Annotated in this window: 45 protein-coding genes (2 of these 45 running past the window's edge); 13 read left to right on the top strand and 32 right to left on the bottom strand. The window is 40.6% G+C overall.

All coding sequences use genetic code 11. The features are described 5' to 3' along the window. Positions 1-413, top strand: the end of a protein-coding gene (locus tag FLL46_RS04690) for an ABC transporter substrate-binding protein (protein ID WP_142892319.1). Its footprint begins 973 nt before the window's first position; 413 of the gene's 1,386 nt are visible here — the last part of the coding sequence; the start codon falls outside the window, past its left edge; it ends in the stop codon at positions 411-413. A gap of 311 nt (positions 414-724) precedes the next feature. Here the strand turns inward: FLL46_RS04690 and FLL46_RS04685 are convergent, their stop codons facing one another. The 3 genes from FLL46_RS04685 to FLL46_RS04675 form a co-directional block, all read right to left on the bottom strand. Then, positions 725-2,530 carry a hypothetical protein gene (locus FLL46_RS04685; protein ID WP_142892318.1) on the bottom strand — a complete coding sequence of 602 codons (1,806 nt, stop codon included), beginning with the start codon at positions 2,528-2,530 and terminating at the stop codon, positions 725-727. A 408-nt stretch (positions 2,531-2,938) separates the two neighbouring features. Next, entirely contained in the window at positions 2,939-5,176 is a 2,238-nt protein-coding gene (locus tag FLL46_RS04680; protein WP_142892317.1) for a zinc dependent phospholipase C family protein, read from the bottom strand. Positions 5,177-5,703: 527 nt separating this feature from the next. After that, positions 5,704-6,147 (bottom strand): hypothetical protein, encoded by a 444-nt coding sequence (locus FLL46_RS04675; RefSeq protein WP_142892316.1) that lies wholly within the window; start codon positions 6,145-6,147, stop codon positions 5,704-5,706. Between the two features lie 378 nt (positions 6,148-6,525). On the opposite strand from FLL46_RS04675, the gene FLL46_RS04670 reads away from it, so the two are divergent. Next, a complete protein-coding gene (locus tag FLL46_RS04670) occupies positions 6,526-8,949 on the top strand; it encodes an alpha/beta hydrolase family protein (RefSeq protein ID WP_142892315.1) in 2,424 nt (807 codons plus the stop codon). Between the two features lie 100 nt (positions 8,950-9,049). Here the strand turns inward: FLL46_RS04670 and FLL46_RS04665 are convergent, their stop codons facing one another. From FLL46_RS04665 to FLL46_RS04655, 3 genes are all read right to left on the bottom strand, one after another. Continuing rightward, the gene (locus FLL46_RS04665; RefSeq protein ID WP_142892314.1) at positions 9,050-9,409 is read right to left on the bottom strand and encodes a DUF4156 domain-containing protein; all 360 of its coding nucleotides are present in this window, start codon (positions 9,407-9,409) and stop codon (positions 9,050-9,052) included. A 250-nt stretch (positions 9,410-9,659) separates the two neighbouring features. Beyond that, positions 9,660-10,067, bottom strand: coding sequence for a hypothetical protein (locus FLL46_RS04660; protein ID WP_142892313.1), 408 nt, complete (start codon positions 10,065-10,067; stop codon positions 9,660-9,662). Between the two features lie 92 nt (positions 10,068-10,159). Beyond that, entirely contained in the window at positions 10,160-10,846 is a 687-nt protein-coding gene (locus tag FLL46_RS04655; RefSeq protein WP_142892312.1) for an adenine nucleotide alpha hydrolase, read from the bottom strand. A gap of 180 nt (positions 10,847-11,026) precedes the next feature. On the opposite strand from FLL46_RS04655, the gene FLL46_RS04650 reads away from it, so the two are divergent. After that, the gene (locus FLL46_RS04650) at positions 11,027-12,340 is read left to right on the top strand and encodes an NAD-dependent malic enzyme (RefSeq protein ID WP_142892311.1); all 1,314 of its coding nucleotides are present in this window, start codon (positions 11,027-11,029) and stop codon (positions 12,338-12,340) included. A gap of 269 nt (positions 12,341-12,609) precedes the next feature. Beyond that, positions 12,610-14,055: a catalase gene (locus tag FLL46_RS04645; protein ID WP_142892310.1), complete on the top strand. Its 1,446-nt coding sequence runs from the start codon at positions 12,610-12,612 to the stop codon at positions 14,053-14,055. A gap of 85 nt (positions 14,056-14,140) precedes the next feature. Here the strand turns inward: FLL46_RS04645 and FLL46_RS04640 are convergent, their stop codons facing one another. From FLL46_RS04640 to FLL46_RS04610, 7 genes are all read right to left on the bottom strand, one after another. Continuing rightward, entirely contained in the window at positions 14,141-16,132 is a 1,992-nt protein-coding gene (locus FLL46_RS04640) for an EAL domain-containing protein (protein ID WP_142892309.1), read from the bottom strand. Between the two features lie 395 nt (positions 16,133-16,527). Beyond that, entirely contained in the window at positions 16,528-17,286 is a 759-nt protein-coding gene (locus FLL46_RS04635; RefSeq protein ID WP_142892308.1) for an isocitrate lyase/PEP mutase family protein, read from the bottom strand. Between the two features lie 631 nt (positions 17,287-17,917). Next, a complete protein-coding gene (locus FLL46_RS04630; protein WP_142892307.1) occupies positions 17,918-20,452 on the bottom strand; it encodes an ABC transporter permease in 2,535 nt (844 codons plus the stop codon). Beyond that, positions 20,449-21,153, bottom strand: coding sequence for an ABC transporter ATP-binding protein (locus tag FLL46_RS04625; protein WP_142892306.1), 705 nt, complete (start codon positions 21,151-21,153; stop codon positions 20,449-20,451). Before FLL46_RS04625 ends, FLL46_RS04630 begins: the two co-directional genes overlap by 4 nt. A 36-nt stretch (positions 21,154-21,189) precedes the next feature. Continuing rightward, positions 21,190-22,446, bottom strand: a complete 1,257-nt coding sequence (locus FLL46_RS04620; protein ID WP_142892305.1) for an efflux RND transporter periplasmic adaptor subunit — start codon at positions 22,444-22,446, stop codon at positions 21,190-21,192. Between the two features lie 263 nt (positions 22,447-22,709). Next, entirely contained in the window at positions 22,710-23,984 is a 1,275-nt protein-coding gene (locus tag FLL46_RS04615) for a sensor histidine kinase (protein WP_142892304.1), read from the bottom strand. Next, a complete protein-coding gene (locus FLL46_RS04610; RefSeq protein WP_142892303.1) occupies positions 23,965-25,311 on the bottom strand; it encodes a sigma-54-dependent transcriptional regulator in 1,347 nt (448 codons plus the stop codon). Before FLL46_RS04610 ends, FLL46_RS04615 begins: the two co-directional genes overlap by 20 nt. A 245-nt stretch (positions 25,312-25,556) precedes the next feature. Here FLL46_RS04610 and FLL46_RS04605 point away from each other — a divergent pair, with 245 nt between their 5' ends. After that, positions 25,557-26,663 (top strand): hypothetical protein, encoded by a 1,107-nt coding sequence (locus FLL46_RS04605; RefSeq protein WP_142892302.1) that lies wholly within the window; start codon positions 25,557-25,559, stop codon positions 26,661-26,663. A 141-nt stretch (positions 26,664-26,804) separates the two neighbouring features. Here FLL46_RS04605 and FLL46_RS04600 read toward each other — a convergent pair whose 3' ends face one another. Next, a complete protein-coding gene (locus FLL46_RS04600; RefSeq protein ID WP_210418590.1) occupies positions 26,805-27,275 on the bottom strand; it encodes a VOC family protein in 471 nt (156 codons plus the stop codon). A gap of 109 nt (positions 27,276-27,384) precedes the next feature. Further along, positions 27,385-28,227, bottom strand: coding sequence for a helix-turn-helix domain-containing protein (locus tag FLL46_RS04595; RefSeq protein ID WP_142892301.1), 843 nt, complete (start codon positions 28,225-28,227; stop codon positions 27,385-27,387). A gap of 277 nt (positions 28,228-28,504) precedes the next feature. Here FLL46_RS04595 and FLL46_RS04590 point away from each other — a divergent pair, with 277 nt between their 5' ends. Next, a complete protein-coding gene (locus FLL46_RS04590; RefSeq protein WP_168204049.1) occupies positions 28,505-28,954 on the top strand; it encodes a DUF2845 domain-containing protein in 450 nt (149 codons plus the stop codon). A 20-nt stretch (positions 28,955-28,974) separates the two neighbouring features. Here the strand turns inward: FLL46_RS04590 and FLL46_RS04585 are convergent, their stop codons facing one another. Then, positions 28,975-32,964, bottom strand: coding sequence for a hybrid sensor histidine kinase/response regulator transcription factor (locus FLL46_RS04585; RefSeq protein WP_168204048.1), 3,990 nt, complete (start codon positions 32,962-32,964; stop codon positions 28,975-28,977). Positions 32,965-33,277: 313 nt separating this feature from the next. Here FLL46_RS04585 and FLL46_RS04580 point away from each other — a divergent pair, with 313 nt between their 5' ends. The 3 genes from FLL46_RS04580 to plsB all read left to right on the top strand — a co-directional run bounded on the left by FLL46_RS04580 (position 33,278) and on the right by plsB (position 38,999). After that, positions 33,278-34,855: an acyl-CoA ligase (AMP-forming), exosortase A system-associated gene (locus FLL46_RS04580; RefSeq protein WP_142892298.1), complete on the top strand. Its 1,578-nt coding sequence runs from the start codon at positions 33,278-33,280 to the stop codon at positions 34,853-34,855. 186 nt (positions 34,856-35,041) lie between these two features. Beyond that, complete coding sequence (locus tag FLL46_RS04575) at positions 35,042-36,286, top strand: pyridoxal-dependent decarboxylase, exosortase A system-associated (RefSeq protein ID WP_246119264.1); 1,245 nt, start codon at positions 35,042-35,044, stop codon at positions 36,284-36,286. 235 nt (positions 36,287-36,521) lie between these two features. Continuing rightward, positions 36,522-38,999 carry a glycerol-3-phosphate 1-O-acyltransferase PlsB gene (gene plsB, locus FLL46_RS04570; protein WP_142892297.1) on the top strand — a complete coding sequence of 826 codons (2,478 nt, stop codon included), beginning with the start codon at positions 36,522-36,524 and terminating at the stop codon, positions 38,997-38,999. A gap of 89 nt (positions 39,000-39,088) precedes the next feature. Here the strand turns inward: plsB and envZ are convergent, their stop codons facing one another. The 6 genes from envZ to FLL46_RS04540 all read right to left on the bottom strand — a co-directional run bounded on the left by envZ (position 39,089) and on the right by FLL46_RS04540 (position 45,365). Beyond that, on the bottom strand, positions 39,089-40,372 hold the full coding sequence (envZ, locus tag FLL46_RS04565) for a two-component system sensor histidine kinase EnvZ (RefSeq protein ID WP_168204047.1): 1,284 nt from the start codon (positions 40,370-40,372) through the stop codon (positions 39,089-39,091). An 898-nt stretch (positions 40,373-41,270) separates the two neighbouring features. Further along, positions 41,271-41,882, bottom strand: coding sequence for an SCO family protein (locus FLL46_RS04560; RefSeq protein ID WP_142892295.1), 612 nt, complete (start codon positions 41,880-41,882; stop codon positions 41,271-41,273). 90 nt (positions 41,883-41,972) lie between these two features. After that, entirely contained in the window at positions 41,973-42,872 is a 900-nt protein-coding gene (gene cyoE, locus FLL46_RS04555) for a heme o synthase (RefSeq protein WP_142892294.1), read from the bottom strand. After that, positions 42,865-43,893, bottom strand: a complete 1,029-nt coding sequence (locus FLL46_RS04550) for a COX15/CtaA family protein (protein WP_142892293.1) — start codon at positions 43,891-43,893, stop codon at positions 42,865-42,867. Before FLL46_RS04550 ends, cyoE begins: the two co-directional genes overlap by 8 nt. Before the next feature lie 64 nt (positions 43,894-43,957). Further along, positions 43,958-44,602: a hypothetical protein gene (locus FLL46_RS04545; protein ID WP_142892292.1), complete on the bottom strand. Its 645-nt coding sequence runs from the start codon at positions 44,600-44,602 to the stop codon at positions 43,958-43,960. Positions 44,603-44,606: 4 nt separating this feature from the next. Continuing rightward, positions 44,607-45,365: an SURF1 family protein gene (locus FLL46_RS04540; protein WP_281281941.1), complete on the bottom strand. Its 759-nt coding sequence runs from the start codon at positions 45,363-45,365 to the stop codon at positions 44,607-44,609. A 95-nt stretch (positions 45,366-45,460) separates the two neighbouring features. On the opposite strand from FLL46_RS04540, the gene FLL46_RS04535 reads away from it, so the two are divergent. Beyond that, complete coding sequence (locus FLL46_RS04535; protein WP_142892290.1) at positions 45,461-45,685, top strand: twin transmembrane helix small protein; 225 nt, start codon at positions 45,461-45,463, stop codon at positions 45,683-45,685. 85 nt (positions 45,686-45,770) lie between these two features. On the opposite strand, the gene FLL46_RS04530 is transcribed toward FLL46_RS04535, so the two are convergent. The 7 genes from FLL46_RS04530 to FLL46_RS04500 form a co-directional block, all read right to left on the bottom strand. Beyond that, on the bottom strand, positions 45,771-46,670 hold the full coding sequence (locus FLL46_RS04530) for a cytochrome c oxidase subunit 3 (RefSeq protein WP_142892289.1): 900 nt from the start codon (positions 46,668-46,670) through the stop codon (positions 45,771-45,773). A gap of 34 nt (positions 46,671-46,704) precedes the next feature. After that, positions 46,705-47,265, bottom strand: coding sequence for a cytochrome c oxidase assembly protein (locus FLL46_RS04525; RefSeq protein WP_142892288.1), 561 nt, complete (start codon positions 47,263-47,265; stop codon positions 46,705-46,707). Between the two features lie 28 nt (positions 47,266-47,293). Continuing rightward, positions 47,294-48,847 (bottom strand): cytochrome c oxidase subunit I, encoded by a 1,554-nt coding sequence (ctaD, locus tag FLL46_RS04520; RefSeq protein ID WP_142892287.1) that lies wholly within the window; start codon positions 48,845-48,847, stop codon positions 47,294-47,296. Positions 48,848-48,861: 14 nt separating this feature from the next. Further along, complete coding sequence (gene coxB / locus FLL46_RS04515; RefSeq protein ID WP_142892284.1) at positions 48,862-50,013, bottom strand: cytochrome c oxidase subunit II; 1,152 nt, start codon at positions 50,011-50,013, stop codon at positions 48,862-48,864. Between the two features lie 253 nt (positions 50,014-50,266). Next, on the bottom strand, positions 50,267-51,007 hold the full coding sequence (locus FLL46_RS04510) for a hypothetical protein (protein WP_142892282.1): 741 nt from the start codon (positions 51,005-51,007) through the stop codon (positions 50,267-50,269). A gap of 1 nt (position 51,008) precedes the next feature. Then, positions 51,009-51,638, bottom strand: coding sequence for a sigma-70 family RNA polymerase sigma factor (locus FLL46_RS04505; RefSeq protein WP_142892280.1), 630 nt, complete (start codon positions 51,636-51,638; stop codon positions 51,009-51,011). A 637-nt stretch (positions 51,639-52,275) separates the two neighbouring features. Further along, positions 52,276-52,914, bottom strand: coding sequence for a hypothetical protein (locus FLL46_RS04500; RefSeq protein WP_142892278.1), 639 nt, complete (start codon positions 52,912-52,914; stop codon positions 52,276-52,278). A gap of 67 nt (positions 52,915-52,981) precedes the next feature. Between FLL46_RS04500 and FLL46_RS04495 the strand changes: the two genes are divergently transcribed. The 3 genes from FLL46_RS04495 (at position 52,982) to FLL46_RS04485 (ending at position 55,331) form a co-directional block, all read left to right on the top strand. Further along, complete coding sequence (locus FLL46_RS04495) at positions 52,982-53,422, top strand: YiiD C-terminal domain-containing protein (RefSeq protein ID WP_142892276.1); 441 nt, start codon at positions 52,982-52,984, stop codon at positions 53,420-53,422. Between the two features lie 18 nt (positions 53,423-53,440). Continuing rightward, positions 53,441-54,454: a DUF3530 family protein gene (locus FLL46_RS04490; RefSeq protein ID WP_142892275.1), complete on the top strand. Its 1,014-nt coding sequence runs from the start codon at positions 53,441-53,443 to the stop codon at positions 54,452-54,454. Between the two features lie 259 nt (positions 54,455-54,713). Beyond that, on the top strand, positions 54,714-55,331 hold the full coding sequence (locus FLL46_RS04485; protein WP_142892273.1) for a histone: 618 nt from the start codon (positions 54,714-54,716) through the stop codon (positions 55,329-55,331). 94 nt (positions 55,332-55,425) lie between these two features. On the opposite strand, the gene FLL46_RS04480 is transcribed toward FLL46_RS04485, so the two are convergent. From FLL46_RS04480 to FLL46_RS04470, 3 genes are all read right to left on the bottom strand, one after another. Next, positions 55,426-56,004 (bottom strand): ParA family protein, encoded by a 579-nt coding sequence (locus tag FLL46_RS04480; protein WP_142892271.1) that lies wholly within the window; start codon positions 56,002-56,004, stop codon positions 55,426-55,428. 17 nt (positions 56,005-56,021) lie between these two features. Beyond that, a complete protein-coding gene (locus FLL46_RS04475) occupies positions 56,022-56,927 on the bottom strand; it encodes an adenylate/guanylate cyclase domain-containing protein (protein ID WP_142892270.1) in 906 nt (301 codons plus the stop codon). A 402-nt stretch (positions 56,928-57,329) separates the two neighbouring features. Continuing rightward, positions 57,330-57,671 carry the 3' end of a methyltransferase domain-containing protein gene (locus FLL46_RS04470; protein WP_142892269.1) on the bottom strand. The gene runs 537 nt beyond the window's last position, so 342 of the gene's 879 nt are visible here — the last part of the coding sequence; its start codon lies beyond the right edge, outside the window — the gene reads right to left on this strand; the stop codon is at positions 57,330-57,332.

Genomic DNA, 57,671 nt, shown 5'->3' with positions numbered 1-57,671 from the left:
TGAAAAAGTGCGTTCAATATATCATACCTGCGCCAACCGCTAATCTAGATATTGAAAATCAGATTCGAAAACTTCTGAATACAGACAGCCTTGATTATGACGCAACCTACATTTATGACATGGTGATGCTATTTGCCTTCGCTAAAACAATCGAATATGAAATGGGAATTAATTTTTCGCGGGCAGTAAAACTGCTGACAGCTTCAGGAAAGACAATTACAAAGAAAGACTACCCTCAACTTATTCCATTATTGAAGAAACACAAACAACTACATTTTGTCGGTATTAGTGGTTCAATAAGGTTTGACGAATATGGTGATAATATTGATGCACAATTAAAGCTCTTTCGTTTGATTGAGCCGAGTAAAATATTACCGAAATGCCAACAAAAAATACCTGAAATGGATAATTGAAGTAGGCCTGGCCTCAATATTTGAACACCTTTTGCGTTAACTTCAATTGAACTGGTTTTTAAAATTTGAAGAATGGGTAAGAGTTGCCAGCTTTTGTCTGTAATTCCTTGAACCTACTTGAAACTCGAACATAGATAACCAACCTGTTGGGATAATATCACTCGTACTAAAATATTGAATCAACCAAAATTCACTTTTAAAAAATTGCTTTTTTCACTCAAAGATTCGAGAGCCAGATTTAGCAAAACTTAAGCTTATTTTTCACTAAATCCGGTCTCATTATTCACAATTCTATATGTCGACTATCTTTCCTAAGGCTCCTTCACAATAAATCCAACACCGTCATAACTTGATGGCCAGTCAGCGGATATTAACTTGAACTTCGCATGACCACTATTCACCGTTTTTGTTTCACCATTTGACGCAGTATCGCTCAAACCGTTTCCAGAAACTTTTACTCTACCATCACTTCTGACCTGGAGTGTATAAGTTTTCTTGGTACCATTCTTGTCAACTTCAACGGACCAGTTCCACTTGTCAGCTCCCGATTCATCCTGACAATTATTAACATTTATCAGCAATTCGGTTTGTGCAGAAATAGCCACTTCTCCACCAGTTGCACTAATGTTATCGGTACAGCTACCGGTATGGCTCACGCTCTTTATTTTTACTTTCATTTTAGGTGAGTTCACATGAACAGAGAAATAGCTACCATGACCATATTTACCGAAGTAAGGATCATTTGCCGCTGCAACAGTATCGACCTTAAAGATACCGTCTTCATTATGGTCTGTGTAGGCTACCCAGGCTGCGCTGAGATTTTTCTCTGCTAACAAATCAACAACTACCTGGCTTTCCATAGCATTCCGGGGAACATTGTGATGCCAACCTTCGCCTTTTGCCGCCTGACATATTTCATCTCCTTCGTCCTGAGTTCCGCTGAAAGTCGCTCCGCCATCAGCAGCTGTAACAACATCCCAAATCTCGGCGTAACTATCTTTATCATGTTCGTTTGGAAATAGGTAATGATCGGTGTTCCAGAGATTTCGCCGGCACGCAATTGCATAGGTATTAGAGCAAGATCGATCATACCAGGCACCATTGTCGTCGATAACCACACAACTACCGTCTCCATTCGGTTGTGAAGTACTGAAGGTCCACAAAGCATCGCTGTTACGAAATTTACCGTCGGTATTGCTTGGTCCTGGTGGTCCACAATACTCAACTACATTCTGTTTATTGACCCAATCATCATGGGCTTCTTTGTTGTCGCAACTCGCGTTAGTTTGCAGGCCGCCCCGATGCCAAAATACGCCGTCCCAGAGTTCATTGCCAGAGCCTGGTTTACCACTAGACATAAAGAAAACAAATCGCTTTCCACGATCACGAATAACCTGCTTGGTGATTTCTTTTGTTGGCAGATTGATCCTGACGTTATCGCCATTTTCTCGCCCTTCATATTCACGCCCATGAGGAAAATCAGCTTCATAATCTAGAGGCGTATAAACATATTTACTAATATCGACTCTATCACGTAAATTCTCGAAAAACTTTGTTCCGTCACTACCACTATCTCCGTTAAGATTTTCTACGTGAACCATCACAACTCGTTCAGTGTCGTAGGTATCTTGATCTTTCGCCCACTCGTTCAACTCGATAAATATTGTCGCCAACTTGACCTCTCGACCACGAATGCAATTCCATTCAGAATGGCAAAACTCAAGATTTCCACCATCGTTGTAATAGTCCAGTTCAATCCATTCAGCTCCAAGATCAATTTGATCTCTGACACTTATTTTATGCTGTCCGGTTTGATTCAGTGAAGATACCGGTATCCCATATTTTGATGAATTGTAACTGTTGTGAGTTCCTAAAACACTGGTATACAAAAATGGTGTATCGGCGGCAATTCTCCGCTGTAACTCCATCGCGTATTTTGCCTGGTCGTCGGTAGGATAATCATCATAATCATAATATAGCCCCAAATCATCAAGCATCTGACCGGCAGACGGCGCAGCAGACACATTAGACGCTGCACACGCAAAAACTAAAATAGCCGATGCCAGAGTTTTCCTTATCCCATCCCCTGGATGACTAACAAACTTTCCAATATTCATTTTTCACCTCAATCCTAGTTATTGATAAAAATTAGCATCACTTGGCGATACTTGAGTTAAAACTGACACCTAGTGATAGCTATAAGACGTACCAGAAATTTAATCGTCCAAAAAATTTTAATTAATTAACCTGAGCTCTTCTTATCCAGAATTCAGGTTAGTTAAAAATACGACATTAAAAGTCGTTTAATTGACTCGATATTCAGGCATTCGTTTGTGATTGGAAAATGGGAGATTTCTCAGCTGGAATAGATTTCAGTTAAATCCAGTAAATACCGACGAGCGATGCTCCAGCCATAGAAAGTAATACTGTTTGAGAAAGGATACTGTTTGAGAAAGAATACTGTTCGAGAAAGAATACTATGACAGACTCAGCGCCTCTTAAGACTGAGCCTGTCGTCTAATTGACTAATTTAGAACATGAAGTATCGGAATTAACCATGCCGCAAGTGGGGTGCACTGCTCAAAACCTTCACCTTGAGTCTGGAATGGATCGCTATAACAATTTCGGCTTTCATAATATGACGGCAAGATATTGGACTCACCGATCAGATCAGGAGATTCGATGCCTGGTGCAATTGGACCAATAAAAAGTTTTTCAAAGATCTTTTCTCGGCCATTCGCATTATTCCAAAGTATCAAACCACCATTTTGACTGAATACACGATCATACGACTCTCGCGGATCGTCAAATCCTGCCTGACGAGGTAGTTTAGGTGATACAGCCATCCATTGATGATTACCGTCAAGATTACCTATCCAGGAATGGAGAATATTAAAAATCCCCCTGTAGTTATAATATTCTTGACCGTAAATAATATTCACACCTGCCAGCTTACCTAAGCGCTGCATTTCCAATGAGCCTAAAAATGCGATTTTGGACAATTGCATAGAATTGAATATCGGCGCAAATTTTTGTGGATCAAAAGAACCATCTCCTCGTAAATACATATCCCCTTTAACTCGCTCTACGATATCAGTAATTTTGAGTAAGCGAGCACTGTTTCCTTCGCCGGAAAATGCCGCAGTTAAGGACGCATCTGAAACATGATTTGTTAACCAGCCGATCATTTCTTTTTGTTCATCAGTCAGTATCTCTTTGACGATATCTTTGCCTAACCTGACAGCTAGTGCCTTTACATCATTCTGAAATGCCTGATAAGAGTGATAAAGATTAAGTAGTTCTTCGTCACTGACTAAGTCTTTCAATTCATCTTGAAGTCGATCACTAAGCTCATCTAATCCTTCTTTAACTTCACAAACTGCAGGAGATACCGCGCCTGCTTCACCGGTATAAACCGGGCCATAGCAAGCAAGCCAATCAGCTATCGGTTTGACTGTCTCGACAAGTCCTTTTTGGTCAACAATATTTGCCGCAGTCTGGATATTGGCTTTTATATACTCTTGACCGGCCTTTCTCACAATGTAACTTCGGTATCTGGTGAAAGCCGCATTAAGAGCAATGGTTTTTAAGTCAAGTTCTTCGCCGAATACTATCAGTGCTGCAACTAAAACAAGCGCTTCAGCTGCTTCACTACGTGTCATTTCCGGTAGTCCGAGTGCTCTTGCCGCCTCAGCTAAATCAGGATTATTTTCGAAAAAGTTAGCGAGGGCTTGTTCGAGATCTCTGATCAGTTCCTCCGCATCTTGTATGCCTAAAATTGCCTGATCGACTTCAGATTTCCATCGGCATAATCCTAGCGCGCGCTTTTCAGTTTGTATTTCATGTTTGGTTTTAACAATTCCCCAAGAACCATCAGCCAATAATCCCCACTCATCTTGATTGTAAATAAATTCGCAAACTGCAAATTCAGCAACCGGAGTCAAAGAGTCAATAATGGCTTGTTGTGCTGCAATTTGCTCCGTCGTCTCACCATGCTCAGAATCGTATCTAGCAATCAACGCCTGGTAGTGCTGTTGACGCGCAATATTTTTATTGATGACCGCATGGATCGATGATTTTAAAATGTTGATTGGATGCGCAAGTCGAGCGGCTTCGTTTTCATATTCTTTCATTAAAGCAAGATACTTTGCTGTACCAGAGGCGCGGTACTGTGCTTCGACCAGATGACTGTCTAATAGACGACTCTTAATCGCCACCTCATTAACAGTATTTTTCCATGATGTACTGATAGGTCTCGCCGGTTGATGCTTGGCAATATACATTTCTAACAATTTGTGACGTAGCTCGACCTGTAATAAATCCTCATCGGTCAAATCGAACACATCGCCGGCATAACTATTAACATAGGTATGACTGAAAACATCTGCCGCTGAGTGCATCAGGTAACCATAATAAAAGGCAGTCATTGAATTGTCATACCACGATGCGTTGTAAAGATAGGATAACCAATCATCGGTAGTCCATCCGCCTTGTGCTGCATGGACGGTGATTTGTCCTCCCAGAAAATCAGGCAAAACATCAGGGCCAATCGTTCCTAATAGAAAATAATCTCGGTTCGCCAAAATCCTTGAAACGACGGTAGAGTCAACTTCGAACTCTCCAAATGGCTGAATGGTTACCTTTCCATCCTCGAGATCGGCCAAAATTTCTTCACCAATGTAGAGGTGAGTTTTTAGTTCCAACGCATTCGTGTTGAAGCCAATTAACAATACCAATGCGGCAAATAAATATTTTAATTTCATACTTTTCCTATCGTGTGAACAAACTCAATTAATCACATTAATACCAGGTAACCAAATCAACTCCACAGCCGTACGCTTGCGTGGTCATTACTCTGGTAACCGTCTAAATATATTTGATTAAATTTTAAACAGAAGAGATAAACGAACAAATTGATAAAGAATCTGACTTCCCTTACAAACCCCTTCCCAGCTTCAAAACTAACAATCGATTCTTGTGAGAAGAACATAATTTCATCAGGTTGATTTTATTTGATCTGGCTAATTGAGTGGGTTGGCAGACTTGACTACAACTGGCCAGAATTAGTGCTCTTCGAAGAATGACGACATACTACAAAAGAACCCGCTAAAAGCCCAGTAGTTTTTCCCAATAATCCTTGTTTGAGCGCTTACAAAATTTTCCAGGCAAAAGTCTCAAATGAAGTTAATGTCCCAAATTTTAACAACCGATCCATTTAGCATTCCATCGCGCCATTTTGTTAAGTCCATGACTTGACAACTCTATTCCCGTAGACACTTTAGCTCATACTTTAAAGCAATGGCGTCAACCAGTACTTTTTCTTGTTCTCAAAGACTACAGTTTCTAATTTTATAACTTTATCATCATAAATAATCTGGGGAGGAATGATCCAAATTTTATCACCAATTTTTTGAGGAATATTGATTGTCGAGTTTTTCCCTAGACGCAACTCAGCCGTATATCGATAAAAATTATTACATCCCAGCAATTTAGCAAAACCGCAATTTGGATTTGTCGGCGGCGAAAACTGTAAATCTTCAAAAATAAATTTTTCATATTTCACGCCATCATTCGACAACTTAACAATCCCCGATTTTAGTTTAACAACTTCGTATTTGGTTAATCGGATATCTAATATAACGGCGTTACCATAGGGATTTGTGGTGACAAAATAATGCCCACTTTCTAAATCATGAGCGAAACTCATGGGCGGCGTTGTCCCACTTATTGACATAGCCTTCCCCCCCTCACCACGGGGATAATTGAATACCCCGGAGGTTGGTACGCAAGCGGTCAAACCGATTACGAGCATTATGACTGAAAAAATGATCCTCATTTCGGCTACCTATATTGACTGATCGTTAATTTGAAAACTCAAGCCTCGTTTTGTTTGAGTTGCTTGCCATATATATTTGAGATTCACACATTAAAAATTTGATACTGAAGTCATTGGATGACCATTTCACTGTCAACTGAATGTGTCAATTTTTACTTGGTTGAATTAGCTCTAAAATGTTAGTTTACAACATGGTTTCTATCGCACAACGACAAATTATCGTAGCAAAGCCTACTTTGAAAATACAAAAACAACATTAAATAGGGAGAATTCGACTTGAAAAAATTACTGACCCTGACACTGCTAGCTTGTTTAAGTGGGCTTGTTCTCGCTGATTCAGGCTATCAAAACCCCCCTAAACTAATGGCTGACCTGGTCGATGCTCCTAGAAGACCTGGTGCCACAATTTCGCCGGACAAGGTTTGGGTTGCGCTGTTGCAACGTCCTGGCGCTCCCAGTATCAGCGAGCTGGCGCAGCCCGAAGAAAAGCTGGCGGGACTAAAAATAAACTCGGCGATCTTTGCACCTAGCCGCTCGCGTGGTTATACAGGAATAACATTAAGACAACTTCAGGGTGATGGTAAAGTTGTACTGAACGATTTGCCAAAAGGCAAAATCATGAATGTATCTTTTTCTCCAGACTCAAAGAACCTAGCATTTGTTCTCGAAAATAGCAAAGGACTTAGCCTATGGAATTACAACCTCAAAAAGAAAAAAGTTAAACGGGTTTCCAAATCCTATATCAACGCATCTTTAGGTGGCAGCAAATATCGCTGGAAGCGTAATTCAAAAGGTTTTTATACAAGAGTTACAGTAAGTAGCGCAAATCAGAAACCCAAAGCATCACTCGAAAATATTGAACCGGTTATTCAAATCACCAGTGGACAAAAAGCTGCTGTAAGAACCTATTCAAACTTATTAAAAACCCCTCAAGACGAAGCACTGTTTGAATTTTTGGCGACTTCACAGATCGCTGAAATTAGCCTGAAAGGAAAAGTAAAAAAATTGGGTAAACCAGGCATGTTTCGTTCTTATGAACAATCTCCCAATGGAAAATATCTTTTGGTGGCCCAATACCAAAAACCATTTTCATACCTGGTTCCAGCCTATCGTTTTCCCTTACTTACCGAAGTTTGGGACACTCAAGGCAAACTGGTTAAACAGGTTGCTAACTTACCATCAGGTGAAAACATACCTAAAGGTTTTGACTCCGTTAGAGAAGGACGGCGAAGTATCGCCTGGCGATCAGATAAAGCAGCAACGCTCGTTTGGGCCGAAGCCCTTGATGGCGGGGATATGAAAAAGTCAGTCGCATTTCATGATTCCGTCCATACTTGGAAGGCGCCTTTCACTAAACCCGCGGAGCTACTACAAAAAGTCGAACGGCGCTATGCGGGAATTGAATGGGGAAACAAAGATTTCGCGATTATTAGCGATTGGCGCTTTAGTGACAGGCAATATCGCGCCTGGAAGTTTTCTCCAGATAATCCGAATGCCGAAAAAGTGATATTCGAGCAGCGTTCTTATAACGACCGATACAAAGATCCGGGAAGATTTGTTTATCATAAAAATCAATTTGGCGTAGATGTAATCAAGGTACAAGGTAATAACAATAAGGTTTTATTAACCGGTCGAGGCGCGTCTCCGAAAGGCAACATTCCTTTCATGGATGAATATGACTTTTCCTCTCAAAAAAAGAAGCGTTTATGGAAATCGGAAGCTCCTTATTATGAAAGAGTGGTTGTTACCATTAGTGATGATGCGACAAAGGTTTTGACCTTACGCGAATCACAATCTGAGCAACCCAACTTTTTTATTCGTGATATCAAGAATAAAAAACTTTCACAATTCACCCAGTTCCCACACCCCTCACCAGCCTTCAAAGGGATCAAAAAAGAGCTGATAAAATATAAACGAAAAGACGGCGTTGAGTTAAGCGGTACACTTTACCTTCCGCCAAATTATGACGAAAAGCAAGGGCGTCTGCCCGTATTAATGTGGGCCTACCCGCTAGAATACAAAGATAAGAGTGTTGCCAGCCAGGTAACAGATTCTCCGTATGAATTTGTTCGAGTTAGCTATTGGGGACCTCTGCCCCATTTAGCTCAAGGGTTTGCTGTTTTTGATGATCCCAAAATGCCGATTATCGGTGCCGACGACGATTTGCCCAATGATACTTTTAGAAAACAATTAGTTGATAGTGCTGAAGCAGCGGTTAAAGTGCTGGTTGATAAGGGTATTGCGGATCCTGACAGAATCGCGATTGCCGGTCATTCTTACGGTGCATTTATGGTCGCTAATCTACTTGCTCATAGTGATTTATTTAAAGCAGGCATTGCCCGAAGCGGCGCCTACAACCGCACATTGACACCATTTGGTTTTCAGGGCGAAGAACGCAGCTTTTGGGAAGGCCAGGCAGTTTACTCGAACATGTCTCCATTTTTTCACGCGGAAAAAATTGATGAGCCAATGTTAATGATTCACGGTAAAGAAGATCCAAATTCTGGAACATTTCCGATGCAATCTGAGCGTATGTTTGCTGCGATGAAAGGACTTGGCGGAAATGCTCGTCTGGTGATGTTGCCTCATGAACAGCATGGTTACCGTGCTCGTGAGTCTTTACTTCATCTTTTATGGGAACAACATGAGTGGCTTGAGAAATATGTTAAGCCTACTACAGTTAAAAGCGCAAAAAATTAAAATGAAGTAACGAAGGTGACGACCAGTATTCGTACTTCAGGTCGTCACTTACGAATTTCATTTCTTCCGAAATGGTCCTGCAGACCGAATCCTTTATCTACTACGAACAACGATATACGTTTCCAGTTAAAGTCACGTTCGTCTGAGAAGAACCACCACCGTGCTCAGAGTCATAACTGCTAGTCTGCCCGGCGCGCTGGGTAAGAATGTAAATAACATTTCCTCCCATAGTGTGTGCTTTGTTTTTCAAATCATTTCGCGCGCCAGTTTCCAGCTGTTCGTTTGAGGTAAATCCTCCGGTAAAAAAGTCTCCCTGATTACCGGTAATATCTCCCAAAAACTGACACTCTTTGCCTGGTTCTTTGTGAGTTAAACGAATTTTTTCAGCTCCAGGGCTCAGCTTAATCGCTTGACAGGCAGATAAACTCAAAGCAATAACACCAATAAATATTTTCTTCATAACAATAACCTTTTACATTTTTTGCTAATAACAGTTTGACGCTTTTGTTTGGCCAATTAACGGGAACTCAACGCCTCTATCGAGTAATGATTGAAGTATTTGCCAATATTGACCAGCGAGAATTTAAATAGATTATAAATTTGGGCGGCGTGTGAAAGTAGTATTAAAATGTAGAGAATAGTAGGCGTTTGTATTGAAAATCGTTACAAAAGCGCGAGGAGAAAATGACTCCCTCAGGGATTTTCGCATATCATCGGCCAAATCGTTTGCCAATTTGGATAGCAGCCCAGGCCATGGGTAAATACGCGACAGCGATATCAAGCACAATAAACCAGGTTGGCGCAGGAATAATCAATGACGCATAAATTCCGCCAAATAAAAACACAGCCCCAATCCCATAGGCAAATTTATTCTGGTGTGATTTGGCCACAAAGAAAGCACCCAATGCCCCGGAAAATGTACCCAATGCATGGGCAAGAAATGGTACGATAAAATGCTTCGCTTCAAATAGATGCATAGAAGCACTGATGCTTTCGGGATCTGTAACATCAACACCCGGTGGCGGTGGCACAATTGACGCACCAACAGTTATCAACCCCATATTCACAGCAGACCCGACAACCAGTCCAACAATTACCGAAAGTATATTTCTAACCATTGTACTCTCCTTTTAGCATCGACTTGGCGTCTGTGACAGGGCGAGTGAGGTGCTGTGAAATTCCTCACCAGCTTTTTCTCTAGTAATGTTTACTATAGCTGGTTTAATTTTAAAATTTTATATTTCTGGTAATGAAAACGAGACTCTCGATTTATCTCTTCCATCTCTAAATGAATCGGTTCGCTAAAACAGGGCGCATCATGCACAAAAGTATGAAATTCACCGTCCTCACCGCAAGGGTCAACACCATCAGGTAATCCCTCCAACAACAAACGATCAAACTGCCGACCGACAAATCCCCCATCTAACTGGGTCGTATCAACAGTGCAAACGAATGTCTTTATTTTCCTGTCGATAATTTCCTGCGCAAGTGCATCGGTATTTTCACCTAACAGAGGAAACACACATTTCCACCCAGCGGGCTCAATATAGCTTCGCCGATAATCGACAATGCCATTACAAAACATATCACCAAACGCCACAGCGTCGAATTCAATTCCACAACTTTGCAGCGCGTTAACCACCAAGGATTGATAAACCTTGTTGTCAGGAAAAACTTTCGGTAATTCCTGAGTAATGAGTGGAATGCCAATTCGTTCAGCTTGTGCTCTAAGCATTTCCAGAGGTGTTGCTTGAAATGGAATATAGTCCTGATAATAAGTGGTAAAAAGTCCAACGACTTCATAGTCTGGTTTTTCCAGCAATCGCAACAAAGTTAAAGTTGAGTCTTTACCTGACGACCAGCTTACGATGACTTTTTCACTTTTTTGATTTTGCATAATACTTTAACTTGAAATGCCAATAGTGTTTTACCAACAGAATTTTGCAGTCATATTAGCGGATTTTCTATCATTAGAAATTATTTTTATCACTAGAACATTTTGTTGGTTGAGAAATCCGCTTACTCTGTTAAGCTCCTTTTAATCACACCTGTCATCCGATGAGTTATTAACAACCCTATGAAAATCGTGGAAATACTGCTTGTTGAAGCACCTCACCAACCGGGCAATATGGCCAAAGTATTGACCATAGTCGGCGATATGGGAATTACTGTTGAAGGTTTAAACGCGGTGCGTCGCTTATATCGTGACACTATTTGGGAAATTACCATTGAATATGATGATTCCCTGAATATGCAATTGCTGGTCGATAAAATCAACGAACTACCGGAAACGAAAATTGTCGGTAAATCAGATCGAGTTTTCAACCGTCACAAAGGCGGCAAAATCAAAACTCAATCGAGTATTGAAATCAACTCGCTTGAAGTGCTACGTGACGTTTACACACCTGGTGTAGCCAGAGTTTGCGAAGCGATCAAAAAATCACCGGAAAAAATTAAAGAATACACGAACATTCAAAATACCGTCGCGATAGTAACAGATGGAACCGCCATTCTCGGTTTAGGGGATATCGGGCCTGAGGCCGGATTACCGGTAATGGAAGGAAAGGCTGCTATTTTATCTGAGCTGGTAGGAGTCTCCGGCGTTCCAATTCTTTTAAAAGAAAAAGATCCACTCAGAATCATCGAGACTGTAGAAGCAATTTCTCCTTCTTTCGGTGCGATTTTATTAGAAGACATCAAAGCACCTGAGTGTTTTAAAATTGAAGAAGAGTTAATTTCCAGAATTTCCAAGCCCGTGTTTCACGACGATCAACACGGCACCGCAATAGTGGTCCTTGCCGCACTTCTCACTGCCACTAAGCGCGTTGGCGTCTGTATCAAAGATAAAGTATTCGGCCAAATCGGTTTGGGTGCTGCCGGTATGGGGATCTGTAATTTGCTACTAGATTATGGTGTTAAAGAAGTGCTCGGGGCGGATATTAATGAAGATGCAAAGAAAAAGTTGCGCGGCCAAGGTGGCACCCCAGTGAGTCTCGATGAATTAATGCAACAAGCAGATATTGTCGTCGCAACAACTGGCGTAAAAGGTTTAATAAAACCTGAAATGGTCAGAGAAGGTCAAATCATTATGGCGCTCACCAATCCCGATCCAGAAATAGAACCAGAGATTGCACTAGAGCAAGGCGCGATTTTTGCGACAGATGGAAAAACCGTTAACAATATGCTGGCTTTTCCGGGGTTATTTCGCGGCGCCCTGGATGCCGGTGTTTCGGAGATAACCCACCAAATGAAAATCGCAGTGGCAGAAACCCTGTCAGCCCTGGCGAAAGAAGATGCATTGGTCCCTTCGGCGTTGAACAAAGAAGCACATCAGGCAGTTTCTGAAGCGGTTTACCAATGTGCTGTCGACGTGGTCGGTAAAAAGCACTAATAGAAAGCCTGGCGCAAATCCTCAAATTCTGATTGGTACTGGAAACGCCACAAAAATTGGAACTAGTCAGCACTGGAATCACTTTTGGTGCTGGTTAGCATTACAAGGCTAAACTATCTCATCCTCAAATTCATAGTAATAATCTATCAACTCAATCATAATAAATAATTTTATCTATCAAACTTTATCTTCTATAGTTATTTCAAATATTAAGGCATGGGTAGTCAAAACAGGCCAAAGCAGCAAATAACTATCGGAGAGACAGAAATATGAGCAAATCAAAACTAACGACATCAGCCGGCGCGCCGGTAGCCGATGATAACAACAGCGTAAGCGTTGGTGCGCGAGGTCCACTTACATTCGACAACCACTACCTGTTTGAAAAACTGGCGCACTTTAACCGCGAAAGAATTCCAGAGCGAGTTGTGCACGCCCGTGGTACCGGGGCTTATGGTACTTTCACCCTGAATAAGGCTTTAACGGACTACACCATTGCCTCGTTTCTGCAAAATGTCGGTGATAAAACCGATGTTTTCGTTCGATTCTCTACTGTTGGTGGGGGACAAGACTCTAGCGACTATGCGCGAGACCCAAGAGGATTCGCGATAAAATTCTATACCGATTCGGGAAACTTTGATTTGGTGGGTAACAATACACCTGTGTTTTTTCTGAATGACCCGATTAAATTTCCAGACTTTGTCCATTCACAGAAAAAAGATCCACGCACAAACACCCCGAATGCAGCCAATATGTTTGAGTTTTGGGCTAATCATCCACAATCTTTACATCAAATGACGATTTTGATGTCAGACCGTGGAATTCCCTATTCCTACCGCCACATGCACGGATTTGGTTCACATACTCTGAGTTTCTGGAATGATAAAGGTGAAAGGTTCTGGGTGAAATGGCATTTGAAAACCCAGCAAGGTATCAAAACCTTAACCGACGACGAAGCCGCCACTATGCCGTCGTTCGGCGCTCAGCAAGATTTAGTTGATGCGATTGACCAAGGTGACTTCCCTCGTTGGGATGTGAAAATTCAGATCATGACTGAAGCTGAAGCCAACAGCTATCGGATCAACCCTTTCGACTTGACAAAGATTTGGCCCCACTCTGACTTCCCTTTAATCGAAATAGGGACACTTGAACTCAATAGAAATGTTGAAAACTATTTTGCCGAGACAGAACAGGTGGCCTTTGCTCCCAGTAATTTGATACCGGGAATTGGCGCTTCACCAGACAAAATGCTGCAAGCTCGATTAATGGCTTATCAAGATGCTCATCGCTATCGTGTCGGTGCAAACGTCAATCAGCTGCCTGTGAACGCTCCCCGCTGTCCGGTGAATCATTATCAACGTGACGGTGCTTTCGCTGGTATGTGTCCTTTCTCAGGCGGAAATAATAATCAAGGTGCCGGTGCCAACTTCTATCCTAATGATCGACAAGAAGCTGAGCCGGACGCAACCGTCGCAGCTCCGCCAATGCCAGTTTTAGAAGATGCATGGATTGGCTATCACGATCAGTCAGAAGAAGATTATTATTCCCAGACTGGCGATCTATTTCGATTAATGAGCGACGATCAGAAGCAACAGTTAGTGAACAATATTGCTGGTGGACTATCGCAGGCAAACCAATCAATACAGGAGAGAATGATCGCCCAATTCACCAAAGCGGATCCGCAATATGGAGACATGATAAAGAAAGCGCTTGGCTAAACGGGCATGAGTCAAACGGCAAACTGAATAAATCGACTGAATTTTTAGTTTGCCTTGCTCACCCCTTAAATCGTCAACTTTTCAGTTAGAAAAGCTCGACCTCGTGTGCATTCGATATTTTAGGTTTATCTTCTGAAGTGCTATCGGCATTTTTTACCGAACGACTTAATTCTTCGGTAATCTTTTCAATATTATTAATGATAGAGAGTGAATTAATTTCACTATCATCTTTACTCTCGATCATACTGCCAATAATCGAAGTGATTTTATCTTCCTGTTCTTCAGTTAAATCTAACACATGAAAACTCATCTGCAGTTCGATATCCAGATTATCCATCAATTCTTTTTTGTCGTTTAATTCATTTTTAACCACCTGAGTTAGCCGACCAGTCAGCGCCTCCAACTTATCTAACACCGAGTGCAATGCTCTTTGCCGCAACAAATCTCGATATCGTGCTTCAAGCCCTTCGATGACAATTGATAAATAGTCTCGCACCATACCGGATTCTTCTTCCTTTTCCGGCATGTTTTTTATTAAACAGGAAACATGTTCAAAGTTAACGATTAGCCGGCGACCGAATTCATATAAACGCCCTTTATTTCTCAAAACTTCAAAGATATTCACTTCGATTGGACTACAGGCAATGTTGGTCTGATCAAAATGGCTAACGGCAAATTCATTGCGAAATTGTACCGAGCAACGTAGTTGTTTATGCGCCATAAAGTTAAACAGTTGCTGCTTGAGCGATTCTTCATCATCACAATGCATCAAGCTGCGATAGAAATTGACGATGCTACCATAAAGTGAAGCTTCTACCAGAGAGGTTTTAGCAAATTGATTAGCGGTCTCAATTTCATTTTTTATCGCAGTACCTTTTTTCTGGAGTACCGTTACTCGGCAGATTTTAGAAATGAGCTCAGTCACTAATATGGGTTTAACCAGGTAATCTAACGCACCCGACTGATAAGCTGCCATACGGCTCTCTGTCGAATCGGTATCTGACACGAAAATGACGCTGCAATCTTTAAAGTGTTCAGTTGCCGATAATTGCTCACACAATTTTTCACCTGAAAAATCACCAAATTCCGCCTCAACAATCAATACTTCAGGTAAGAGTGACTCAAATAGGCTAATGGCATCATCTTTGTTAGTCGCTAGATGCGTTTCAAACAACTCAGATAACATTTCCACAAAAACTTGTTGGTATTGATCGCTATCTTCAACAATGAGTATCTTAGGTTTATCCCATGCACCTTGAACGTCCCAATGCTGTTCTTTTGACACAAAACTACTGTAAAACTCATCTTTTGCCAGAGGCTTTCCGAATAAAAAACCTTGTGCGCCATGACAGCCCGCTTCGAGCAGCCAATTAGCGTCTTCTTGTTTTTCAACGCCAACAGCAACAACTCTTGCGCCAATTTTTTTCGCTAGATGAATTGTATTTCTAACCGCCTGTCTGGCAGATTTCTGGTATTTAATTTCGGTGACGATACTTCGGTGAATTTTAACCTCATCAATGGGAACATCTTTTAACTCTTCCTTGTCAGGCAGGTTTTCATCGGCATCATCCAGTGCAAAATTAAACCCTTTCAATTTTAAGTGAAACAGCTGCTTTTTTAATTCGTCATCCCATGGCTCTTTATCGTTTTGGGAAATCTCAAGCACCAGAAGCTTCACATCAAACTCTGTATTTTCTGCTATTCCTTTTAGCCACTGAACAAACTTTAAATCTTTAAACAGAGGCTTAGGTGTATTAATTGATACTCGCAAATTGACGTCCAATTCTTTCCATTGATTCAAGTCGATCAGAGCTTGTTTTATCAGATAGCGAGTTAATCTCGACTTTAAGCCAATTTCATTGATTAACGGTAAGAAAACGCCTGGCGACAAAACACCATATTTCTCATGATTAATCCTGGCACAGGCTTCTACACCAGTTAAAGTGTTCTCTTTAAGCAAAGATACCGTCGGCTGATAATAAATTTGAAAGGTTTTATTCTCGAAGGCAGAGTGGATTTCGTTAATGCCAATTTCCAGGCAGACTTGAGACTGTCTGTCGATTAGTTCCTGGGTCATATCGTCATGTCCTTTTCCTGTTTATGCCATTTCTACGACTTCGGAAAAATCCCTGAACTGAATCGTTATCGACCTCTGCTTAGAACAAGCAATTTGCAAGGTTTTAACTAAAATAGCCGTAAAAACCATTTAACTCTTCAAAAACTTAAACTATTTGAGATAAAAATAGTTTTTATTGAGTGAAATGATAAGCTAACTATAGACGGCTTTTCGTCATATAATCAAAAGTAATTTCCCATTGGTGAATATTCAATAAAAATCGAGCGAATTACGTGATGCAAATATTGCAAAGGATCTGCATCACGCAAGAACCAAATTTATTCTCTATTAGAAAACTAACTAAAAATGACGGCATAGTCATTTAAGCAAAAATAGCTTAAATGCAAACAGCATTTTTAAAAAACTGAAGCAAACGATTCATTATCGCTAACGGCCTTTAGCGTATCTTTAAAACCCGTGTACATATGTTCAAATAGAAAATTGCCCATGCTGACACGTTTTACACCAAGTTCTTGCAATCGTTTAAAACTTGGCAGGTTTGGCATGCACATGACATTGACTGGTAATCTGGTATTGCTAACAACCTTTTCGATATCATCTTCTTTCTCTATGCAAGGGATAAAGATTCCATCAGCTCCCGCGTTGCTATATAGGTCAACGCGCTTGTTCGTTTCATTGACTGGGTTGGATTGACCTAATAAAAAAACATCAGTACGCACGTTGAGAAAAATATCTATCTGGTGATGTTCGAGTTGCTCTCTGATCTTACTGATAGTTTTTGAAAATGTTTCAGCATTAACCAACTTTCGCTCCTCGGCCTTGACAACACTATCTTCAATATTGACGCCAACAACCCCCATATCAGCTAACAACTTAATATTCTTAACAACGGATAAGGGATCGTCGCTAAATCCGGATTCTATATCGACAGTTAATGGTAAGTTGATGTTTTTCACAATACGTTCGACGAAATGGCGCAATTCTGAAAAACTAATACTTTCTCCATCAGGATATCCCAATACCGAAGCGATAGCGGCGCTGGACGTTCCTATTGCTTTGAACCCTAATTCCTCGGCAATATTAGCACTTGCCACATCCCAGGCATTGCATAGTATCAAAGGTGAGTTTTGATGATGTAAATCTCTGAAGTTCATAGTTTGCCTCTCGTTATTTTTGAGAAGGCAAAAGTACTATGGCAAAAAATCAGCAACAACCGAAAACTGGACAAGTATTTTTATCAATACAATTTCCTAAAGAAAACCACAGAAAAGTAATCGAATAGAATGTAGGTAGGTATGACACATTAAATATTAGAGAAAAGATGATAGACAAGCTAAAAATGCATTATCTAATGTTTAATATTTTGTTGTTGACCGCCTGCGAAACAAAATTTTCATCAAGCAGAAAAATAATACAATCATCACAATGAAACTTTCGATGTAACCCAATGAACCGAGAAAATCGATGCATGACTGTATAAAATTAAATACGATGGTGACTGGTAAGAATGAAACGACATTATCATCCATTTTGATAAACTCCTTTCCGAGCAGAACTCTCTTCCTTTGCTAGCGGTATTACTAGTTTATTACTTTGTATGAAAAAGAATAACGTGAACTCATGATTAATCGAGTGCGCACTTTAACGAGTAGTTCGTTTTTTGTCCAGAAACTTTTTGTGATAATTTATTGATTTGCTACTTTTCTCATTTATCTGATCTGAAAGCTGGAAACAAAAAAAGCCGCCAACTGACGGCTAAGAAAAACGACTAGTAATGAGGAGATACTAGTCACTACCTCTTAAAGAGTAAATTGCGGGACGATTAATAATTTTTCGCAGCGGTAAATAACTTGCCATCCAGGCAATGCAGCCAATTAACGTCAAAGTTGCGACAAAGGCTGGTAAAAGCTCCAGGTTGATGTACTTGGCTAATTTGTCGGAAAAGAGCAGATAAATAACTGGCAATACCACCAGGCTCATTAAAACACCAAAACCTATCGCTTTCGCGTTGTCTTTTAAAATTAGCCGGACTAAATCTTTTCGCTTAGCCCCCATGGCTAATCGAGTACCCAGTTCAAAACGCCGTACTTGAATGCTGTAATTTAAAATACCATAGATACCGATACTGGTTAGAAAGATAGTTAATAATGCAATAGCTATTGTTATGACAAGAGTTGTGTAATGGGGAAATAAAAATTCTTTATAGTTATCAATCATTGGTTCGTACTCAATTAATTTGAAACTTCGATCCAAGTTATTCAGCAACGAAACGACCGTTTCGCGCTTAAGAACCAGGTTTTCTTTAAGTCGAAACATACACTCAACTATGCTTGATAGCTCCAATCTTGGTAAATAAAACCTTCTGGGCACGAAATTTTCCGAGGGGGTAATAAGTCCTTCAACAACACCAATAATTTCGTAATCCGCTTTTTCTACTTGACCACTAGTAATTTCTTCCTCATAAAACGAATGCGACATCGAATATTGATCAGTAAACAGTGTTATTTTCTTGCCTATGACATTTCCTTCAGGACTAATTTCTCGTGCAAAAGCATCATTGACAATTATCACTTTTTCTTGATTCTCTTCATTTTTTTGAGAAAACGACTTCCCTTGCAACAAGGGCCACCGTAGCGATTCGAAATATTGATAATCGACGTTTTTAAATTGAAAATTGTTCATTTTTGTTTTTTGGAATTGCTTAAAATAGTGCTTCTTTCCATCTACAATTAAAAAGTCGGTCGCTGGAACATCTGTATGGTAACCGGGGTATTCAGAAAATGTTAAGATATCAATCTCAGCCCGCTCTGAAAGCTCTTTTCTTAACTTCGGTATCAATTTTTCTGCGTCTTGATAATCCTGAATGTTACGACCCTTTATAGTTATCCATAATGTCATCAGGCCTTCAAGCTCATAAACAACTGGCTGTGTAATCTTATTAAAAGGCTCTTTCATTAAGTTAACGTTAATGAAAATTAGAGCTATTGCCACTGCCACTTGCAAAATAATTAGCATGTAACGCACACTTTTAGAAACTTGAACAGCAACGCCTTTTCCACTACTCTGCAGTCCAGCAATCAACTTTCGATAGTTAATTATCCTACTACCAACAAATGAAAACACCGTGGTAAAGATAACGATCAAAATCAATGAAAAGTTAAAGGTAAATAAATTAAACGACAATTCGTTTAATCTTGGCAAAAGATTTTGAAAGTAATGCTGAGCAAAATAAAAACCTAACGATGCGATAAATAGAGCTAGTAGAACCGAAAAAACAACAAGTATTCCGGTCTGATAGAATAAAAATTTAAATAAACTTTTTCTTTTAGCTCCCAATGCCGCATGAACTGTCATTTGATGTTGCTGTTCAGCCGTAAATGACAAGAATAAATTAGTAATATTAGTCGAAGCAATGATGACCAAACCAAGCACTGCGACCAATAAGAAATAAACATATTGTTTACTATCCCCCAAAAGCTGAGTGCGAAATTCTTGAAGATTAAGTGTGATTTCTAGTTCATTGAAATTTCTAATATCTGCGGCATGCTTTTGCCACAAATTTTTAAACCTCTTTCCCAACCAATGCTCAGCCTGAACAACCGAGTAGCTGTCTTTCAGTTTACCAACAATTACACCGTTGGGCGCGGGGTTCCACTTTAGTGCTTGAGTTTGTTGGCTTCTATCAAAGTCAATTGGCAAAATCACTTGAACATCACGATTTCTTGGTAACATATTTACTCTTGGTAAAATAAAGTCTTTTGCCATCACGCCGACAACGGTAAAACTAACATCTCCTAAAGTAATTTTCTCACCAACAATTTCTTTTCGACCTTTAAAGTCATTCTTCCATATAGCATAACTTAGTACAGCAACAGGATTATTGGTGCCAATCATTTCTGTTTGTTCAAAGCCTCGTCCTAACATCATGGAAACACCATATATTTGAAACCACTCAGGTGTGACGAATTCAACAGGTTTAGTTGGCGCTGCAGGATCTGAAGTTAAGATTTTGGAATCCTGATAACTAATGGTAGCGGTTTCAAAAATTTCCTGATTTTGGTACAAATCTAAAATAGCAGCTGGTGGTAATTTACTGAAATAGTGAGGTTTTCCAGACAGTTTTATAGAACTATCAATCACAAACAATCTGTCCTGCTCTGGATAAGGCAGAGGTTTCAACAACATTACATAAGCTAGTGTCGAAACAAAAATCAGCGCCCCTAAAGTCACACCCATCGACAGCATTACATTCACTATAAACCCAGGCTTTCTTTTTAACCTTGCCCATGCTTGTTTTAAATTATAAGCAAACTGATTCATATAGCTGCCCTCATGCCCGGCACCTGCAAAAATGAACCATCTAATAATTTCAACTTCGTTTTTGCTAAATCGGCATAACGAGGATCATGAGTCACCAGGCAAATCGTAGTGCCATTTCGGTTAAGTGTTTCCAGAATATCCATCACCTTATCGCCACTTTTCGAATCTAGATTTCCGGTAGGCTCATCAACCAGCAGTATTGTTGGATTACAGACGAGTGCTCGGGCCATTGCAATTCTCTGCTGTTGGCCACCGGAGAGCTGATTCGGCTTGTGATTAACTCGGTGATTCATGGCAACTTTTTCGAGGCATTCAGAAACCAGAAGCTTTATTTGAGCATTCGATAAAGCTTCGTTTCGATAACGCAGCGGCAACGCCACATTATCAAATACAGAAAGCTCATCAATCAGGTTAAAGCTTTGAAATACAAAGCCAATTTTCTGATTACGCACTTCTGCAGCCTGATCGAGAGATAACTTTGCAACGTTAACGCCTTCAATAAAATACTCACCCGCTGTCGGCGTATCCAACAACCCGAGAATCGATAACAAAGTCGATTTACCGCAACCAGAAGGGCCAGAAATAGAAATATAATCGCCTGCTTTTATCGTTAAATCGATATTCTTCAGGGCGTGGGTTTCCATTTCTTCTGTTTCAAATATTTTCGAAACATTCTTCATGGTTATAATCATCTCGTTCATATATTCTCCTTCTTTCTCTCTCGTATTATCTTCGTTTTATGATTCCACGACCAGTGTTGTGTTAGTCGTTTTATAGTTAGACATGTCTGACAAAATTAATTTTTCACCCTGCGTCACGCCAGATATAATCTCAATGTAACGACCTGCTCGCCGTCCAAATTTAATTTTTTTCAGTCGAGCACTTTGAAAACTGCGATCTAATAGATAAATCTCGCCCTCTGAATTTGAATGGGAGTTGGCTGGCCGTTCGATGTAAAGCACATTATTTAAATTGTCTGTAATTATCTTGCCATCCACCGCCGATTGGGGCCGAACGCTAGATGGCAAATTACCTGGTAATTGAATATCGACAGTAACCGTATTTTTATCAACCACAGGGTCAATACGAATAACTCGACCTTCAAATTTTTCGTTTAGCGTACTGATCAACACTTTAAGACCAACAACAATTTGATGAGCCTGACTTTGGGGAACACGCAATTCAGCAATTTGCTCAGAGATGCTACCCACTAATGCGATTTCCTGACCAGCCTGCAAACTCTGACCAAGCTCAACCGATAGCCGCTGTAAAATCCCATCAAAATCAGCACGAACTTCAAGTTGACTAAGAAGTTTTTCTGCCAACAAATGCTTTCTCTGTTGCAGTTTAATTTTCTCCCGTTGAATACTCACCGCTTCCTGATGCACTTTTGTTAGCTGGACTCTTTGTTCTGTTTGAATATCAATCTTTCCCTTTAACGTGCTTTCTTCGAGTAAAAGTTGCTCAAAGTTCAATCTCGAAAAAACGCCTTGCTCAACTAGTTTTTCTTCAGCAATACGCTTTAATCTAACCGACTCATAACGACTAGTGACTTCAGTAAGACTAATATCTTCGCTGAGTAATTCTCTTTTTTGATTAACTTCCAACTGGCGAAGATTCGCTCTTAATTCATCAAGTCTCTGGCGTTCATTTTCAACTTGTTGAAGTAACTCAGCGTTTTCTAAAACGACAATAAGGCTACCGGTTGAAACCGTGGCACCAGGCTTAAGTAAAATTTCTTTAACCGTTGCCGTCGCCGGCGCAGTAACCAGTTTTTGCTTCGCTGGTGTTAACTTTCCATAACCATCTACCACAACTTCCAGATCGCCCACTTTTACCTCATCAACCAGAATTTCCGAACGATGAATAGTGACAGTGTTTAACCTGTCATCAACCGCAAAAGCTAAAAGAAATATGATTAAAAAAAGTAATGCAGAAAACTTTTGCAAAAAAGTAAAGCTACTTCTGTCTACTGATGGTTTTATGATATCCATTCAACTCGCTCTGTTATCAATGGTTGAATTAATATTCAACGGAAAGTTACTTAGTTAAGATAACAACAGCTTAGCTAAATGTGTGCCAACTTTATTATTGTTGATTTTTCAAAAGCTTAGCTAGAAATAGTGAGGATGACTCGTTGTGAAAGTCCGATAGCGAACTGTTTTTTCCGAAACCGAACTGCGTAACATTAATTAGTCCGATTCAATCAATCCGAGCTGAAGTACCCAAAACGAACTTGAAACTGGCCCACTTGATGCTAATGAATTGGCTTAGGTAAAAGAATGGTTACTGTGACTCCCTGGCCTTTATTATTCACAAGCTTGATAGTACCTTGATGCTGTTCCACAACATTTTGGCAAAAACTCAGCCCAATTCCTTGTCCTTGTTGTTTGGTGGTGTAGAGAGGAATAAACAAATTTTCCAGGTTGGCAAATCCATGACCATCGTCAATGATACGAATCCGGCTCTGCTGTTCGGCCTCATCGATTATCACTTTAATCTGGCTTGCATCAGCTTCAAACGCATTCTTTACCAGGTTGATTATCACCTGTTCGATAAAAGTCTGATCGCCCCATATTCGCTCAGCAAATAATTCGAAATCGAGCTTGTCTGGGGTAAACAGAGCCGAAACTCTGTCCAAAACTGGGCCAGTCTCAAACCATTGGCAATTCAGCTTTAAATGTTGTGAAAGTGAGGCGTAACGGTCTACAAACTCTTGTAAGTGCTGACACCTTTCGCTGATCACACCCAGCGCAACTTTGTCTCTTGAATTACTGGTTTTATCAGCAAGACTTTCGGACAATGAAGAAACTGGCGTTAATGAATTTCTAATTTCATGCCCCAACACTCGGATAATTTGCTGAAAGGCATTAAGCTGACTTTCTCTTAGCGCTGACTCAATATTGACAAAGATTAGCAACTGGTGAGTTTCACCATCGTCGATAAATTCACTCTGCCGGATCTGCCATTGTTTGTTTTTTTCATTATCAAGAAATTGCCACTGTTCTTGTTTCTCTAATCCCAATAAAGTCGGTAATGCGTGTCTGAGCATTTGCCACGGCTGACCGAATAGTTGTTGAAAAACAGTATTACCGAATACAAGTTGAAGTTTATGGTTTAGCACTAAAATAGGCGTATCTAGCTGCTCAATCAATTGATACACTAAAAAAGCATGTTGATCATATCGAGATTTTTTACGCTGTAACTGGTTACTCAAGACATTGAGTTGTCGATGAAATTCTTTAACTTTCCCGTGTGTAAAGGCAGACTTAGCCTGTTGATTATAATCTTCCTGGTTAATTGCATCCAGATGCAACGTGGCGCGGTTAAATGCGGTAATGATACGATAACGAAAATGCAACGTGTAACGGAATAAAGCCAACAATAAGACAACTTCACCAACGATAATAATGATGGGTGAAATATCTTGCGACCACCCCCACAGTCCTAAAAATGCCGCAAACGGCAATCCAATTACCAATAGACTTGCGGTGACAAAGCGTTCTAGTGAGTTAACTTTGAAAACGCTCATATTTATCCAAACGACGGTACAGAGATGATTTAGTCAACCCGAGAAGCTTCGCAGCCTTGGGAATGTTTTTTTGTGTTTTATTTAATGCCAGTTCTATTAAATGAATTTCCGCTTCTTCCAAAGTCATCAGTGGTAGTGTTTCAGACGACTTTTTCATAGAAAGATTTAAATCTTCCGCTTCAATTTTTTTATGCTGAGTGAGTAAAACAGCTCTTTCAATCAAGTGACTGAGTTCTCGAATATTTCCAGGCCAATGATAATCTGTTAAAGCAATTTGGGCCGACTCACTCAGCGAGAAATCATCTCGATTGTATTTGTTAGAAAATTGACGAATGAAAAATTTTGCTAGCGGCAAAATATCGCTGTGGCGCTCTTTTAAAGAAGGCACATGAAACTCAATGGTATTCAACCGATAATAAAGATCTTCTCTAAATGATTCACTCTCGATTAACTTCTCAATGTCACCATTTGTTGCGCTAATAATTCGAACATCGGTATGTTTTGTTCGACTGGAGCCTAAAACTTCGTATTCGCCTGTTTCTAACACTCGTAAGAGTTTCGCCTGTTGAGACAAAGGAATATTAGCAATTTCATCCAAAAACAATGAACCGGATTCGGCTAATTCAAATCGACCAATTCTGTTGTTTTTAGCGTCAGTAAACGCACCTTTTTTGTGACCAAACATTTCACTTTCAAATAGTGACTCTGAAATAGCCCCCATGTTAACCGAAATCAGCGGCTGCTCTTTTCGCGTTGACAATTGATGGACATGTTTAGCAATTTCACTTTTGCCCGTACCGTTGTCTCCGGTGAGCAATACATTCACATCCGTGCTCGCAACAGTGGCAATCTGCTGGAAGAGTAATTGCATACAGTCCGACTGCCATTGATATTTGGTGTCGTCTGGTTGAGCCAGTTGCTGCTTTAGTTTTGAGTTTTCAGTCTGTAACTGGCAATAGGCTAGTTGCTGTTGGACAATTTGCAATAACCGCTTATTTTTCCATGGTTTTTCGATAAAATCACAAGCACCTAACTGCATAGCTCGTACCGCCAGATCGACGTTTGACCAAGCCGTCATTGCAACGGTGGGAATGTTAATACCCGACTCCTGCATCCACTTCAGGAAACTCAGACCTTCTTCGCCTGATGTTGTATCTAATGCGTAGTTCATATCCAACAAGATCAAATCAATTTCATTGTCTTTAACTTTAGCTTGGGCAACCTGGGGATTTTCCGCTTCAATCACCTCAAAACCATTGTCACCTAACACCATTGACAGGCTTAAAGTTATCTCAGCACGATCGTCTATGACCAAAATGCAGGGCATAAGTATCTAAAATTCAATTGTTTCTACATGGATTAAGAATATCACTGTTAGAACCAGTGTCACAGCTCAAATTAATTGGCACTCAGTGACGATTAGGTATTTTCCTTCGTAATAGAGATCGAAAAATACTCTATAAAAGTAGTTCATTTTTTATCTCATCGCGTAATTGCGTTGTCGTAATGGGTAGACAACACTTGTACTGGTTTATAACCGTGCTCTTTCAACCAGATAAAAGGGAAATTATTATGACTAGTAAAACTGATCCACGTCTTGCTTTATCGCCCATTCAGGGTGTTTGCTACCAACCGACGCCATCTGATGATACGCCGGTCCCATTACCGAAATATTTTGACAGTGACTACTACAATAGTGATTTTAGTTTATTGTGGGGAACCAGTGCCCGTGGGCGCAATGATCTAAACAATTTATCAACAAATCTCGGTGTTAACTTTGTTCATTTGTATAACTGGAGCGTCCCGCCGGCACCGGGAAGCACGCCAGGAGATTATCAACGCGACCATGTTCCGTTTTTAAATGCCTGCGAAAACGAAGGAATTAAAGTTTTTGTTCCTATCTCGAATTATTTTCTGGAACAAATTAACCAGGGAAATACCCAGGTAAAAAGCCAAATCAAAAGCATGGTGACCGAGGTTTATGCAGCCGGTGCTAGCACCAAACCTAACGGAGCCGCTATTTGGGGAATAGGTAATGAGTATGACCTGGCCACTTCTTTCACTGCCGCGGATGTTGCGACAGCGATAAGCTATCTTCTCGACGCGGAAAAAGGTCTCGGCGTACCGAGCAGTAACTTGCTACCTATCACATCGCCGGTCTCTTTTGCTGTTCACAGTATTCCTAATGCACCTGCAATTTCAGCATTACAAACACTGCAACAAGCATTTACCGCCGCTGGACTTACATCGACCTGGGACGACCGATTCATCGCCTCAGTGAACAGCTTTAATACTGGTAGCTTTTTGAAAAATTACGTTGATACGACCTTCCCACAGTATTTTCCCGATTTACCGTTTTTCTTCAGTGAAATGGGAATCAACTTAGTACCCAATGGCTACCCGTCAACCGAAAAAGATCAAGCTGATTATGTTGCGGATCAATTAAAAAATACTGCGCCTTCAGGGAATTTTCTGGGCACTTGTGTCTTCCAGTTCCTCAACCAGTCAGCCGTAAAAACCGGTACCGAAGCCACATTCGGCGCATACAAATATAGCGGTAATATCAGCGAGTATGGGGCCATCCCTGCAGGTTATGTACCGGGCGGTGGTGAACAATATCCAGTGGATTCTCTGACCGCGAAAGATATGGTTGCTTCAATCACTCAAGCGTACAAGTAACCTTGTTCTAGATTAAGAGCTCAGGTGAACTATTTGCCCAGAAAACCCGCCATCAGTTTGAGATAAAGATAACTAATACTCTCTCGCTGATGGCGCTACACACTTAATGTTGACACTTTAATTAAAATCCAACCAGTGTGTTTACAGCGTACGGCCTTCAACAATCTTGTCATACTCAATATCATTCGGCTCCCATAGTTCAATTTTGTTGCCGTCAACATCAAGAATATGAACAAACTTACCATATTCACAAACTTCGATTTCATCAAGAATAGTGACTTTTTCTCTCGCTAACTGTGCAACTAAATTTTCAATATTTTTCACTCGATAGTTAATCATAAAATCCTTTTCCGACGGCGCAAAATATTCACTACTTTCAGCAAAAGGGCTCCATTGTGTAAAACCTTTTTTGCTAGCATCGCTTCCCTGACGCCATTCGAAGTTGGTGCCATATTGATCAGTATTTAACCCCAGATGAGACTGGTACCAATCTTTAATTCTTTGTTTATCTTTTGTTTTGAAAAAGACACCGCCAATTCCAGTTACCCTTCCTATCTGCTCATTTTGACTTGAGTCCGATTTTAGGTCTCGCGACTTTTCAGTTTTGCTCATAGTACCCTCTCTGCTTTCGTCATAAATACAAACGCAACTATCAAAGTAAAATACGCGTTCTTCATATTAGCCAGAATACATGATCGCCAGAGAATCGCTTGTATATTTCTTACCCTGGTTGAAAAATCAGGTTAGGGGCATCTGATTCGATACGACTGTTCGAATAGGCTTGCAGATATTCTGAGGGAGAAAAACCAACGGCAGCCTTAAATGATTTTGTGAAGTGAGCCTGGTCCGCATAATGGAGCTTGAACGCTAGTTCTGTTAATGATTGATTGGGATTGTTGCAAAGCATTCGAATCGCCTGGTTCACGCGAGTTAGGTTAATAAATTTCAACGGGGTGATGCCAATGTGTTTATTAAACGATGAAACTAGTGATTTATTTGAAATAGAAAACTGATCGCAGGCATTCTTAACAGTGACCATCTGATCATTTTCATTGGCAAAATAATGCAAGCAGCTCTCCAGATATTTCGGCATTTCAGTATGAATATAGCACTCAATTAAAAACTCACACAGGTGCTCATACCGCCCCTGAATATTTTGCTCCAGATAAAGCTTTTCAACCAGTTCATTAAAGCCAGCTCCAAAAATCAACAGCGGATCGATAAATTGTTGTTCAAACTCACCAGAGTGAAATTTAGTAAACGCTTTTAACCCATGTGCCTTGAATAACACCCCCATCATTTCGTGCTTGCCTTTGCTTTCGATGTTAATCGGCCTGGTTTGTATACCATTAATCCACGCATTAGGGTTCTGAAAGTTGGCCATTAATGCGCAGCCATTCTTAACGGCCTGGAAGTGATAATACTCCGAAAAATTAATTACCAGCTCATGATTAAGCATTGGCGCGGACCAACATTGGAACTCATGGTGATCCGCCTCACAATGCCAGACTTTCTCAACATATCTATGAAGAGGTGCAGGCGGTGTGAATTCGAAGTAGCGCATAACCCGTGAAGTTGACCTGTCGATATCAATAAGGAAAGTTAAATTCGTAATAACGAGATATAGTATAGCCTAAATAGCCGTTCCCAAAATGAATCCAGAGCAGGAACTTAAACATCGCTTTCTGTAATGCTCTAGCCTTTGACAAAGGAGGGGTCGAGGATATTATCTGAGCGATGCTCGTCTGCCGAAGTCCAAAGTCTAATTCAGCTTACATTCAGGAATCTTCAGGCAGTATTTTTTATCCGTTGAGCCAATAACGATTCGCTTGGGAACTAACGTGAAAATTAGCCACTTCTCCTTTATCATCATTGCACTTCTTTTTGCCAATTCAGCTTCTGCAATACGTTGCAATTCAAAGCTGGCTAATAAAGGCGACAGCCAGTACAAATTTCTCAAGCTTTGCGGTGAGCCGGATTTTGTTGAGAAAAGCGTGGTCTATCGAACTGCATCAATCAGCTCAAAGCACAAACACAAGTGGGAATATCACACTCACGATGACGACAGCCATGAATCTGATAATCAACGAACTGGTAAGTATCACTATCAAAAATATGTCGGTTATCGCAGTGCAAGCAGCCAAACCGAAATTAGTCATGAAGACGAGCAGGAAATACAAATAGAAGAATGGACCTATGACTTCGGCCCTCGCAGGCTCGTCCAGAAAGTGCGCTTTGTTGACGGAATTGCCGTTGAAATTACCTCTCTGGGATATGGCTTTTCTCGATAATTAGCCTCAACTCTGGATAGTTAAAGAGATTCCAGATATTCGCTAGGCGAAAACCCATATTGTGCCTTAAAGCATTTCCCAAAGTGACTGTGTGAAGAAAAGCCGACATTAAACCAGACTGTACCCGGTGTATGACCCTCTGATAATAATTCACAAGCTTTTTCAATACGATAACGCTTAATGTATTCCGCACAGGTCATATTTAATATTGCATTAAATTTGCGCAATAGTTGACGGTGGCTCATACCCGACTGCTCAACAATATCAGCAACTCTCAGTTCTTGCGATTGAAAACATTCACTCAAAATTGAATCAATTTTCTCAACGAATTGTCGACCTCTTATTTCCGATTGGCTCAAACGGGTACTAGATTCATTGGTACTTTCAGACCAGGTTTTCTTATCAAATACAGTTTGATTAAAACGCTGTCGTAAAATACTTCTAATTTCTAACAAGTTTTCAACCCGAATTAATAACTCCTGTGTATCGAAAGGTTTGGTCAAGTACTCGTCAGCTTTTTCAGACCAACCTTTTAAGCGACTTTCCCTATCTCCCCGAGCGGTCAATAATATTATCGGAATATGATTGGTAGAATCTTGCTCTCGCAATCGTTTAGTCACTTGATAGCCATCCATTTTTGGCATCATGACATCACTGATAATAATATCCGGAATCTCTGAAGTCGCGATCATAATACCTTCTTCTCCGTTCTTAGCGGTAAGCACGCGATAGTCATTTTTAATACTTTCCACAATGTAATGACGCATATCCTGATTGTCTTCAATCACCAGCACAGAACTTCTTTTGTCGTTAGTGACATTATCCAACAATTCATTTTCCGGCTCGTTTACCTGCCCGGTCACACTGGCTAATTCCATCATTATGACTTCATCATTGGAGTGGAAATTGACATCATCAGCGCTAACTTCGTTAACTATCGGTAACGTCACGATAACTTCAGTGCCCTTCCCCTCTTCGCTTGTGAGCACGATACTCCCCTGATGCGCTTCAACCAACTCTTTAACTAGTGCCAGACCAATTCCGGCACCGACAACTTGCTCACTAGTTTCGCTAATAACCCGGTTAAATCGTTCGAACACCTTGTCTTGTTTATTGTCAGGAATACCAATTCCAGTATCTGAAATGGTTATTTTATAATGATTATTTTGAGTTCTTACTGCCTCGATGGAAACCGAGCCACCAGGCTGGGTATATTTAACCGCATTTGACAACAAATTCAGTATAATCTTTTCTAACGCATCTTGAGTAAATTCAAAATAAAGCTCATCTAATTGCTTAATCGAAAGCTTGATACTTTTTTCCGCGGCAACCTCTATGAAAGCTTCAGCGATTAGCTTGATAGTTGATGCAAACGCTTGTGGCACTTTTGGCGAAATGGACTTCACTCGAAAGGTTTCCAGATTTAACAATTGATCAACCATTCTTAATAGACGATAGCCATTCCTTTGAATGACCTGCAACTTGCCTTGAGGATTGTTTTCAGGCTTATCAAGTAATTGTCTTGCCGGGCCGAGTATCAAGGTAAGTGGTGTTCTAAACTCATGGGAAACATTGGCAAATTCCTCGTTTTTTCTTGACAACAAGTACTCTACTTTTGACTTTTCCTCGGCTAGCTCTTCGGTACGCTTAATTACCGATGTTTCTAGTTTTGTTGCGCGCTTTTCCAGGGCGTGAGTTCTCAATTTGATAAATGCAAAAATCAAAAGAATGAAGCTGATTGAGTAAATGGCATAAGCCCATGGTGTCGCCCAAGGCGGTGGCAATATCCTAACTTTCAACGCCAGTGGCTTTGGGCTCCAAACACCATGATTATTTGACGCCTTAAATTTGAAAACATAGTCTCCCGCGGGCAGATTGCTATAATTTGCTCGTCGGTATTTTGCCGTTGTATAGTTCCAGTCCTCATCCCAGTTTTCCAATTTATAAGCATACTGGTTTTTATCGGGATTAGCATAATGAAGCGCAGCGAACTCAAATCCGAAGGTATGATCTTTGTAGCTTAATTCAAGCTCTTTTAATTGTGATATAGGATGCTTAAGAGAAAACTCGCCGCTCTTTTCTCCAACTTTAATAATATTGTTAGCATATAAGAAATTGGCGAGTAATAGCTTAGGTGGTATCTTGTTTCGATTAATTGATTCCGGATTGAACCTCAGAAAACCTTTTGTACTACCAAAATACAAATAATCATCTTTCGAGTGCAATCCAAATGAGTTAAATGAACCGTCGGGAAGCCCATCACTCCGGTTATAATTGTGTATGTGTTTACTTTTCGGGTCTAAGTGACTGATACCTTCAACACTGGAAATCCATAAACTTCCGTCTTTAGAACCAAGGATAGAAACAAATCCATTAATCGCATGAAGCGCTTTTTTATCTTTATAGGCAGCGAGTTGATTTCCTTTGGTGTCATAGCGAAAAAGCCCGAGGTGATTAATTCCAACCCAAATATGATCATTTTCATCCAGGTATACTTTAGCCCAGGGGTCTCTTATATTACTATCATTCCAGTCAACCGTTACTATCTTTCCATTTTCAGCAAGCTTTGTTAAACCTTTCCAACTTGTAAAAAATAAATTGTCATGACTATCCTTGTATATTTTAAAATATAGATTGCCATCCAGTTTTGGATCGTCAGATTGAACTTTTTGAATATTACCTGACTTTAAGTCTCTGAAGAATAAACCGGAAAATGTAGCGATATACATTCCCTTATTTTCAATATTGAATGTGTCATAAACTCCTAAACGCTCAGAGTGAAAGCGGTAATCCTTTACAACCTCTAAAGTTTCAGTGTTAATCGTATCATTTCCATTTTCAGAGGTGACATATATGAGTTTTGAATTTTGATTGTCGGGAAATATAGAGCTAATTTTGTTACCAGATAAAGCAGAACCAATTTCACTATTACTCTTAAATATTTTACATAAGTCTTTTTCAAAATTGACAACGACCAATCCTTTTCGAGTACCCAGCCAGAGAGAACCAGAAGGATCTGTATATATAGCAGAAACCCAAGTACTCTCTAAACATTTAATACTCGTTTTGTTGTCGTTAAATAACTGAAATTTTGTGGTGATTGGATCAAGAAAGTAAATTCCTGATTCTGCTTCGCTTGCCCATAGTACGCCGCTACTATCGATAAATGTTGACGACACATTTTTAGTCGTCATCGCTCGACGGCTATCAACGCCTTCAGCATCAAAATAGTACAATCCATTGGTAAAGGTTCCAATCCAGAGGCCACCATGATTGTCTTCTGAGATCGACATGACGTACTTACCGGACAGCTCAGATAAAACTGGAACCAGTTTCTTTGAACTTACCAGAATCTGATATAAACCGTTGTTGGTACCCGCAATCAAAGTTCCATTTTTTCGCCGAAAGATCGTTTGTACCTGAAAGTCATCATTCACAGCTTCAGGCGCGTCGAATAATTCAAAAGATTCTTTTCCTTTGTGTTGAATAGCCAAACCACTTCGAGCACCAACTAAAATGTGATTATCATCGGTCTCTATCAGTGCCCTGACTCTTGGGGATGAATTAAATGGCAAAGCATCGGGGTTAAATTCAATGACTTTAGTTAAATCATGGTTGAGTCTTACAATGCCTTTATTAGCCCCCAACCAGACTTCACCCGAACTTGTTTTAAGAAATGAATGAACCGCAAAATCTGATATCGTCAATTCACTATTTACCGCAATATCGATTCTTTCTATAGATTGCGTATAAGGGTTAAGGCGGCCGATCCCGCCATAAGCCCCCACCCAGATAGTGCTATTAGCGTCAATATAGACCGAACGAACGTAATTTAAGGTCGCACTCTTGCGACCACTGGTGTCTTGATACCGAGTGAATTGATAACCATCATAACTAAAAAGCCCTCTCGCACCGCCGAACCACATCAAGCCATTTTTATCTTGTACAGTCGAGAAAATAGCACCTTCAGGAAGTCCTTGTTCCGTACCTAAATGGCGAAACTTGAGCACCGGAGACGCGTAAGAAAGATTGATAACTCCTAAGAAAAAAACTGATATTCCGAGAAAGTATCTAATGTTTGTTAATTGAACCAGTCGCACCAATTAATTCCTATTAATCATGAAAGCACTTCAACAATAAGCACTTTCTTCCGGTCGAATGTTAATAATTTGAACATGACTTTAGATCACTATGTTGCCGCAAAAATGAAGTGAGGAAAATCACAATCGTCCTTGGTAGAGCATAAAAATTGTCTATAAAATAAAACCTTCCGCGGGTAGAATAACCCCAGATACGAGTGACCAACTTTTTAAACGCAGATCTATGCCTAATCTTTTTCACCATATTCTGACGAAGACAGCGTCCAATTATTCTAACTCAACGGCGCTCATTTTTAAGGATTTTCATCTCAGTTATCGAGAGTTAGTCGATCAAGTTGAGGTTTTGGCTACCCAGCTTTTGCAGCGAGGCTTTCGCAGGAACGCAAGAGTTGCAGTTTATTTACCCAAGCAATTCGAAACAGTCATCAGTTTTAACGCAACGTCATTGGCCGGCGGGGTTTTTGTGCCAATTAATCCCTTGCTTAAGACAGCCCAGGTTAAATACCTCGTTGAAGACTGCCAGGTAAGTGTTTTAATAACTTCTCTAAGCCGTTATAAACAACTCCAGCCTCATATTGAGTCTAGTAAATGTATTCAAACCGTTATCCTGACTGATTGCTTACCCGAACAAACACCCGAAGGCTGCTTGAGCTGGGCTCAATTATTAATATCCTCCCCTTTGGAACCAACTCAATATCCCAAAAGAATAAGCACAGATATTGCTGCAATACTCTACACCTCTGGCAGTACAGGAAACCCTAAAGGCGTTGTTCTATCCCACAACAACCTGGTAGCCGGTGCGAAAAGCGTGTCAGAATATTTACGAAACAACGACACCGATCGACTGCTTGCAGTGCTTCCTTTTAGCTTTGATTATGGATTATCTCAATTGACCACCGCTTTTCTCCACGGAGCAACGGTAGTTCTCATGGAGTACCTGCTTCCCAGAGATGTAATACGTGCAGTTGCCAAATATCAGATTACCGGTCTCGCTGCGGTGCCACCGCTCTGGGTTCAACTCGCACAGTTAGATTGGCCAGAGGAGGCCAGACAATGTTTACGCTACTGGACCAATAGCGGCGGGGCGATGCCACAAGCGACGTTGGGTGCTTTAATTAACCAATTACCAGACACAAGCCCATTCTTAATGTATGGCTTAACCGAGGCTTTTCGCAGCACCTACCTTGACCCCAAAGAAGTCAAAACGAAACCGACGTCTATGGGAAAAGCCATTCCCGATGCTGAAATTCTAGTCATAAACCAACAAGGAAAGGAGTGTCTGGCTGGCGAAGAAGGAGAATTGGTCCATCGTGGACCTCACGTTGCCATGGGCTACTGGAATGCGCCAGAAAAAACTGCGCAGAGATTTAAGCCCTTTCCCTCCCCGGTATGTAATGGGCTAACCGATGAGATTGCAGTATGGTCAGGTGATACCGTGGTAGCCGACGAAGAAGGATTCCTCTATTTTGTCGGCCGCAAAGACGATATGATAAAGTCTTCCGGGTATCGAATTAGTCCATCGGAAGTTGAAGATAGTGTCTACCAGCACGAGAGTGTAAGCGAGGTGGCAGCCATCGGCGTGCCTCATTTAACATTGGGACAGGCAGTGGTATTAGTCATAAAGCCAACTGACGAAAAAACTTTTGACGAAAAAACTTTAGTAAAATATTGTCAGAAGCAACTGCCTAACTTTATGCAACCAAAAGCGCTAAAATTAAAATCAGCGTTACCCCGTAACCCGAACGGAAAAATTAACCGAAAACAGTTACTCGAAGAGTTTAAAGATCTTTTTAGCCAATGAATACCAAATCAGGGCACGATTAAGCTTTAGTTCCCTCTCCCCCTGGGAGAGGGTTAGGGAGAGGGAAAGAAGTTAAATGTTGTGAAAAACCTTTAGCATATCCGCTCCCCCAAAACCCCTTCCTCTGGAGGGGGAGAAATTTTAAATAGCCTCTCTGGTAAAACGATTAATAAGCGGAGTCTCACTTTGTCAAACACCTCAAAAGCGAAACCAGTACATGCGCCCATGAGCCAGTTTCAATGTAACGGTGACCAACTTTTGGTGAATGGTCACCCATTGAATCTACTCAAGTACCACGCGGGGCAAACCCCTTTTTACGCTTATGATCGCAGCGTGATAGCACAAAAAGTCCGCCTACTTCGGCACAAACTGCCAACCGCTTTAAAACTTCATTACGCGGTTAAGGCCAACCCAATGCCCGCCGTTGTTAATTTTATGCGTGAGCAGGTTGACGGTCTGGATGTTGCCAGTGGTAATGAACTGAGAACCGCACTGAATTCTGGACTGGATGGACATCAAATCAGCTTTGCCGGACCCGGAAAACAGTCCCAAGAACTGGGAATGGCAGTGGCCACACAAACGACCGTGAATGTTGAATCATTTAACGAACTTGAGAAGCTGCGCAACATCAGTGATGAAATTGGCGTTAGAGCCCGCGTTGCCGTGAGGGTTAATCCCAACTTTGAACTCAAATCATCCGGTATGAAAATGGGCGGTGGTGCGCAACAGTTTGGCGTTGACGCTGAGCAAGTTCCCGAAATGCTACAACTCATTTCTGAATATGGATTACATTATCGCGGCCTGCATATTTTTACTGGCTCTCAAAACCTCAATGAAGATTCAATACTAACTGCACACCGCGGCATTTTTGAGTTGGCGACTCAGTTACAACAGGGTGCGAAATCTGACATTGAATCGTTAAATATTGGTGGCGGTCTCGGGATCCCTTATTTTCCAGGAGAAACTCCCATCCATCTTGAAGCTATCGGCGAGCAACTTAATGAGCTCATGACTCAATTTTCCGACCAACATGGTGACTGTGAAATTGCCATGGAACTCGGTCGCTACCTGGTGGGTGATGCTGGTATTTATGTATGCGAGGTCATTGATATCAAACAAAGTCGCGGCACGGAATTTATTGTGGTTAACGGCGGACTACATCAACATCTTTCGGCATCGGGTAATTTTGGTCAGGTTATTCGCAAAAACTACCCGGTTGCCATTGGTAACAAAATGCAACAGGCTCCAGAGAAACCCGTACAGATTGTCGGACCACTTTGTACGCCACTTGATTTGCTCGCCAATAAATACAAATTGCCCAAAGTAGAAATCGGCGATCTTGTCGTTATCTATCAATCCGGCGCATACGGCTACAGCGCTAGCCCCCGTGACTTCCTGAGTCATCCGCATCCGGTTGAAATTTTAATATGAGCAAAATATTTCCTCCAGATAAACGATCAGAGAGAAGGATTATCCACTCACTCTGTAACAAACTAGTCTGAACTCTTCGCTAGTAACTCAAGTCTATATTGCTTAAAATGACGCCCTTTGTCGTATCAGCGTCTATAGTTAATTTGAACTCTGTAAAACAAATTAGAGTATGTGCAGGTGAGCACTGCCACGAGTTCCGATTCATCAAAACGTGAAACAATAATATTAATTATCTATGTTTTTAAATCACTTATACCAACAAATCGTCTCCATTCCCCTTAAATTATTGGTGAGCAGCAAACTTCTGCCGGAAAACCCGGTAAAAGATCTGGAGATTGATACTGACGCCCCCATTTACTACGTCATCCAGAGGCGATCAACAAGTAGCTTTCTAATGCTCAAAGAAAAAGCCAAACAGTTGAAATTACCGGAACCGAAAATAGTTTCGGGCACATCTGAAGAAATTCCAAACGGCGCCGTGCTTTTCTTACAAAATAAGAACTTGTTAGGATTAGGTGTAAACCTGGTTGAAAAATACCAGAGACTGTTGGAGCGTTTACTCGATACTCAAAAACAAACCCCCGAAAAGCATCACCAATTGGTGCCTGTTTCTATCTACTGGGGGCGAAATCCCGGTAAAGAAAACTCATTATTAAGATTGTTGTTTACCGACACAGAAAGCTCAACACCGCTACGTAAATTTTTCCTGTTTCTGTTTCAGGGTAGAAACTCATTTGTTCGCATTGCCAAGCCGGTTGATATGCAACAAGTCGTTGCCTCTGGTGCCTCAGAAAAAATGTTGTTGACTAAATTGACACGGACGCTACGCGTACATTTTCACCGTCACCGTCAAGCAGCAATGGGTCCATTGATCAGTAATCGGCGTCAGTTAATCACCAACCTGGTAGTGAGCGACAATGTTCGCCGGGCAATTGAACGGGAAACGAAAAGTAAAAATATTAGCGTTAAAAAAGCTAGAAAACTTGCTGAGAAATACGCGGATGAAATCGCTTCTGCTTATTCTTACAAAACGGTCAGAATTCTGGAGTCTGCACTCACTCATTTGTGGAATCGTATTTATGATGGGGTGCAAGTCAGAAATGTGGAAATGGTGCGTGAGCTAGCAACAACTCATGAAATCATTTACCTGCCCTGTCATCGCAGTCACATTGATTATTTGTTGTTATCTTACACCTTATATCATGAAGGACTAGTGCCTCCGCATATTGCCGCAGGCATTAACTTGAATTTTTGGCCGGCAGGTCCAATCCTCAGGCGCGGTGGTGCGTTTTTTCTGCGCCGAAGTTTCGGCGGAAACAAACTCTACACAGCAGTGTTCAATGAATACATTTTTCAACTAATGGACCGCGGAATTCCCTTAGAGTTTTTCCCAGAAGGCGGTCGCAGCCGAACCGGGAGATTACTTCCTCCCAAAACCGGACTTTTAGCGATGACACTGCAGAGCCTTCTCAGAGGAACCCGCAAACCGGTGGCGATTGTACCTGTTTACATTGGCTACGAGAGAATGTTTGAAGGTAAAAGTTATCTGAACGAATTACGCGGTGCGGAAAAGAAAAAAGAGTCTTTCGGCCAACTGCTGGGAATTCGTAAAACCCTTAAACAAGCTTTCGGTAAAGTTTATCTCAACTTTGCCGAGCCTCTGTTTTTAAATCAGTACCTGGATGAAAAGCAACCTGACTGGCATCAATATAAAGGCGATGCCAACGCTAAACCTGGTTGGTTAACCCCTCAGGTTAGCGACTTAGCAAATACCTTAATGGAGAAAATCAACGCTTCTGTCACACTTAATTCAGTCAGCCTCGTTGCGCTAATTCTACTTTCGACTGAACGAGTTGCCATAGGGAGAAAAGAACTAGAATCACAATTGGAACTGCTACTAACACTTGGTAAAAAAGCACCGTTCAGTAACGCAACTTACTTACCAAAATCTCAACCACCAGCTTTAATTGGTCAAGCGGAAAAACTCGGAACAATCTTTAGAGTTGCCAATCCGATGGGCGAAATAATTACAACAGACGAGCAAACGGCTGTTTTATTAACCTATTATCGAAATAACATTCTTCATATTTACATCACCTCTGCGTTAATCGCGAGCTGTTTTCTTAATCGACAATCGATGACTCAAACCGACCTGGTCGGAGAGTTAAGCAAGCTGTTCCCGTTTCTTAAAAAAGAGTTATTCATTCATTGGGATGAACAAAAGTTTGAGCAGCATATCGAAAAAAATATCGACGTTTTAGTTGAGCGCAGCATGTTATTCCGTGAAGACGAAATGCTTACTCGAGCGCCAGAATCCGATAGCGGCTTCGACCAATTATTTACTCACGCACAGATTGCCAGACCGACACTGCTACGGTACGGCATTATTCTCACCTTATTATCAACACAGGCAGGTAGGGAAAATCTTAGTCGCCAAGAACTGGAAAAGCGCAGTCAACATCTCGCTCAGCGAATTGCAGCACTTTATAGCCTGAATGCACCTGAAGCATTCGACAAGAACCTTTTCAGAAACACGGTGAATGTACTAAGAGAAGGCGAACTAATCAAAGTAGCGGAAAATAACAATTTTATTATTAATCCGGACCTTATTGATTTACAGGATTTAATTTTGAATAAGGTTAACATTCACTCGAAACACATTATGCAAAAAACCGCGGCTTGGGCGAATGAATATTGGGGGAAAAAGTCGTAGCTTGTCAGTAGCCAGGGATGAGCGAAAGATTTACTGAATTCTATGTGTTGGTTGAATAACAAAGCAACCCAGCCAACACAACTATTAGCCTAAACCGGCAAAGTAAAAGTTGCTTCTAACCCACCATCTACATGGTTCTCAAGATTAATCTCACCACCATGCATTTCAACGATACGCGCTACTATGGCGAGTCCTAATCCCGACCCCTTACCGCCACGAGCCTTGTCTCCTCGTGCAAATGGTTGAAACAAGCGATTTTTATCAAGATCTTGAATACCTTTTCCATGGTCGCGCACAGATACCACGATATTATTTTCGTTATAAAAAGTTTTCACAATCACCGGTGCTTTTCCATAGCGAAATGCATTTTCGATTAAATTGCTGATTAATCGCTTCATTGCCATGGGTTTAAACCTGGCTTCAGGCAGCTCACAAAGGTGCGACTCTAATCCTTCATGCTGTTTCGATGAGGCTTCCACGACCTGTTGAATGAGCTCCGTCATATTCCCTTCTTCCATGCGTTCTTCACTACCATAACGAACATAGCCAATAAATTGGTCGATAATGTCGTCCATGTCCTGGGTGTCGCTGATAATTCCAGTTTTGATTTCGTCATCTTGATCGGATAAAAATTCTGACGCCAGACGAATACGCGTAATTGGTGTGCGTAAATCATGGGATATACCGGCCAATAACAATGTTCGATCCTCTTCTAATTGGTGAACATCGGCAGCCATCTGGTTAAACGCCGCGGTCACCGAAACCAGCTCTTGCGGGCCTGTTTCCTTCAATTTTCCTGGGTAATCTCCACGCCCAATCTCCCGCGCGGCGAATGCAAGTCGCTTCAGCGGGCGGTGTAGCTGGATCACCAAAATCCACGCGCCAAATAAACTCAAAAACAGTAACATCCCGGAAAAGATAAATAACTCCATTGGGTTGTTTCCTTCGTAATCGCCAATCGGCATTCTTATCCAGAAATTGGGGTGGAGTGGTTCACTAATCCACAGATATATTCCATCGGATGTTTCAACTTTAACTTCCGTATTTTCACCAAGATAGCGCTCCGCCTGCTCGCTAAAACCTCGATGAAAGCGAGCATTCTTAAGACCTTCTGGAATTGAGTCGCCACTCATTGGGTAGAGTTCCAGCTGGGTTGTTTGGGCAAAGCCCACTGCGAGGTTTTTTGGCAGGTAAGTTTCTTCACCAATATGTAATAGTTTTATTTGGTTGGACGCAAGATACATTACGATTCGATTATGGCGGTCAACGACAAAATGCTGAATGGTAAAGTAGGAAACTACATGGCTGATGACAAGCAAGGTTGCAATCATCAGCGCATTGCGCCCAAAGAAACTTTGCGGAAGCAGTCTCAAGTTGAGTTCACTCTGAAATAGATAGCTTTAATTTGATTGGTATCATATAACGAATGTGGGATTAATTCAGCAAACAACTGTTACAAAATGATTGGTTTGAGGTTGGTGGGGTTGGGGTAATAGGAGGGGATTTTGGCTGTGTTTGGTGTTTTTAAGGGTTGTTTCACATCGCTTTGCTTGCATGCGACTTACTTTTTTCAACAGCTAAAAAAGTAAGCAAAAAAGCCGGACGCTAGCCGCTGGGCATTTGTTAGTAGTGAACTTGAACAAGAAAACAAATCTTTAGCACCGGATTTATCATTAAGATGCTATCGCCTGCTCTGTGTAAGATGATCTTTAAAAAGAAGCATTGTTGCTGTCAGGCATGTCGATTGTCTGTCGGTTTTATCCCAAATATTAATTTTATCGTGTGCTGATTGACTATTTTCGATCAAGTTCACGATAGATTAATTACCTTTGATTGAGTTACATTCCTGACAAAGTAAACCAATTCCCATACTTTTTGGAGTGACCATTAATACAAATTATAGAGTATGTTTGCTAGTCTTTGAGAGCGACAGAAGGTATTTTTAGCTGTTATTTACTAATAAACAGATTCCACCCTGTACTTTCTGGATTGGTTAAATTACGTCAATTAATATCAGAATTAATACAGCACAGAAAAAATTTTATGGTTACACCATTCGTTATAGCAACAATATTAAAAATAAGAAGGTGAGTCTACACCAAGCTAGCGACAGCAACTGAATACCTTATCTGTATTAAAGTTTTATTTATTATCTAAGTCTTTGAGATACATTTGCCCAGCGGCCAAGCGTCCGGCTTTTTTGCTTACTTTTTTAGCTGTTGAAAAAAGTAAGTCGCATGCAAGCAAAGCGATGCGAAACGCCCTTAAAAACTAAATCTCACTCTCCGCCAACCAAGAAAGCTCTTTCACTAAAACAGACTTATCTTTCCCATGCATCGCCTCACTACTAATAATACCAAACCGCTGCCCCTTAGGATTTACAATAAAAATCCGCGCACTATGATCCACTGAATAAAACTTTTCATCTTCGTCATTAATGGTATAAATCCCACCCAGAGAATAAACTAACTTATCTATTTGCGTTTTCTCCCCCGTTATACCAACAAAATCACTATGAAAATGGTCAATATATTTTGCCAGGTGATCGGGAGTGTCTCTGACCGGGTCAACCGACAAGAAAATAATTCGGAGATTCTTTTGTAGTTGCGGTGAAATCTTTTGATAAATTCGAGAAATGTCTGATAACGTCAATGGGCATACATCAGGGCAGTTTGTATAACCCATAAAAATCAGGTTCCATTTACCCGAAAAGCTTTCAACATTAAACTTTTGAGTGTCTTGCTGAACCAACTCAAATTGCTCAAGTGGTTTCTTGTTCGGATAAATTAATAACTGCGTATATTCTTTTGGTTTTTCACTGCACCCCAATAATGTTATCGCAACGAAAATCCCAGACAGAACAGCTTTAATGATATGTTTCATAGTTTATTCCGATTCATCTATTAATTTTGTGTCCGCTATTTGTCGCAATCCAATCTAGATTTTCCCAATCCGCTAACCACGCAATCAAAACTAAAAAATCTCAACAGGCAGATAACGATCAACCAATAAGGCGACAAACAGTAACATCAAATAATTAATTGAGTATTTAAATGTGTCCATGGCGATACGTCTCTCGTCACTATTTTTCAATTTAATAGCATAGAACAAAAAGATTAAGCCAAGAATTGTGGAACTAATCAGGTAAATTCCCTTGGACATACCGGTAAGGTAAGGCAATGCTGCCGCAAAAAGTAACAATATGGTGTATAAAACAATATTCAACTTGGTAAATGCAATACCGTGCGTGACCGGCAACATTGGAATTTCCGCTTTCGCGTACTCGTCTCTTCGAAAAATAGCCAGAGCCCAAAAGTGTGGTGGCGTCCAAACAAAAATGATGAGTACTAAGAGTAAAGCATGCGGGTGAACCTGACCATCAACCGCTGTCCACCCCAATAAAGGTGGAATAGCGCCGCTCAGGCCACCAATAACAATATTCTGTGGCGTAGCGCGTTTCAAATACATGGTATACACAAACGCATAGCCAACCAATCCAAAAAACGTCAGGACAGCCGTTAATGGATTAATAAAAACATAGAGCAAAACCATTGATGTTACTGATAAAAACACAGCAAATAAAATAGCTCGTTTACTGTCAATTTTTCCAGTAGCAACCGGGCGTTTCAGTGTTCGCGCCATAATTGCGTCAATACGTTGGTCAACCACGTGATTAACAACCGCAGCGCCACCTGATGCAAACCCAATTCCTACCGTTGCAATAATTAAAACATCAATTGGAACCGTCTCTACTGGCGCCATATACATTCCAACCACCGCAGTCAGTAATATTAATAAAACGACTTTGGGCTTGGTCAGCTCCAGATAATCTTTCCAACTGGTCGCAGTATTTGTCGCTGCCGAATTACTCATTATTGTTACCCTCGGAAGCAATTTTTTGCGGCATTAATATCAAGGTAAGCAAACAAACCAGCGTAACAACCAACAAGGCGCCAACGCCGTTGTGAGCCACAGCATTCATTAGAGGTAATTGAAATAAAATATTATTAACACCAAGGACAATCTGAACAATTAACAATATTGCAAGAATCCAACCAAATCTGGAAAGCAATTTTTCACTTTGCTGGCGAACTAAAGCAAAAATCAAATAGCATAATGTTAATGTCGCGACGATAGCACCAATACGATGCGCAGCATGAATTGCAATCCGTGCATTTTGATCAAGAATACCGAATTCATAAGTTTCAGCTTCACGTCCCCAAAGTTGAAATCCAGCTAGAAAATCACCATCGTTCAACCAATTTCCCTGACAAATAGGTAATTCATGGCAGACCATGGCAGCATAATTCGCTGATGTCCATCCACCAAGCGCCACCTGCAGAACCACAATACTCAAGGTTAAAACAACCAGTTTTTTCAGCCGAGTGAGATTAGTTTGATTTAACGGCGAAGAAAATTGGAAATGATAACGAGCCGTCAGTGAGGCCAACAAAGAAAAGGTCATAAACCCTCCCATGAGATGCAACATCACAATTAACGGGTGCAACTTCATGGTTACAGTCCACATCCCTAACGCGGCTTGGAAAATTATCAGTACCAATAAAAAAGAGGAATGTTTCATCGCCAATTTCTGCTTATTTCTCCAGCTAATAATCGACAGCGCGAGAACTAGCAAGCCCAACGTGCCAGCGAAATAGCGATGTACCATTTCTGGCCATGCTTTCGCGAACTCATAGGGTTGATCAGGGAAAGCCTGATTGGCAGCTTCGATATGGTGATCCTTCGTAGGAATGTGCATAAAACCATAACATCCGGGCCAATCAGGGCAACCTAATCCAGCATCTGACAAACGAGTAAAAGCTCCCAAAACAACAACAACTAGCGCAAATGCTGTGGCAAAGAGGGATAGATTTCTCACTGCTTTATTATTCATTACTAACTCTTATTTTTTATTAGTTTCTAATTAACGACCAGCACTTAAAAAGCAACAGATACCGTCAGCCTAAACGAGAATATTTAAACAATCGCAACAGATCAGTTCTTAAATTCTTACTCATACCAGGCGCAGACTTTTCGTCAGGCACCAATGGATAACGCATGAAAATATTGCCAAGCGGGTCAACCAGATAAATATAATTAGCTGGTAGGTCTTTATTAAGCCCACTACGAGTTTTCTCTAAAGCCTTAACCCCAACATTAGTAAATTCACTATAAGAAAGTGGAAACTTTCCTGTCTCTGCATCTGTCCCTGTAGGCAAAACTAGTAGTTGATTAATTCGCCTGGCTTCTTTCCCCAAACCAACATAAGTTTGATTAACCGTATAAGTATTCAATTTCAAACAAGCTTCATCGCAAGTAGTTGGATCGATCGGAAGTAACCACCAATAAAGCGTTTCAAACTCTCTACCGGTAATCAAATTTCCATTGGAGCGAACAAAATGAAAATCTTCAATATCCAACACATCTTGCTCTGCTAACAATTCGCCGTTATTTTTAGTCGCACCCTGAAACCAGCCGCTGAAATAGGCGGAATAAGCAATTACCACGGGCGCGATAAAAGCGACAAACAAAGCAATCATGGTAGCCCGGTTTTTCTTAACATTTTTTTCGCGTGATTCGCTTTTTATTTCTTCAAAATCCACTGACTCACCTTTTTTTAATACAGACAATCAAACTAACAATTAAGAAAGCTAGTGCCAACGCAAACCATTGAATTGCGTAAGCCAGGTGTTTCTCTGGAGACATATTGGTCCACACCCAATTTGCTTTTAGCGCCGCTTCAGAATCGCTATTTAAGCGCAATAAGTAGGGCTCAAGCGATACACCAAGATGCTTCTCTAACTTTTCAACAACTTGTTTATCCAATACTGGCAAGCGAATGAAATCACTGCTGATTTCTAATTTCGCCAAAGATGTCGAAATTGATTTTTCAGGAATTGGATAAACTCTCGCATCAACTTGCCAGTCTCTACTCGGTAATTCTACACGAGGAAACTCATTTCTATCATTACCTGCCCAGATCCATCCTCGATTAACCAGAAGGTGGCGACCAGATAGATGGTCCTCGGCAACATTTAATACGTGGTAACCAGGTCTTTGGTTATCAATTTTATTGTCTAACAACAAAATATCGTTGCTCGCTAATTGCAGATTTACTGCGACTGACTGAAATTGCTGAATATGCGACTCGGTTAACTCCGACAAATTCGTCAATTTCGACTGTGCCCCTTTTTCCAACTGCACGATACGAACTTGTTTTTCTTGGGCTCGACTCAACTGCCAAAAACCTAATTCATTTAACAAAGTCTGAACCAACAAAAAAATAATTAAAAACCAAAAGTTAATGCGGATCTGATATCGGCCGATTGAATATTTTATGGCGTATTTCAAAACCGCGAACTCCACTGAAAAACGATGCACTGGAAAAAGACTCTCTGGGAGCGTATTCTACCATTAATTATCTGTAATCCAGAGTTTAATTGACCGGGAATGAATAAAAAATGTTCATAAAAATACTTATCGTTATCGCGATGCTAGCTGTACTCTTCACACTATTCAGAAGCTTATATTTTTTAATCACAGAAAAAGAGTCAAAGAAGACTGTCAAGGGCTTAACCTGGCGAATAGGATTATCGATATTATTATTCGTACTGATTATCGTCGGAATTTTTACCGGTGTTATCGAACCTCACGGATTACCAATGGTTAATCCACAACAACAATAAATGAAATGGCCTGAATAACTCGTTTTCAAGGATCAAAAAAGCCGAAGTATACTTCGGCTTTTTTATCATCCTTATCTAATTAGTTCTAGATAATATAGACGAATATAAATAAGAATAACCAAACCACATCAACGAAATGCCAATACCAAGCGCCTGCTTCATAGGCGAAGTGATTTTCAGCAGTAAAGTGGCCACTCGCACAGCGAATTGATAATACAATCAGGTATATTGTTCCAATAGTTACATGGAATCCATGGAAACCTGTCAGCATAAAGAACGTAGAACCATAAATGCCACTACCAAGCGTTAATCCCATTTCCTGGTATGCATGAATGTATTCCCAAACCTGTAAACCAAGGAAAATAATACCTAATAATGCAGTGATTGAAGTGTAGTTAAGCAAAGCATTTCTATTGCCATCTCTTAATGCGTGGTGAGCAATAGTCAAAGTCCAGGAACTGGTTAGAAGTATTGCTGTGTTAATCGCAGGTAACCCCCACGGTCCCATACCTTGAGTCGTTTCGCCACCAGGTGTCTCTGTCATTGGCCATTGAGGAATAAAGTCAGGCCACAGCAAAGCATGGGTCATGACATTATTACCTTCTCCGCCCAACCATGGCATCACCAACGCACGGGCATAAAAAAGAGCGCCAAAAAAAGCTGCGAAAAACATCACTTCAGAGCTAATAAACCACAACATTCCTTGACGGAAGGAACGGTCCATTTGCGAACTGTATAAGCCTTCCATTGACTCATTAATGGTGTCTCGCCACCAGCCCCACATCATGTAAAAAATGATAGTTAAACCAGCTGCAAAAGTGATCCACCCCATAGATCCATCATTGCCATATTTACCAGTGGTCTGTTGAATAAAGTTGGCGCCTCCAAAAGCAATTAAAAAGAGCCCAACAGCACCGACAATAGGCCATTTGCTTTGCTCTGGTACATAATACTTTTCGTACTTTTCTTCAGTTTCAGTACTCATTTATTTTTCTCCATCTAAGCGTTTTTTTATCGCTTTATTTGGTTGCTCCCGATGCAACTTCTACTGCATCGGTAACATTAAATAACTTATAGGATAAAGTCAGGTGTGTAATATCATCAGGTATCTCAGAATCAACATAAAATTTCATTGGCATTTCTACTTCTTCACCTGCAGCTAAACGCTGCTGATCAAAGCAAAAGCATTCAGTTTTATTGAGATAAAGTGCACCCTCACCAGGTGAAATACTCGGTACCGTTTGACCGATAATATCTTTGCGCGAAGTATTTTTCGCGTAAAACTTTACCTCGTTAAGTTCACCGGGGTGAACTTTGATTGATTTTACCAATGATTTAAATTCCCACGGCATTCCGCGATTGATATCTGTTATAAACTCTACTGTCACTTCGCGCTGTTTATTCACTTCAACAGATTGGTAAATTGCTTTACCTCGAGTTTTACCGTTAATACCTGTAATTTCACAAAATACGTCATAAAGCGGCACTAAAGCAAAAGCAAACAGAAACATGCCGCCAACTATGCCGACAAGTCGGACAATCAACTTTTTGTTCGCTTGATTTTGCTCAGTTTCGCTCATAAAAACTCTAACTTATCTCTTTAAAAGCCTAGTTAACTTTCGGTGGCGTATCAAACGTGTGATACGGCGCAGGACATGGAAGTTGATCCCACTCCAAACCGGTCGCACCATCCCAAGGTTTATCTTCAGCTTTCTTACCGCCGCGAATTGTCGCAATTACAATTCCCAGGAATAACAGCTGGCTTAAACCTAATCCGAACGCACCAATACTTGCTAATTGGTTAAAGTCAGCAAACATCATGTTGTAGTCAGGAATACGACGTGGCATACCCGCTAGTCCGCTAAAGTGCATTGGGAAGAAAGTTAAATTAACAAAAAGCATGGAAATCCAGAAGTGAGCCTTACCCAACTTCTCGTTATACATTTTACCTGTCCACTTAGGCAGCCAGTAATACACAGCAGCTGTCGTACCGAATATCGCCCCAGGGAAAAGTACATAATGGAAATGAGCAACCACAAAATAAGTATCGTGATACTGAAAGTCCACTGGCGCCATCGCTAACATAACACCGGAGAATCCACCGATAGTAAATAGAATAACGAAAGCGATTGCGAACAGCATAGGCGTTTCAAAGGTCATTGAACCTTGCCACATAGTAGCGACCCAGTTAAATACCTTAACACCCGTTGGAACAGCAATCAGCATGGTGGCAATCATAAAGAAAAGCTCTCCTGCAACCGGCATCCCAACAGTAAACATATGGTGCGCCCAGACCACGAAAGACAATAGTGCAATCGACGCTGTTGCGTAAACCATAGATGAGTATCCGAAGAGTTTTTTGCGCGCAAACGCAGGAATAATTTCTGATGCCACACCGAATGCCGGCAAAATCATGATATAAACTTCGGGGTGTCCAAAGAACCAGAAAATGTGCTGGAACATAACTGGATCACCACCGCCAGCAGCGTTGAAGAAATCAGTACCAAAGTGTCTGTCGGTTAACATCATCGTTACCGCACCAGCAAGCACCGGCATTACCATAATTAGAAGAAATGCTGTGATTACCCAAGTCCATACGAACAACGGCATTTTCATTAAGGTCATGCCAGGTGCTCTCATGTTGAATACAGTCACAATTACATTAATCGCTCCCATAATTGATGAGATACCCATCATATGAACACCTAAGATAAAGAAATCTGTACTTGGTGGCGCATAAGTAGTTGAAAGCGGTGCATAGAAAGTCCAACCGAAGTTAGGCGCTCCACCTTCCATAAATAGAGAAGAAATTAACATTGCAAATGCAAATGGTAAGATCCAGAAACTCCAGTTATTCATTCTTGGCAATGCCATATCAGGCGCGCCAATCTGCATTGGAATTAACCAGTTTGCTAAACCAACCATGCTCGGCATAACAGCACCGAATACCATGATTAGACCATGCATTGTTGTCATCTGGTTAAAGAAGTTAGGATCGACAAATTGCAAACCCGGTTGGTAAAGTTCCGCGCGAATGACCATTGCCATTGCGCCGCCAACCAAGAACATAATGAAAGAGAACCAAAGGTACATCGAGCCGATGTCCTTGTGGTTTGTTGTAAATAACCAGCGCTTAATGCCGGTTGGATGATGATCAGCCATAAGATCGTCTCCTATTAGTTACCGGCTTTAAAAGCCTGAATGTCAGCGGGTTGAACTTTATCACCAGTATTATTACCCCAAGCATTTCGCTCATAGGTAATTACTGCAGCAAGTTCGGCATCAGTTAATTGCGCGCCATAGGCAGCCATTGCGGTTCCGGCTTTACCGTTTACAACAATATCGATATGATCTTTCGCAGGACCTTTAACCATTGGACTATCTATCATTGCAGGGAATAGAGGTGGTGTACCACTACCATCAACCTGGTGACAGGCCGCACATTTAGCATCATAAGTTTCCTTACCGAGGGCCATTAATTTATCCATATCCCACGATTTGGCAGCCGCTTCAGCAGCCGCTTTCTCAGCAGCCAGGCGCTCTTCATTTTTCTTGGCAACCCACTGGTCAAATTCTGCTTCGGTAACAACACGCACAACGACAGGCATAAATCCGTGCCATTTACCACAAAGCTCGGTACATTGACCGCGATAGACGCCAGGCTTAGGTACTTTTGTCCAGGTTTCGTTGATGAAACCAGGAATAGCGTCTTTCTTAACTGCAAGCTCAGGCACCCACCAAGAATGGATTACATCATCAGCAGTAACCAGGAAGCGAACTTTCTTATTGGCAGGTATAACTAGCTCATTATCAACGTCAAGTAAGTAATTAGGCTCAGCAGCAATACCGGGTTGTTCAAAGTGCTCAGTCTGTTGAGGAGAATTCAAGTTACTGAAAAATTCGATATTATGATCCAAATACTTGTAATGCCATTTCCACTGAGAACCAGTGATTTGAACTGACATATCAGGATTTGAAGCATCTTCCATTTTGATTAACAGTTTGACAGCAGGAATTGTCAAAGCAATCAAAATAATAAAAGGAATCGCAGTCCAGATAAATTCTACGGTGGTGCTGTGCGACCAGGTCGCAGGCGTCGGGTTTTTCGATCTTCTATGAAAGATAATCGAATAAAACATTAGTCCGAATACGACAACAGCAATCACCGTCATAACCCAAACAACCATCATATGAAGGTCATAGGCCTCAAGGCTTGTCTCTGTCACACCAGGACGCATGTTCAAATCAGCGGTCGCTTGAACAACACCACTAAGCGCTAAACCTAATAATGCCGTCAAACTCGCAAAAAGTTTGCGTCGAATGGCCATTTAATATCTCCATTATTATTAACAACGGTCTTAAGCCGTTTAATTTTGGAATTTTGGATGAAAGAATAAGGATTTAGATGGTAATTATCGATTATTATTTCTAAATTACTTCCAGCGGTGCCAATCAAAATTGTTACCCCTCCCTATTGTGGGGGAATTATAAGGATGCGACGGCAGGAAGCAAGCAAAATTCATGTTATTTGTACAGAGACAAAAAGCCGCACCCTTGATCTAAAACAAAATTTTTGATGTTTTATCGGCGGAAAGCTTCAATTTGTTCGTCAATTGGGTAATCAGGATAAGCTTTTTTAAATCGAACAAGCTCTGTTCTAGCAGCGCCAAAATCTCCTTTTTTGAACAACTCAATAATTTCTCGCGCCCATTCTTCTTTGTCCGGAAAACTTAATTTCGCGACACTTGTTGTCCCGTCACTCCGTTTAGTAGCACTTTCCTTCTCATTTAGCGAACTTCGATTAGCAGAACTATCAGCCACACTATCCTGTTGTTGAGATTCTCCCTTTGGTGGCAGTATATTCATTGTTTCTTCCAGTCCTGATAAGGGTTCTTCTACAGTATTTTGACTTTGAGATTTGTCAGCCTCTGGCATTGTCGAGTAATCGAGTTCCGGTAACTTTCGTTGTTTTCTCGACGGCATTTTCGGAGCCTTTGTTTTTGGCTCAACCAAATCAATTGTGACTGGACCGGGGGTGGTTCCTGGCGGCATTTTGACTGGCGCAGGCCAAAGCCAATGAGCCGCAATCGCAGTAAACGCAAAGGTAGCTGTCGCATAAAGTGGCAAAGCCAGGCGCTTCCACCAACTGACTTTTGGTATTTTTTTGGGGTTCGGCGAACTTAACTCACGGTGAGCAGCCGCGATAATTTGCTTGTCAATCGCAAGATCTGGCATTTCTGTCGACATCTTTCGATAAGCATTTTCCAGCTCATCAAAACCTTCAATATCAGATAATTTTTCGTCAGATGAATTTATACTCATTTTACTCTCCAAGCAGGTTTTTTAAGCGCGCGGTGGCATATCGCAACCTGCTTTTCACGGTTTCTCGACCGCAATTTAAAACATTTGAAATATCCTCTAGTGACAAACCCGCATCCATCTTTAGTAGTACGGCTGTCTTTTGCTCCATAGGTAGTTGCTCAATCTGTTGACGTAGCTGCTGAAACTGCCTCTTTTCAATCAGCTCGTCAGCAATATCAGTCCTATTGTCCCCCACTAAACTCGAATGAAATTCTTCCTCAAGTTCAGTTTCCTGGCTGAGTTTTTTTTCCTTCCTGATAATGTCAATTATATGATTTTGTGCAATGCGGTATAAATAAGTTGTAAACAGCGCTTTCGGTTGATAATTTACCCGACTATTCACCAGCTTCATCCAGATATCCTGAAAACACTCTTCAGCCCTCGCCTGATTATTGAGTTGGCGCAAGCAATAACGATAAAGTCCACCTTTATGTCGCGCATACAGCTGCTCAAACGCCGAAGCATCACCTTTGGCATAATGGAGCATTAATTGTTCGTCACTTAATGATTTTTGCATTGCGCTAGTGAACTTCAATTTGTCACTTTTTGCAATACAAGAATCGCTTTCATACCCATTTACCGATAACAACATGACAGTTATTCAGCTAAGTCCCCAATTCGATCTTTAATATCCACATACTAGCTAGTCATTTCTACTCAAAAAACCAATACAAACAGACAAGCCATATCCCCTGATAATCCTTTATCACTTATTTTCCAGATATATCTTTTTAACCCAGTTATTGCTGCTAATCTCTAATCCTCAAAAAATATCAGTTATCTCATTAAAGCAGGGTCGATAGTGTCTCTTTAAAAAATAGAACGATCCAACAATAAGAGTTTCAACCTTTATCTTAGCGCTTCAAAACAAATCAAATAACAGTGTTTTTAGTTAAGAAAAAAGCATCCTTCAAGCTTAAATCCGGTTTAAAACACCCTGAAAAACTTCCTTTTTCCTTACACTTTTTGTTCCTGTAATCTAGCAAATAAGACTTCCCTTTTTAGCCCTTAACATGGCTCTTTTGGCTTAAAACTCATCTTCTACCTTAGCCATATCTACTCCGGTTAATTGTGATTTTATCGCCTTTATATTCCCGCCAAACTCAGCGTTCATTCACAATGTTCGAACTTAAAAAATCCTCTTCATAACACAATTCAAAAATCAAGTTTCAACTTTGTTCTCTAAAAATCACCACCCTTTTTTAATCGGTTAAAGCAACCGTTCGCTTTCAAAATTGGAATTGGTATGCATACTTTCTGTCATCTCTATCTGTCAATAATTTTGTTAGAAAAACACGATTAACTTCACTTCCAAATCCCGTTGAATTGAGAAAAAAATCATTAATTTTTGTGGTTCGATTCGATGAAATAAAGTCTTGATACTCGTCCAAATTGATATTTTGGCCTTGACTACTTGCTATTTTTAGATCGTAATCATTGGCAATAAAGTGCAGCTCGCCAACCTGATACCAGGTATCAACGGTTGAATTTAATCTTCCAGCCAAGTTTTTTTTGCCGATATGACCCGTTTCATTTAAGTTGGTGGCGTGAATTCTTATCATTTTGTCCATAAACGAGGCGTCAGTGACAGGTTTTACAATTTTAGATGCACCAGCCCACTCGATTTGCTCATTCTTTTGTTGAGTTTCAAGTAGAAAAACCGGAAAAACAGAAGTGTTATTGGCAAACTGCTGAATAATATTTAATTGAGTAATCGGCGTAGCATTTTTTAACCCTGCCATCGATTTTCTTACTACTTCAGAAGATTCTGCTGAATGCTGTTCAACATTTTGCATATTATTACAAGACACTAATAAAAACAGGCTAACAAAACCTGTTAATTTTAGTATTCTTTGAAGATTCAACATTCATTTCTCCATCGTGAGATCGAAACTAGTCAAATCTAACGGTGAAATTACTTTATTGGGGTTAAAAGTGCTAAAAAAATATCAAAAAATGGTTAACGAGAGTATTCCGATGACACGCTATATGGAATGGTCCATTCAAACCTTGTCATCAACACATATTTCAACAATTTCGCAACTGTCTCCCAATATTAATGTCCATGGCACCGGATTTGCGGGGAGTATCTATGCCGCAGCAATGGCTACTGGCTGGACCTTACTTAAATGTTGGTATGACCATCACCAATTTGATGCAGAACTCGTCGCCGCTGAAGCAACAATTAAATATAAGTGCCCGGTCACCTCAGATTTTGAGTGCAAAGCGATACTGGACCAAAGAACACCGCAATATGAAAAATTAACTGAGCGTTTGAGCAATCTTCGCAGCTGTGGTTTCAGTCAGGAAGTGGAAATAATCTGCGATGCTAAGGTTTGTGCCATACTCACAATTCAGTTTGTTTTTAAGTGTTGAAAATGGAGCTAATTAAATATGTACCCAGGTATTCTCAAAATACTCGTTTCTACCCTGAAATACTTATTATTAACTGTTATTTTATTTTCCTCTCAACTGCTTTTTCAACGCGAAATATTTTCTGCTGAAAATAATATCGAGGAAAAGCAACCAGGAAACACCGGCGAGTTAAATCTCACAAAACTATCCTGGCCGGTTAACCTGGACCATCTTGACAAAAATAATTCTTCTGACGAGTCACTGTGGGTTGATGCCAAGAACGAAAAAGTACTCGTTTTAAAGTATCGCTCTAAAGGGAGAAAGCAACGCGGTGATATCATTATCTTACCTGCGCAAGGAGAAAATGCGGATCATCCTCGTGTTGTCAGACCTTTGTCAGTTCAGCTAAGCCAACTAGGCTGGAACGTGTTAATTCCCACATTACCGTTAGAAGATTACCCTGAAAAATTAATTCCTGAGTCTCCTAATGAAATAGACAATCAATCTGATGGAACAGAAGACAACAATCCTACTTCAGAAAGTGCATCCAGCTCGGCAACTCAACCTCCGGCTGACACTACAGCAGAAAATTCTGAGCCAACCGTTCCAATGGTCCAAAAAACCTTTTTTCCAGACGCAAAATCTTATCAAGATTTTGTAAGCCAACTTATTCTCGAAGTAATTGCTCAAGTTGAACCGACTACAAACAATTTGGTTATGATTGGTCTCCAAAATAGCAGTTACTGGATGTTAAACAGTGCTAAAAATTCCCGACGAATTACGCAGGTCGTTCTTATATCCCCACAACAACCAAAAAACATTAATGAGCCATTAGTGTCGGATTTCGAAGGACAATATTTACCTCTTTATACTTTCATCGAAAATAGCGAGGGCTCGTCGGCATTTATTGACGCACTGGACAAAAAATTGTGGCAAAGCGATATCCAGAGAATGAATAGAAATACTTTCACTCACTACAAAATAGCTTTAGAAGATGTTCGCATTGCAAAAATCATTACTGGGTGGGTGGAATCACAACAAAAATCGAATTAAAAATTCGATTTTTTTGTTTAATTTTACTTTGTAATTGCTAATTTTCTCTTGTCACAATCAAATTAAATTATTTATTTATTTTTTCTAAAAATCTCTTTTTTTTATCAATCTGCTCAGAATATTTATTATATTCATAAAAAAACGCATTTTTTTGCAATTATTTCCGTTTTTTTTACTTTTTTTTTTGAATTTATTGACACTTAAATATACACTTCGTTGTGGAGATTCTTACATTCAAAAAAACAAGTGGAGAACTACTATGGCCAAAGCCGTAAACAAGAAGAGCACTACTGCTAAAAAGGCAGCCCCTAAAAAGGCAGTTAAGAAAGTTGCAAAAAAAGCTGCTCCTAAAAAAGCTGCTAAAAAAGTAGCTAAGAAAGCTGCTCCTAAAGCTGCTGGTTTAGTAAAAGCAATAGCAACTACAGGAAAAGCTGCTGACAAATCAGCAGCAGCGGTTAAGAAAGCAGAAGCAACTCTTAAAACGTTAACTGCAAAAGTTGCTGCGGCAACTAAAGCATTAGCAGCGAAAAAAGATGTTGCTAAGAAAAAGAAAACTGCTGCGGCTAAAAATGCAGTCAAAAAAGCTTCAGCAGCTAAAGCAGCAGTAGCAGCTAAAGTTAAAGCACATAAAGCGACTGTGAAAGCAGCCAAAGCAGACTCAAAAGCAGCTTCAGCACTTGCTAAAGCAGTTAAAGCAGTTGAAGCTAAACTTGCAGCTCAAGCGAAAAAAGACGAAGCAGCAATTGCTCGCCTTCAAGCTAAGCAAGGCAAAGCATTAGCTAAATTAGAAGCTAAGCTAGTTGCTGCGGCACAAAAGCCAAAGAAAGCAGCTAAACGTAAAAAGAAGCCTGCAGCTAAGCCAGCTAAAGCAGCTTAATTCTTTTTAGGTTTGAAAAAAAGGAGCTGGTCGGCTCCTTTTTTTATTCTTGAATTTTTTGTATTAACTATTGATTATCGAAACGCTAAGTCCGTTAGTAGTTAACGACCTTTTCCTTTCCAATCGATAAAACCCTGGATAACAATCGATTTAGCTCATTTTGAGCATCTCTTGCGCCATACACATTCATTTGAAAAACTGTTTCACCATGGGATAAGCTCCGCACATAAATTGAGCGATCTTTAACCAGGTGCGCCCCTTCAGAAAATAGTTTCATCGCCAATATTCGTTCATCATGGCGACGGGTATCCACGGCATTAATACATTTGATCACGGTTTTGTCTCTAACTAGGCGATAGCAGCGGTTAATAGCCTTTAAGTCAAGAACACTTGCGCGCATAGGCATAATAATGGTTTCAACTGATGGGATGGTGTTTATGTCAGGCGCGTGATCGTAAATCAGGAAATCAACATTTGGCATAACTTGCGGCTTATCTGGCACAACAGAAAATGGCAGCTTTTTTTCGTTAAAAACATCAATCGACGATTGTTGAGGATCCAGATCGCAAACTAAAACTTTATATCCAGCATAATATGCCGCGCCAGCAAAATTTAACGCTAAAGTAGTTTTGCCTACTCCACCTTTAGGAGACCAAAAGGCAATTCGTCTCATTTGCAGTTCCTTGTTGTTTATTCAATCACTGTAGAGAACTTAATAACACCATCCTGAGCTTGCTCTATTGGCAAGCCTAAGGAAAGTATAGTCGATCCAACCAGCGGGTACTCTTCTCGTCGAATATAAAATTCATCTTTATTCTCCGCGGACAGGTAACAACCATTGGTAGAATGATCAATCAATACAAATTTACCGCGACTATACTCTATTTTGCAATGCTCTCTCGACACTTGGGAACCATCAATCAGTAAATCACAACGCTGGGGGTCACGACCAATAATGAACGGGGAATCACTGGCATCTATTATCTGAGTGCTACCCTCATACTCAATAGTCAGTGCAACGGCATTAAGTTCTTCATTAATAATGTCTGATGACATTAAGCGTGTTTCTTTATCAGAGAATTCTTCACCTTGCCAAAATACACGATAAATAACAGAAGACTCTTCTGCTCCCTTAATCTTTATTTTGTCAAATTCTCGGATAATCGCCTTAGATGTTGTATCGAGTTGTTGAAAAGCATCTTTGGTAATTAATATCTGACCACCTTTGGCTAGATTCGTAAGAAATGCGGCATCATTAACAGCTTCACCAAACAAATCAGAGTTCTCTTTAATTACTTCACCAAAACCGATCCCGATACTAAGCGTGAGCTGATGTTGATTGACGAAATTTGTCAGTTTGTACTGCATTGCAGCGGCGGCGTGCACACACATAGCGCAGCTATCAAAGCACGTCATAATTTCGTCACCGATATCTTTAATGACTTTACCTTTGTGCTCTTGAGTTATTTTTCTTAATGCCACTAAGATAGAATCTATCGTGTTTTTGGCGACAAGGTTACCTGCAGCTTTATATAATGCGGAACTTCCACCAATATCAGCAAATAAAATGGTCTTATTTAAAGGACGACGGATCAATTTAACTTCCTATGTAGATTTAGTCTTATAGATTTTCTGGATAGTCAGTTACTTCAAGATCATGGCTGCCAGTTAATTATATTATTGGTTAAATGGTAAATGAAAATGGCCTTTGAGTTCAACCGGGTAACAATTTGCCAATACTCAAAGTCAATCGCATTAAAAAATCATACGAATAGCATTTCCTGAATCAACTGTCGCAGAACCTGAAATCAGCACAAAACTACTCCGGTTTTAAATATCATTAAAAGTGGAGCGACAATATCTATCAGTTAGCTTAAGTTAACCAAAACCAACATTACTATAGTCTAAAAAGACTTTTCTATAGAACGAATCACTCAATTTAAAAAAGCTGTAAAATTCAATACCGGAATTGAGCACTAACAAACCAGGAAAGCTGTTCTACCTGTTTTTTGCAATGAACACATTGGTTGGGCGGCCATCTTCCAAATATTCAACTTCATCCAGTAGAATTTCGAAATCACTAAATATTTGCGCTAATTCACCGGGTTTTAGCAAAAATTTTGGATTTTTTGGCTTACCAAAGGCTTCACAACCTTGCATAAAAGTTTGGTAAACCACATAACCACCTCGCTTAATTTTTTGCTTGATCTGTGGTAGTAGAGGTCGATGCAAATATCGTACAACTAAAATCAGGTCAAATTGTTGCTGGATTTCGTCGAGAGGATTGGATGAATCTTGAAGATCAATCATCATTCCATTGACGTTTACATGATTATTTTT

It is taken from the genome of Aliikangiella coralliicola, from assembly GCF_007004725.1.
Taxonomy (GTDB): domain Bacteria; phylum Pseudomonadota; class Gammaproteobacteria; order Enterobacterales; family Kangiellaceae; genus Aliikangiella; species Aliikangiella coralliicola.
This window is presented reverse-complemented; position numbering and strand designations above follow the sequence as displayed.

What these genes read in the sequence shown, in the direction of transcription:
- FLL46_RS04685 (WP_142892318.1), bottom strand. Translation starts at nt 2,530, where the DNA reads ATGAATATTGGAAAGTTTGTTAGTCATCCAGGGGATGGGATAAGGAAA.
- FLL46_RS04680 (WP_142892317.1), bottom strand. Translation starts at nt 5,176, where the DNA reads ATGAAATTAAAATATTTATTTGCCGCATTGGTATTGTTAATTGGCTTC.
- FLL46_RS04675 (WP_142892316.1), bottom strand. Translation starts at nt 6,147, where the DNA reads ATGTCAATAAGTGGGACAACGCCGCCCATGAGTTTCGCTCATGATTTA.
- FLL46_RS04665 (WP_142892314.1), bottom strand. Translation starts at nt 9,409, where the DNA reads ATGAAGAAAATATTTATTGGTGTTATTGCTTTGAGTTTATCTGCCTGT.
- FLL46_RS04660 (WP_142892313.1), bottom strand. Translation starts at nt 10,067, where the DNA reads ATGGTTAGAAATATACTTTCGGTAATTGTTGGACTGGTTGTCGGGTCT.
- FLL46_RS04655 (WP_142892312.1), bottom strand. Translation starts at nt 10,846, where the DNA reads ATGCAAAATCAAAAAAGTGAAAAAGTCATCGTAAGCTGGTCGTCAGGT.
- FLL46_RS04650 (WP_142892311.1), top strand. Translation starts at nt 11,027, where the DNA reads ATGAAAATCGTGGAAATACTGCTTGTTGAAGCACCTCACCAACCGGGC.
- FLL46_RS04645 (WP_142892310.1), top strand. Translation starts at nt 12,610, where the DNA reads ATGAGCAAATCAAAACTAACGACATCAGCCGGCGCGCCGGTAGCCGAT.
- FLL46_RS04640 (WP_142892309.1), bottom strand. Translation starts at nt 16,132, where the DNA reads ATGACCCAGGAACTAATCGACAGACAGTCTCAAGTCTGCCTGGAAATT.
- FLL46_RS04635 (WP_142892308.1), bottom strand. Translation starts at nt 17,286, where the DNA reads ATGAACTTCAGAGATTTACATCATCAAAACTCACCTTTGATACTATGC.
- FLL46_RS04630 (WP_142892307.1), bottom strand. Translation starts at nt 20,452, where the DNA reads ATGAATCAGTTTGCTTATAATTTAAAACAAGCATGGGCAAGGTTAAAA.
- FLL46_RS04625 (WP_142892306.1), bottom strand. Translation starts at nt 21,153, where the DNA reads ATGAACGAGATGATTATAACCATGAAGAATGTTTCGAAAATATTTGAA.
- FLL46_RS04620 (WP_142892305.1), bottom strand. Translation starts at nt 22,446, where the DNA reads ATGGATATCATAAAACCATCAGTAGACAGAAGTAGCTTTACTTTTTTG.
- FLL46_RS04615 (WP_142892304.1), bottom strand. Translation starts at nt 23,984, where the DNA reads ATGAGCGTTTTCAAAGTTAACTCACTAGAACGCTTTGTCACCGCAAGT.
- FLL46_RS04610 (WP_142892303.1), bottom strand. Translation starts at nt 25,311, where the DNA reads ATGCCCTGCATTTTGGTCATAGACGATCGTGCTGAGATAACTTTAAGC.
- FLL46_RS04605 (WP_142892302.1), top strand. Translation starts at nt 25,557, where the DNA reads ATGACTAGTAAAACTGATCCACGTCTTGCTTTATCGCCCATTCAGGGT.
- FLL46_RS04600 (WP_210418590.1), bottom strand. Translation starts at nt 27,275, where the DNA reads ATGAGCAAAACTGAAAAGTCGCGAGACCTAAAATCGGACTCAAGTCAA.
- FLL46_RS04595 (WP_142892301.1), bottom strand. Translation starts at nt 28,227, where the DNA reads ATGCGCTACTTCGAATTCACACCGCCTGCACCTCTTCATAGATATGTT.
- FLL46_RS04580 (WP_142892298.1), top strand. Translation starts at nt 33,278, where the DNA reads ATGCCTAATCTTTTTCACCATATTCTGACGAAGACAGCGTCCAATTAT.
- plsB (WP_142892297.1), top strand. Translation starts at nt 36,522, where the DNA reads ATGTTTTTAAATCACTTATACCAACAAATCGTCTCCATTCCCCTTAAA.
- FLL46_RS04560 (WP_142892295.1), bottom strand. Translation starts at nt 41,882, where the DNA reads ATGAAACATATCATTAAAGCTGTTCTGTCTGGGATTTTCGTTGCGATA.
- cyoE (WP_142892294.1), bottom strand. Translation starts at nt 42,872, where the DNA reads ATGAGTAATTCGGCAGCGACAAATACTGCGACCAGTTGGAAAGATTAT.
- FLL46_RS04550 (WP_142892293.1), bottom strand. Translation starts at nt 43,893, where the DNA reads ATGAATAATAAAGCAGTGAGAAATCTATCCCTCTTTGCCACAGCATTT.
- FLL46_RS04535 (WP_142892290.1), top strand. Translation starts at nt 45,461, where the DNA reads ATGTTCATAAAAATACTTATCGTTATCGCGATGCTAGCTGTACTCTTC.
- FLL46_RS04530 (WP_142892289.1), bottom strand. Translation starts at nt 46,670, where the DNA reads ATGAGTACTGAAACTGAAGAAAAGTACGAAAAGTATTATGTACCAGAG.
- FLL46_RS04525 (WP_142892288.1), bottom strand. Translation starts at nt 47,265, where the DNA reads ATGAGCGAAACTGAGCAAAATCAAGCGAACAAAAAGTTGATTGTCCGA.
- ctaD (WP_142892287.1), bottom strand. Translation starts at nt 48,847, where the DNA reads ATGGCTGATCATCATCCAACCGGCATTAAGCGCTGGTTATTTACAACA.
- coxB (WP_142892284.1), bottom strand. Translation starts at nt 50,013, where the DNA reads ATGGCCATTCGACGCAAACTTTTTGCGAGTTTGACGGCATTATTAGGT.
- FLL46_RS04510 (WP_142892282.1), bottom strand. Translation starts at nt 51,007, where the DNA reads ATGAGTATAAATTCATCTGACGAAAAATTATCTGATATTGAAGGTTTT.
- FLL46_RS04505 (WP_142892280.1), bottom strand. Translation starts at nt 51,638, where the DNA reads ATGTTGTTATCGGTAAATGGGTATGAAAGCGATTCTTGTATTGCAAAA.
- FLL46_RS04500 (WP_142892278.1), bottom strand. Translation starts at nt 52,914, where the DNA reads ATGTTGAATCTTCAAAGAATACTAAAATTAACAGGTTTTGTTAGCCTG.
- FLL46_RS04490 (WP_142892275.1), top strand. Translation starts at nt 53,441, where the DNA reads ATGTACCCAGGTATTCTCAAAATACTCGTTTCTACCCTGAAATACTTA.
- FLL46_RS04485 (WP_142892273.1), top strand. Translation starts at nt 54,714, where the DNA reads ATGGCCAAAGCCGTAAACAAGAAGAGCACTACTGCTAAAAAGGCAGCC.
- FLL46_RS04480 (WP_142892271.1), bottom strand. Translation starts at nt 56,004, where the DNA reads ATGAGACGAATTGCCTTTTGGTCTCCTAAAGGTGGAGTAGGCAAAACT.